This window comes from Geobacter sp. OR-1 (assembly GCF_000813145.1).
In the GTDB taxonomy this organism is placed as follows: Bacteria; Desulfobacterota; Desulfuromonadia; order Geobacterales; family DSM-12255; genus Geoanaerobacter.
The window spans coordinates 1-57,671 of the sequence record NZ_BAZF01000022.1; the positions used below are offsets into that span (position 1 = coordinate 1).

Here is a 57,671-nt window from a genome sequence, read left to right on the forward strand (position 1 = left end):
CCAGTAAGTTTTCAGTGGCCGATGGGTTCTCGCTGACAGAAACGCAGTCAGCGTCGGGAGAGAAAGTTGCCCTTAGTTCGGTCTCCTATTTCAAACCGATGAGCGCTATATAGTACAAGATGCATGAAGCAGACAAAGACGGCTTTGTGAAGTTTGAGATTACTGATGGCAAGACCACGGGTTCTGAAGTAACTATTACGCTTGATGAATCGTCTACGTCCAAATTGATTGTCAAGGTTGAGTGGGCATCTAGGCTGTACCAGCAGTTGACGAACCTGGCCATCGGCTTGGCGGTAATTGTGACGGCAATTGTCGGCATTTCGGCATGTGTTGAAAAGTTTCAAGAAGGTAGCTGGCCTGAACTCTTGCTGTTTATTGTCCTGCCTTGGAAATTCATCTGGACAGCATTTCTTGCGCTCCTTATTACATCAGTGCCGGCAATGATCATTGCCTGGATCGCCTCGAAAATTGTATTTCTCCTCGGCCCCAAAAGGTTTAATGCTGACGAATTGAATAAAGTTAAGCGGGGAGATCGTCGGACTAGTGAAAATGATGGCCTAACTGCTGCCACCCATAAAATCTGGTGATCAATAACCTGGATCTGATCATCTTCCGATTCCTTACACAGTCATTAACCAACCTGAAGAGGGATGGTATGATGCGCCTGCCTGACACCATCTTCGCATAGTCAATGATGTCCAATTATGGCAGTAAAAACTGAAATTGAGGTTGATGTATGAGAAACTGCTGATTTTACGGGTATTTGTTGAGGCTTTGCGAAAATGACACGTTATGCATTATTTTTTCTAAAAACGACATCTTATGCTTTATTCACTAACATAAGGCGGGATGATTAATTAAACCCGGAAATAACGACAACTTATGCAATATTTTGCGTCAAGATATGTTTAACTCCACACATTGTGAACTCCTTTCTACTGTAATTGTAGGCGCGTTTTCATGCGGTTGCATTGCGGACTCATTGCTATCGCATTCCAGAATGTCAGCGGGCGCATCATTTACTTGTTTTTTAGACCACTTAGCGTGCGCCGCTTTACGGGCTGCTTCGCTTCGAACGGCAGCCGCGCTGGCATAACCGTTATGCTCAACCCAGTCGTGCACAGAGTACATGCCATCGCAATCTTGGTCGATAAACCCAGTTTCTATCAGGGCGCTCACAAACTGCTTGGAATCCCCCTCCCAGCCTGCCATCAGTGCTATGTCTACATCATCGAGACCCGATAGCACACCGTTCGGGCGGTCCAGCGCAACAGCAATCCAGAGGTCGACTAAAAACCCCGTCCCGTCTTCCCCAAGGCGCATTTTTAGTTTTTCCGTTTACGATGCCCCCGGAAACTCACAGAAACCCGGATGTCAGTGTTCACGTTTCGCTCCGCAGCCGCCCCCACAGCAGCATTCCTAATAGTTTTTACTTCCTTGGCCTACCTGGTCCTGGCTTGCCGCTGCCGATTTTGCTAATATCTTTAGGCGGCAGTTGGACGGCGGAGCGGGTCTTACACCATTCCTCGACTTCCGCTGCGTCCCAGCCTACAACACGACCACCCGCGGTCAATTTACGCCGTGACGGAAATTGGCCGACCTGTTCCAGCCTGTAAATGGCCGAGTCCGACAAACCCGTTCGCTCGCGCACTACTTTTCGCCGTAATATCATTTTTGCGCCTCCTGTTTTTTGACTGTTCATGATGGGGGGTATCGTTTCTGTGGCCATAACTTGGCATAATGACGAAACGCCATAGCAAGAGTTTTTTAAACGCAAAAAAGCCGGGTTTCCCCAGCTTATATCACTAACAATATTCGGCTTTTATAAGATTATGACGCTATTCGGTGTAAATTATGACGCGTCATTTTTTAAGTTATTTATTATTTTTTTACCGGCCTTCGCCCAAGCGTCACCGTTTTTTCTTGGGTTTCCTTTTTTCTCTTGATCCTCAGTATAAGTCTTTTGAGGGTCTGCTAATCTTGCTATCTCATGGCCCCGAAGATTGTAGCTACATTCATACTTCAATTCGCCTGCAATAATGTCTCGTAAGTGGTTTGGTTTAAATTTCCCGCTCATTTCTTTTCTTCGTCTCACTGAATATTCTTCTGGTGACTCGCTATCATTCGCTTGCTCTGATATAGGGGTTTCCGAAGGTACAGATCCTTTTTCTTGTTTTTCGAGGGCGCTTAATAAGTTTTGGATGTCCTTAATGGGAATGCGAATGTCATTGACAGAAAAACTGTGGCCCATTGCTAGGCGATGAGCAACAAATCGACTATCAAGATCCCCAAGTTCTGTACCTGTAATCATGTGTCCTCGTGTGATTGGAGAACCTGAAGTTGTAAACAATGCTATTTTGCCTAAAACCTTATCTCCATCCCAATGCCGAGGGACTAGTAGGCACTTATTATAAATGGGTTCCACTGCTTTGACTAAGCCTGCATCAATGACTGAATCCCTTATATCAGGATAATAGAACTCTCCTGGAGTTGGCACCAAAGCTAAGAGAATACCTTGCTCTAGGTAATATCGGACACGTTCAACCGGACATTTCAGAATTTCATTTGCAGCATATTCAATTGTTACAAAGGGAGGATGTAAAGGTATCATCTCTCGCGCCTCCTGCAGCGCCCTGGAGGATTAATCGCGGGAAACCGCCCCAGGAAAGGCGGCTTGTCGTCTGGCCGGACTATCCCGCGAAAAGAAAAGGGGACTCGAAAGCCCCCCCGTTGTTATGCTGCCAGTTTTGCCGTTGCCGTGATTTCAGACCACGGGACAGAATAAAGCCCGTTCTCGTCTTTTTCTATCAAGCCGATGCCCTCCAATGCCTTAACATCGTCATGCACATTCTTGTAATTCCGCTTCAGAACCTTTGCCAATGCATATATGGTCATGCCGTTAGACTTGTGAAGGGTGTCCAGCAAGATGAACCGTTTCGGGGTGATATGCTCCAGAAAGGTCTTCATGTCACCGAAGTATACCCGTTCAACCGGAGGTTCCGGAATAATCCCCTTTTCGGCATTTTCCAGGATCTCCATAACCTCATTGTTGAAATCGGTCTCACTGGCAATGCCTACCCGAAAATCGCGTTTCATACGGCCCCCTTGTCAAACCACGCTGCCTTGTCTGTGTTGAAGTCCCTGAAGAGCTGTGGAAGTGTCACAAACTGGTAAGGCTCTTCCCTGTCTCCAATATGCCGATGGTCTCCCTTGCCTCGCTCATTGTCATACCTGACGATACACGTTCCATCAGCAAGCCCGAAATAAAAGCGGTATTTAAAGGAGTGAGCACAACCGGGAACTGAAGGAGAGACTCGCCAAACAACAACTTCTGTGATGGTTCCCCCCACGATCTGCTTGTTTCTTACAATAAGCTCTGATCCCATCGATATCGCCTTTATATATGGTAAAAATTACCATATATGCAATGATAATTCAAGCTTGTTATGCCGATTTCCTACCGGCTGTTATCGGAATGACGTTGCTCTCTGTATTGGTTACAATGCTGTTCAGTTTGCGTTCCCATGCCTCCATAGCCATTTGCTTGTCTCGATCATACTTGTTTTTGTTGTAGGTCCGGATTTCCCCTTTTTTCAGGTGGGCGAGAATGGCATCGACCACTTCATCCGGGTAGCCGATCTCGGAAATCATAGTAGCGCAAGTCCGACGAAGATCGTGGGGAGTAAACTTTGCAATACCGAGTTTCTTCTCGTCCGGGACAATGAATTGCTTGCGCTTGAATTTGTTTTTAGCGGTACTGACAGCCTTCTTCCATGTCGCCGGTTTGGGTTTCACCTCATGAGTCAAAAGGTTCCGTCGCAATGCAGCACTGACAGCACGCTCGGTGATACAGTCATCTATCACCTTGTCGTTATCATCCAGCTTGGTTATGGGTGAGGGGAATAGATAGCCCTTGCCCTTGGTGTCCCCGATCAATGAAAGCGCCATTTCGGTCAAATATATGCGCTGCTTGCGTGGTATCTCCTTGGTGATCTTGGTTTCCTTCGGTGTGAACTCCCACCACTTTCCGTTGATCTCGCTGGCGTGCATGGCCGTAACTTCTCCAGGTCTTTGCCCGGTCAGTAATATGAGCTTCAAAATATTCCTGATCTCTCCCGATATAGCGGTGTTGTCGATACCGGTCAAAAACGCCTTCACTTCCTCTTCGGTAAGGTTACGCTCCTTTGATACAGGTCGTGGGAGTTCTTCCCCCCTCTCAAAAGCGTAGCAGGGTGTTGTAACAATGATCTCCTGCTTGACTGCATAGCGGAACATCCGCCTGATGATCTTGAATGTGTTGGTAATGATACCGTTTCCACGGCCCTGCATATTGTCCAAAAGCCGGAGAACATCCTTCCGGGTGATATCTTCAACCTTGCGCTCCCCCCATACCGGGACAACATCTTTATTCAATATCCGCTGGTCTTCCTCCCACGACGTTTTTAACGGGTTCGCATGTTCGTTTTTGGCGTCTGATACCTTCCGGATGTATTCAGTGACAAGCATCCCCACCGTTGGGTGCTTGTCTCGATCTTCACGCGCCTGCCGTTCTGCTGCGTGTTTCTGGTCCCGCTCTTCCTGCGGGTCACGAGGGTTCTGTTTATCATGAAGTATTGAGTATGCGTTGCTGTAGGCTGTTCTTGCATCAGCAAGGCTCATGGTGGGATAGATACCCAAGTTCATTTCCCGGCGCTTGCCGTCAAAATTGTAGATAAAGAGCCAAGTCTTGACGCCAGTGGGAAGAACTCGTATTGAAAACCCCTTTGACTCTCGAACGTAATACTTCTTCTCCTGGGGTTTCAGGTTGCCGATGAGTTTGTCGGTGAATTTCATGCGATCCCCCTTTGCAGAGGTTGCACGGCATTCATGCAACCTCTCATGCAACCTTTTTTATCATGGTTGGACAAAAAACACTATGAAACAATAATACCGATAATATTTGCAATGTCAAGGTGTTATGATTGAGAGTACCGAGAAGGGGAAACGGAAAGAAACCCAAGAAATGCAGATATTACCATCTTCGGGAGCAGGGGGTCGGAAGTTCGAATCTTCTCGCCCCGACCATAAAATTCGAGGGGTTACGGCAGATGCTGTAACCCCTTTTATCATTTAGCCCTTCAAGTATTTCTGTTCCATTGTTCAATAAGCCCAGTAGGGACCATTCCCCAGGCCGGATGATTTCCCTTCGATGCCGACAAAGACTTTTCGGCCGAGGAAAAACGGTAGCCCCCAGTCAAATCCGCCGAATGACTCCCCGCCAAGCTCGGCAAACACATTATTGGCTGACCGAAAGAGGTTTTCGGCGTTTCCGATCGCAAAGGGAACCGAGCCGATCGGCGCGCCACCGGCGCCGATATTGGTTGCCGAAAGCAAAACCGTCGCTGGCGGGCAGAACCAGGAGCTATTGGAAGTGCATGGCGGCAGTTGGCTTGGCGATCCATTGAAAAAGAGGCCGTTTGAACCGCTGTCGATGAAACTATTGGTGTAACTTATGCCGCTGAACTGGGTGGTGAAGTCCCCAAACTGGCTGGTAGGGTATGTCGTCACCCCCGTTGTCGAGTTGTTGGGCTGGGTGCCTATTCCTAACACGAGTAGACCGGAGGAAGATGGCATGCCGCCGGCAGGGACTTTTGGCAGTTGCACCAGGACACCGTTGTTGTCCTGAGGCAGATGCGCCACCGGATTCTGTACCTGACTGGCGACCGGGACTGCAGCCCCTCCGCATGCCGTGCCGTTGCATGAAAAATAGACCTGGTTGTTTGCACTCACCGCACACCCTGTACCGCAGTCCTGAACAAACAGTCCGACGCCCAGGATTCCGTTGAAGCCGGCTTGGGTCGGATTTTGATCGAGGCTGGCGACGTTCGGGGGTGAGCAGACAGGGGGCACTGATCCGAACGTGGCATCGATTACCTGAATCGGCACCGTAACCTTCGGTTCGCCACCGAGGTAGACATCCGCCATCTGGACCGGCCCCCAGACCCCGGAGCCGTCCAAAAACGGGATGCACTCGGCGACTGAAGCCGAACCTACAGTTACCTGAGCAAGCGGCAAACCGTTTAATGCCGATTTGAAGATCCGCAGCCCATAACTTCCGGTATCCAGCAGAATATGGTCAACGGTCTGGCAAACCGAACTTCCGGGGGGGCATACCTTGACACTGACGAACGGCGTATTGGGAGCGGCACTGAATGAACGGTTCACGGTAATGGCAATTTCATTGGCAGTGCCGGATGGAGGGGGCACCGAGACGACCGGGGAGGAGTCAGAACCACCGCTGCCGCAACCAGCCATTACCGACAGGACAAGCAATTGAATCAGCTTACTTGATTTCATCAATGCTCACTCCTGACGGAAGCAGGGCCGGATCATAGGCGCGGCCCTGCAGATTTCGCATATGACCCCATTTCTCGACTACCAGGGTGTCAGTGTTTATCCGGTAGTCTCTTCGACCCTTGCTGCGCGGAGAATTTTTCACGGCCTGCCGGTATTTCCCTGCATAGGAGCCCAGCAACGTCGTGAGATCCGGATGGGCCAGGCCGTTCCAGGCCACGGCAAAGACGATTCCTGCAGGGGCAACATATTCCCGCACCCGATATGCATCTGCCACTATTTCCCGAACCGTATATCCGATACGGTCTGTCACTGTCCCGCGAACGCCTGCAAGAGCACGATGATCTTTCTCCACCGACACCACGGATTCGCCGAGTGTGGCCATGGCATGCCGTGGCGCCAGCAGCGAAACCGACACTAACCCCAGAGCAAGAACCAAGACCGGCAGATATCTTTTCATAGAGGTGAACTCCGAACCAAACCCGGTTTACACTCACGATCCGCTGCAGCAGCCTCTAGAAATAAGTTACGTCCAGCAACGGTGCCAAGACACCGCGGTTCGGTCCGGTGGTATCATTAATCTCGATTATCCCCGGTGTGACCAGCCCGAAATCCTCCATTATCCGGATCTGGAAGTTCGACAGCCCCAGGCGTTGTGCCTCTTCCATCAGAGCAGTAACATCCACCGAAACGTGCCTGCCTGAATCGGATGAGAAAATCGGGAATCTGATCACGGTTGTTACCAGCTGAGAACTGTCGTAATTTGCTGCCAGCAGAGTAGTTCCATAGGAAACAAGCTCAATACGCATTGGGATAGTGCTGGCTGTCGATTGGAAGCTGTTGATGAACAGATCGAGTGTCGCCGAGACAATGGTCGCATTTAACGGTACTCCATCTATCCCGCCCAAGGGAAAGTCGAGAAACGCGCGGCTTTCCCCAACAGCGTCAATACCGGCAAAAAGGCTCTGGAGGCTCCCCTGGGCCACAGCGAATGTTGCCGGACCGGTTTTGGTGATTTCGCCGTCCAAGGTTGAGTCACTGATGATCTGGGTATTTGGTGGTGGTGAACTGCCTCCACCACCACAACCGAACATTGCCAGGGCGACAAGCACCAAAACCAGCGCAAATAATTTCCTTTTCATGATTCCCTCCCATTCTTTCGCCGACCCAGGTGATACCCGGATAATATCCAGATGCCCCTTGTCAGACATTGATTGTCATTTCGCAGCAACACCCTGCCCAAACCTTTGCAGCCTTCATGCATCCCTAAGCATGTCCCATGCCGGACCAGTCAATAACAACTTATGCAATTGCGAGAAGTTACACAACAGCGGCTGACCCAGCAAACGACACATCCGGCAACATTGTTTGCTGATACCGGCGGCTATTCAGAGAAAACGCGGGTGTTGCCAATCGGTACGCCTCCATAGAAACAATCCGGACAGGCGCAACATACATTGCCGTATTACATGAAATCATACCACTACTGACCATCATCTCAAACCGCCAGCGCTCGGGCGCCTAACCAGGAGGCAACTAATCCTGCAAAATAGCTTGCATCAGCAACCAGTCACCTATGCCTTCATCAGCAATCGCCACCAGCCTTTCGCCCCGATGTTACGGGACCGGAGCAAATATTATTTCACTTCAAGCAGCAGCCGACGATACTCATCCCAAGCTAATCAGCTGTATTAGCTACGCAATCCCCAGCGTTACACTACTGGCACATCAACTGCTACGGCATAGTATACCTGCCCCCGTGATTCGGCATTAAACCCGAAACGCTAAGGAAAGCCAAGCCCGATGGCGGGAATATTTATGCAAAGGAGAATATCGATGATCAACAGGTTACTGTTTGTTCTGGCCATGGCGAGCATTCTGACGTCGGCTCTGCCGGCCTGGGCCAAGTTGAATGCCCGCACAATAGAGTACCAAGCCGGGGATACGGCACTCAAAGGTTACCTGGTTGAGAACCCAAAATTCACCGGGAAGCGGCCTGCCGTGCTGGTTGTCCATGAATGGTGGGGACTCAACGATTATGCCCGCAAGCGGGCCAGGATGCTGGCTGAACTGGGATACACCGCCCTGGCCATAGATATGTACGGTGACGGCAAAACTACCCGGCATCCTGACGATGCCGGCAAATTCGCCGGAGAGGTCATGAAAAACATGCCGGTTGGCGAAGCCCGATTCAATGCGGCGTTGGCGTTGCTCAAGCAACAACCGTCGGTAGATGCGACCAGGGTTAGCGCCATCGGTTATTGCTTCGGCGGAGGAGTGGTGCTGCACATGGCTCGTGTGGGTACGGACCTGAAGGGAGTGGTAAGTTTCCACGGCAGCCTGGCAACCTCTGCTCCGGCATCGCCGGGTGCGGTGAAAGCCAAGATTCTGGTTTTCAACGGGGAGGCCGACCAAATGATCCCGGCCGACCAGGTGGCCGCATTCAAGGAAGAGATGTCGCAGGCGGATGCCAACTATCGCTATGTCGGTTACCCTGGGGTAAAGCACAGCTTCACCAACCCGGATGCAGACCGTTTTGCCAAGGAATTCAAACTCCCCCTGGCATATGACAAACATGCCGATCAGGATTCGTGGAACCAGATGAAACTGTTCCTGAAAGAAATCTTTCGTTGACGGCATGGAGCTAAGCGGAATAAAAATACGCCCGGATCATCTCCGGGCGTTATCGATTTGCGAGGCGCTACAGTTGCATCAGCGGTTTACTGTCGACGGCACATCACACCACCGATGATGCAGAGCCTCATACCCAATGCTGAAGTTAAACGCTTCGTAGATGCCGCTCAGCCCGACAACAGCGTATATCACCCTGGTCAGCGCGGTTGCTTCTCCGAATATGGCGCCCACCATGTTATAGCCGAACAGACCTACTACCCCCCAGTTAATTGCCCCAATTACAAGTAGCACCGTGACAATTATATCCAGGACTTTCATCTTGATTACCTCCATTCATCTCTTGAATCGCCCCTCCATCACCATTGCACCTCTGTTTATATTATACTCCACGCGAGAAACTGATTATATGTTTATTTAAATTAACGTATTACTGGTGGGCGCCACTGCCCTGTTTTCAATTACACTCCCTGCCAACACTGCCGGCAGCGTCTGGAGGGCCATGGTTTATCAACAACCAGTAGCAACCGATCGTCGATACCACCGGAGCAAAATGACTGAAATCGATCGGTTTACTGATATAACTATTGACCCCGAGGCGATAACTGTCTATCAGATCCCGTTCTTCGGTCGAAGAGGTAAAAATGACAACCGGCAGCCAACACGTCCTTTCGTCTGAACGGATTTTCTGCAATACCTCTATTCCATTAACCCTCGGCATATGAATATCCAGAAGAATCAGCTGGGGGAAAGGCTCACCCTTTTCCAGGCAGTTGACAAACAGATATTCCAAGGCTTCAGCACCATCCTTCAGCCAGATTACCTTGTTCAAAATATTGGACTTCTTCATCGCCCGCTGAGTCATCAGTGCATCATTGCTGTTGTCTTCGACTAGAAGTATTGTCTTGCCTTGCGCGATCTGCTGGTCGTCCGAGCTGAATGCATAGGTGTCCATAAAATCCTCCGCTGACGTCAGTTTGAGCTGCCGAAGGTGAAATAGAAAGTCGCCCCTTCCCCGAGAGCACTTTCCGCCCAGATCTTCCCGCCGTGTCGTTCTATGATACGATGCACCGTGGCCAATCCAATGCCTGTGCCTTCAAACTCCTCCCCATGCAGCCGTTCAAAAACTTTGAAAAGTTTATCCTTGTATGCCATGTCAAAACCGACACCGTTATCCTTGACAAAAAACAGCTCTTCACCGCCAATTATACATCTCCCTAAGGATATTACAGCATCAGGGTTCTGCGATGAGTATTTCCAAGCGTTACCGATAAGGTTCTGCAGCACCATGTCCAGCAGCGAGCTGTCTCCCCGGGCGAAAAGCCCGTCTTCAATATCGATACGAATCGAACGGAGCGGCTCGGACTCTTGGAACATTTCCGCGATTTTCCGCGCCATTCTGCTCAAATCAACAGTCACGACAGTCAATTCTGCGCGCGATACGCGGGAAAATCGCAATAAGTCGTCGATAAGCGTCCCCATATGATTGCTTGCCGCGCATATTCTGTCCAGGCAATCCCGACCGAGATCATCCATGCAGTTCCGATAATCCTCGATGAGGATGGTCGCGAAGCCGTTGATATGCCTCAATGGAGCACGGAGATCATGGGAAACCGAATAACAAAACGATTCCAGTTCGCGATTTGCGACTTCAAGCGCCGATTTCTGCCGTTCCAGATCATCATTGAGCCAGGCGGCCTCCTCCTGTGCCTGTTTTCTTTGTTGAACCTCCTGTTTCAACACGCAGTTGACCGACTCGAGTTCGTGATGAACCTTTTTCATCTGGGAGATGTCGAGGGCATTGCACACAATCCCCTCGACTGCGCCGTTTTCATTTTGGATGGTGGATGTAGCAAGAAATATCGGAAGTTTAACGCCGTCCTTGCGCAGGCAAACCGTTTCCGATCCAACCCGGCTCTCATTAGTTGCGCAAGAAACCCTCAGCAGCCCCTCGTCGAAGACCATGCCCGCCTTCATGCCGATCAGCTCTCCCGCTTCGTACCCCAATAGCCGGTAAGCCGCCTCATTCACATCCCTGATAACGTAATCCGGCGCAAGGATCAACAAAGCCTCGGTCATGCTCTTGATGATATTATCGACATACTCCTTCGTTACCGTGGTGCGCTGAAGGTCCTCAGCCATCCGGTTAAAACTGTTGACCAGATCCTGCATCTCCCCGAACGAAGGGATCGCCAGCCGTGTGGAAAGATCGCCCTTGGCAAGCCGGTGCGAGGCCTCGGCCAGTGCGGTTATCGGAGTAAAGATGATCCGCTGGGAAACGAAAAAGAGAATTACTGCCAGGAAAAGAGCAATCAGGATGTTAAACGCTATGATAAATACGATCGTACTCAGAATGCTTTTGAAGATATTTTGTTTTGATACGCAAATAGTAACCGTGCCGATTGTTTCATTGCCAGTGACGATCGGAGAATGAATCTCTTCCGATGCCGTGTGCTCCCGGATATATTTTGTTATTTCGGACAGTTCGTCCAGTCCATGCAGTTCCGGTTTTATCGCCGCGACAAAAGCCGATTTATAGTTAATGCTGGCAAATTGCGACGTGACAATGGCGCCGCTCTTGTCAACTATTATGGCATACAGGATTTCATCGTCGTATTTTGCCTCATTCACTATTGAATCGAGCTGGATGGCATCTTTCATTATCAGTGGATCCTGGCTGATTTTGGCTACATACAAAGCGAGCCCTTTGCCTTTTTTCAGCAAGATATTCTTCTGCGTTGCCCCTTCATGCAACGAGACGATAATGCTTAAGACGACCGTGCCCACGAGAAGCACCATGGCTATGGTGGAGAAAAACTTATATCTGATTGTCTCTGTAGTGGGTTTTGACTTAAAGTCGCTCAAGGAGGATACCTCGGAATAAACTCAATTATAGATCTTGGCTGCCTTTTGCAGCAACGCTTTCGGGATCTGAACCTTGGAAGCGGCTGCCGTTTTGCGGTTTATTACCACCCCAGGCCGGGCGATATACTCAATCGGTATGGATGAAGGCTTTGTCCCTCTCAGAACCGCTACCGCCTTTTTCCCCGCCAGAAGCCCCAGTTGATAAGGGTCTGCACACAGACCGAACAAGACCCCCTCCGCCACCAAGTCTTCAAGGTGGGTAAAAGAGATAACTCCGGCCCTGGCAGCCAGCTCGACTATCGGCGGGATGGTAGAGCCGATGACACTGCTGCCGGAAAAGTAAACCGCATCCACTGAGCCCATCACTTCCGGCAGGATCTGCTCCACATCTTCCTTTTTCGATATTATCACCGGCAGCACCTTTATACCGTACCGGCTCTGCACCCTTTGCAGTTCTTTCAGCTGTGACTCGGAGTTTTTCTCCCCGGGGGTATAAAGAGCCGCAATCCTTTTGACCGGCCGGATCTCCCGCAACCGGCTCAACAACTCCGTAATATGGATCATCGGACTGGTACCGGTCACATTGGTTCCTGAGCTCTGCCACCCCTTGGCAACGCGCGCCTCTACCGGGTCATAAACCATGCTGAACACTATCGGCACATCTTTGATTTCCTTGGCAACGGCAATGGTCGCGTTCGTCCCCAAGGTAATCATCAGCGCGTAGTCTGCCGAGGCATAGTTTCTTACCATATCGGCAGCCTTGGCCTTGCTCCCGCCGGCATTGCCGACGACAAACCTGACATTCGGCTCCTTATACCCAGCTTTGGCAAGCTGCTCCCTGATCCCCTTGAGTGACTCGTGGTAACGGGCTTCCTCGCTGAACAACAGCACCCCGATTTTCTTCTCCGCCTGAGCGTTAAGAGGGGCACAGATCAGCATTATTTGCATCAGACAAAGAAGCCAATACCTGTTTCGCTGCGCCATTTCTCCACCTCGTCTCTGGTCAGCATTACATTTGCGACCAGCATAAATTAATTTATTTAAATTTAAAACAGATTATTGCACAGAACCAGCGCTGCTAATTCAGCATGAAAAAGGCCTTCCCTATCGGAAAGGCCTTGAGACGCATAAGCGGTCTGCCTATTGTGATGGCGGCGGCGCCGGCAGGTACTGCTCAAACTGTTTTTTGTCGATTGAACAGCGGTAGGCCTCCTCCGAACCGATCTGCTTTGTTTTGAGCAGGTCGAGCAGGTGCTGGTCCATCAACTGCATCCCGTCACGCTTAGCAGTCTGAATGATGGATGGGATTTGAAACGTTTTTCCCTCGCGGATCAGGTTGGCAATGGCCGGCGTTCCAAGCATGATCTCAAGCGCAGCCACCCGCCCCTTGCCATCAGCAGTTCGGAGAAGCTGCTGGCAGACAACTCCCTTGAGCGATTCCGAGAGCATTGCCCTGACCTGCTCCTGCTGGTCTGTTGGGAAAACGTCAATGATCCGGTCAATGGTTTTGGCGGCAGTGTTGGTGTGCAGGGTTCCGAACACCAGGTGACCGGTCTCTGCGGCTGACATGGCCAGGCTGATCGTCTCCAGGTCACGCATTTCGCCGACCAGGATGATATCCGGGTCTTCCCGCAGTGCTGCGCGTAGCGCCGACGTGAAACTTTCCGTATGTTCGCCGATCTGACGCTGGTTGACCAGTGACTCCTTGTTTTCATGAATGAACTCCAGGGGGTCTTCGAGGGTCAGGATATGTTCCTTTCGGGTCGAGTTGATCAAGTCGATCATGGCCGCCAGGGTCGTCGACTTACCCGATCCAGTCGGGCCGGTCACCAGAACCAGACCCTTTTTGAAATTGGTCATCTTCCGTACGCCATCGGGCAGCTTCAGGTCATCGGCAGACAGTATCTTGCTCGGAATAATCCTGAAAACAGCGCCAATGCCGCGATGCTGCATCATATAGTTGCCGCGGAACCGGGCCAGCCCTTCTACGGCATAGGCAAAATCGAGATCCTTCTTCTCAGCGAAATGTTCTTTCTGTTTTTCCGTGAGGATCTCGAACAGGATCGACTTTAGCTCCTCGTGAGTCAGCGGTTTGAAATTGAGCCTTTCGATCTCGCCATGCAAGCGGAAGATCGGCGGGTTGCCGGTTGAAAGGTGCAGGTCCGAAGCCCCCTGTTCCTTCATCATTTTGAAAAGCGCATCTATGCGTGCCATGTCAGAACCCCGTCACTGTGCAATAGCTATAAAAGTATGGAGGTAACATATTCTTCCGGAGAAATATCCCCGGACTTAAGCAAGTCAGCTCCATCCTCGCCGCTGCCGCGATGACCCAGCGTGTCAAGATGCCCTATGATTTCACGGCCATCCGCCGCCGCTTCAAAGGCATCGACAACACCCTTGTCAAAAGGAATCAGATCGAGCAGATAGCGGCTCCCCCGGTAACCGGTCAGGTCGCATTCCGGGCAACCGACCGCCTTGTAATAACTCCCCGGCGGCAGATGGGTCCCCAAGGCCGCGGATTCGTCTTCGCTCAACTCCATGGGCTTTCGACAGTTGGGACAGAGAAGCGCCACACGCCTGCAGGAGACAATCCCTCGTATATAGGTGGGGATGACGTAGTGCTTCTGCCAGAAATGGAGCAGGTGCCTGAGGGTTGAGCCCATATCCTTGAAATCAAGCCCGGCCAGGACGAGTTTACCGCGCATCGCGGCCTTGCTGGCGGCAATGAACGATTCCGGCTCGGTGGCGTCTTCAATTACGAGAATGTCGGGATCGTGCTCCAGCGCCGCGGTGATCAGCCCGTGGCATTCGCTGTGAAACCCGCCACGGCATGGGATTCGCGGGAACCCCCGCGATCCGTTGCCAAGCTCTTCGCCGATCAGGATCACGCTCTTGCCGCTGGTATCGGTCTCCGCAAGCAGCAGGTCCATCAATCGGCATCTTTCGTCGCTGTCCCTGTGCACTACTATCACCAGCCCGCTCCCGGAAGCCACCCTTCGCAACTGTGCCTCCCGCTCCCCGGTCAGTTGGAGATCGGCAAACCTGGCCGGAAATGACGCGGAAATATGCAGCTTGAATGTCACCAGGTCCCCGCCCAGCCCCCTCAGCATATGAACCTGGAAAGCGTGGCCCTGGCCCCGGAAATTGAAGTTAAATATGCCGCGGATATTGCTGGCCGTCTGATTGCCCGAATGACACCACTTGCGGAGATTCAACAGAAATTCCTGGTAGTGGGTGACAACGAGTTGGCCGATGTTCCGGCTCACCCCGCCACGGCGGGCCAACAGCGCTACGGAGTCGCCGAGCGGTTGCAGCGACAGAACGGAAAGCCGGCTTTGAATGAAGTATGCCAGCACGTAATCGAGAAATTTTGCCCCGGTTGCATCGGCATTGACAATCTCAACGACGCGCGGGGAAAAGGCCGTTGAAGTGAACCCGAACGAGACCGGCTCCACCGGAGGGCCGAAGAAATGGTCCAGCATCTCCCGGATCTCCCTGATGAGCCCGACAGATACCCGTACCTGGCACCCGGTTGCCTTTTCTACAGCCTCGATCGCAGCCCGGTTCAGCGGGTCTGCCATGGCCACGTTGAGCTCATCTCCGGCCCTGATAAGCGGAATCAGGTTGTACTCCCTCGCCAGAACGGAGGGCAAAAGTTCCACAGCCGCCGGGTCGATCATGTTCTTCTTCAGCCTTACATAAGGAATATCAAGCTGGTTGGAAAGCGCCCAATCAATATCCTCCTGGGCTACTATGCCCAGGCTGACGAGCGCCTCGCCGAACCGGCACGACAATGCCTGCTGCTCCCGGAGCGCGGCCTTGATATCCTCTTCGGTAATGATGTTCGACTTTAAAAGGATATTGCCGAGCGAGCCTTCCCTGATCACACCTTCCATAAACACTCCTTGGCAGAGTTAGATTCCCCATTTATATTCAAGGAACCTCATAGTCTGTTCATACCCCTGGGTCATCAGATAGACCTTTTCCTCCGTTGACAGGGTAAAACGGGCCGGTTCGATTTCGGAACAATACAGCAATATTGTGTCCCGCCACCGACCACCTTTGATGAACTCCTTTTCCATGGCATGAAGCGAGAAGTTGAGCATCTCGCGGAAATAGCGGGAAAGGGTCAGTTTGTCTTCAATCTCGTGCCTGAGAGTCCTCTTGGAAACCACCTTCAGGATCAGGATCTGCTCGTTGCTCCTGCCGTATGACTCCTCGACGGCGCCGGCCATCAGGAGACCATCCACCAGGACATGCTTTTTACCCTGATGTTCGAAATGCTTGCAGGTGAACACCCAGGGGACGCCGGTAGAGAATCTGGCGGCTGCGGAGACCTTCAGTTCCGGGTGGCTGGCCGCAGAAAAGATCACCGGTTTGTAGTTCAGTATGTCGGTGGCTATCATCTGTACCGGCATACGGAAATCGTCCCGGAACCTCCTGCCCTGCAGTTTCTCGTCCACCCACTCCTCCAGGGAGTCGCCGGTGCAGAGACCAAAGCCGGTGAATATCCGCCGGACGCTGACATCCTTGAACCGTGACGGTTCCAGTGCCATCACCTCGTTCGACAGCTCATCCGGTGTCATACCAGCGGCATACATGGCACCGACGATGCTACCGGCAGATGAGCCAACCACTTTGGCAACCTTGATCCCCTTGGCCTCGACCGCGCGCAATGCGCCTACCAGGGCAGGAAAGCGAATGCCGCCGCCAAGAAGAAGCAGCGTAACCGGTTGATTCAGGTCTACAGGCGTATGGGTCTTAGGGTCGGCATGATGCCGCTCTGACATTGAACAACTCCGAGCATGCTGATGATGTGAGGGTTTTAAAATTATAGATTGGGAACCGGCAAAGTCAATCAGCCTGCCCCGGCAATAGAGAGATCTTTACTTTCGTTTCCCGGCTGTGTTAATTTGTGTCAGCCCGTTCGGCGCGACCGAACGGGTTATTTTATCGGGCCGCGTGGCGTAAGGCAGCGTCCATGTCGCCCCAGGAGACAACATGAAAAGAAAAGCGCTGGCCCTCCTCTCAGGCGGGCTCGACTCCACCCTTGCGGTTAAGGTAATGCTTGAGCAGGGGATCGAGGTCGAGGCCCTCAACTTCACTTCCCCATTCTGCACCTGCACCGGCAAGAACGCCGGGTGCAAATCCGAGGCGGTCCGGGTTGCCGAAGAGTTCGGCATCCCGATCAAGGTCGTGAACAAGGGGATCGAATACCTTGAGGTGGTCAGGAACCCCAAGCATGGTTACGGCAAGGCGATCAACCCCTGCATCGACTGCCGGATATTCCTGCTGCGCAAAGCAAAAGAGTATATGGTCGAATCCGGTGCCGACTTCGTCATCACCGGCGAAGTGCTCGGTCAACGCCCCATGAGCCAGAGGCGCGACACCTTGCGGGTGATCGAACGTGAAAGCGGCCTGGAGGGGCTCCTTCTCCGTCCTCTTTCGGCAAAACATTTCACCCCGACCGTTCCGGAAAACGAGGGCTGGGTAGATCGTGCCAAACTGCTGGCGATCCAGGGGCGCTCCCGCAAAGACCAGATGGAGCTGGCCGAAGAGCTGGATGTCAAAAACTATCCCTGCCCGGCAGGAGGGTGCATGCTGACCGAGGTCTCGTTCGCGCCCAAGGTAAAGGACGTCTTCGACCACTCCGATGAACTGAACATGCGCGATTTCCGCCTGCTGAAACTGGCCCGACACTTCAGGCTGGGCAAGCGTACCAAGCTTTTGGTCGGCAGAAACGAGGCCGAAAATAACGCTCTCACTGCTCAGATGCACCCCGGCGAAGCCACTGTCCGCTGGCTTGATGGAAGCAGCCCGCTGGGAGTAGTCATGGGGGAGATATCGCCGGAGATTCTGGAAATTGCCGGGAAAATAGTCCTGCGCTACACCAAGGCCGAAAACGGCATGTCATGTACTGTAAAGGTAAACCGGAGCGATTCGGAAGAGCTGCTGTCCGTGACCAATACCTACTCGGAACCGGAGATCGAACAGTTCAGGGTCTGACATCGTCAGTAATGAAAAAGCCGGGGATTGCCCCGGCTTTTTCATTTATTGCCAAATACCTTCCCGACTTCAGATATCGATCACCTTATACCCGATTCTGATTGCCCCCCAATGCCGGCCTCCGATCCTGATTGGCGTCGAAAGATCGTTCATGATTTCTCCGGTATCGCGCATATAGGTTTGAAGCAGGAAAGCAGAGCTGTTCTGGGCCGCCTTGATGCCGGTCTTGTCCGCAAAAATCCGCTTGGTCCGGTTCTGTGCCATGTCGACCGCCGGATCGCCGGTCAGCGGCTTGGAATACCTCAGATTGTGGCACGGGACATAGCCGTGGTCGTCAACGCAGATAGCAAACATCATGTCAGAGCTTTTCGCCAGAACCTCTTCCTGAATTGCGGACACCAGTTGATCGAACAGACTGTCAAACGTCGTGGAATATTTCTGCGGCGAGGTGCCGGGTATCTCCCGGTACTGCCTCGAAAACAGCGCGTCGGTTCCTATTTTACCCTCAGCGAGACATTTCTGAAGCAACGCCTCGACCCGGTCGCGCAGCTCGCATGCATACCCTTTCATGGAATCATGGTAGTTACCGACCCGGAAACGGCCTACTGTTGCGTAGATCTTCTCGACAACGACCGCCAGCTCCTGGAGACTGCTGTCATTAATAGTCATCAGGTCATTGACATCCTGCGCCACACTGGAGATCCGCTGGATCTTATGGGTAATTTCATTGGTGGTGGCGCTCTGCTCTTCCGTCGCAGTGGCAATCTGCCCGATCATATCCGTGCATTCGCCGGTGAGCCGCGAAATCCTTTCGAGCGACTCGCGGGCCTTCTCCGCCGTGGCAACCCCCTCGATCACCTGTACCTGTTCAGATTCCATTGATACGGATGCTGCCTGGCCCTCTTGTTGAATTACGGTGATTATCCGGGCAATCTCCTTGGTGGAGGCAGCGGTTTTTGACGAGAGATTCTTGACCTCATCGGCCACAACTGCGAAGCCCCGTCCGTGCTCCCCTGCCCTGGCCGCTTCAATGGCCGCGTTTAGGGCCAGAAGATTGGTCTGGTCGGCAATCTCTTCAATCAGGCTTACGATCTCTCCGATAGTTACCGAAGATTCCGCCAGCCTTTTTACGGTTCCCAGGGTGTTCTCAACGCTGGTTCGGATTCCTTCCATGCAGCGCCAGCTCTCCTCCACTGCAGACATCCCTTCCAAGGCTGCCTGGTTGACCTCACCCGCCAGATTTGCGGCCTGGTGAGTATTCCCGGCCACACCATTCAGCGTGGCGGCCATCTCCTCAGCAGCGACCGCGACGGTCATGGACTCGTCTTTCTGCGTGGCTGCCGCCTTCACCGACTTGGTGGTGGTCTGGGACAGCTGACAAACTCCTATCGCCACCTTACCCGCCTCGGCGTACAGCCCACCTATGATTTCGCGAAGTTTTGATGTCAACTGGTTGATATCCTGCGCCAAATGCCCTATTTCATCTTCGCTTCTGACCTTTATCTCGCAGGTCAGGTCGCCCTCCCCCTTGGCGAGTTCCCGGACATTTTCCGAATAGCCGATAATATCTTTGACGATGGAGCCCCGGAAAAAGAAGTACAACCCGGACAGCATCGCCACAAAAGCGATTGCACCGGCGGCGGTAAGAACGCCGGACAACTTGAGAGCGCTCTGATAACCCTTGTCCAAAGATGTGGCAAGAACAAGGACACCCAGATTTGCCGGATCACTCGCATGGCACCCCTTGCAGCGTTCTTCATTTTTCAGTGGGATAACGAGATTCAGCAGATGCCTGCCGGCCACTGTTTCCCGTGATTCGCTCTCCTTGCCCGAGCGGAGTGCGTCCTCGGCAATCTTCTGGAACTTCCCGGCATTAGCCCCTTTTGCCTTTGCCTCCTTGTTGTAGAGCAACAGGTCGGCAGCAAAGTTTTTCTCTTTGATCTGCTCCACATACCGGTCTACTTCTTTCGTATCACCCTTGAGCAGAAATTCATCTATATCCCTGATAATAACCCCGGCCAAGGTTTTGCTGTTGGCAATCTGCAGCTCGATGGTCGAATTGAATTGCAGCCATAAAGCGCTCAACCCCATAATGGCAAAACCGATACATAACGTAATGCCGATAATTGCCAGAATCTTATAGATAAGCTTGGTCTTCATGAAACCCTCCGCTAAACATATGATCTCTAGTGCAACACATTAGCTATAAAACATTATTTCGGTAATACCTCCCATTTCTTAAGAGATGTATTAAATTTTCTTTTACCATCAAGACAGATCGCCCTCTGAAAATGGTCTCAATGCAGCGATGCAGTCGCCTACATCAGTAAGTGGAATGTTCAAGTCCTGCCCTGTTGTCTAAGACATAAAAAAAAGGGAGCCGTTGCGCTCCCTTTAATACAACCTTTGTTGCGGATACCCCGAAGAATCCTATTCTTTTGGTTCCGCTTTTTCCGGCACAACCGGATTCTCGGAGCGCTCCCCGGACGCAGCGTCATCTTTTCCACCATCCTTGCCCTGTTCGCCCGGTTCAACAGCCGCAGGTTCGGCCTTTCGTACACTGCTCATGTTTTCCAGCACTGCCGGCTTCTGGATATTTTCATCCACCTTGCGCTGTAACCGTCCGATGTTGGGAAGTTCGCCCAGTGCCTGCCGGTATTCGTCCTCAGAGAGCACCCCCTTTTTCCGCAACAGCCCGAGAATCATGTCCGAACGCTTCAGGACCTTGTTCAGGTTCTTGTACGGGTTGTACGCGACCCGCGGCCCCGGCAGCATTGCCGCCAGAAAGGCGCATTCTCGCGGTGTCATGGCAGACGGCGGCTTGCCGAAGTAATATCTGGAACCATGGCCAATGCCGTAAACCATCGGCCCGAGTTCCACAACATTCAGATATAGTTCGACGATCCGTCCCTTGGTCAGTTCCTGCTCCATCCGCAGGGCCAGGTACAGCTCTTTCAACTTCCTCGTAACGGTCTTTTCCCGGGAAAGGTACAGGTTCTTGGCAGTCTGCTGGGTTATGGTCGAGGCGCCGCGGGCAAGGGCCTTTTTTTCCAGGTCATGCTTGATGGCGTTCTTGATCGCCTTGACATCTACCCCTTCGTGCTTGTAGAAATTGGCGTCTTCGGCAAGAATGACCGCCCACTTCATTTCTGCCGGAATGTTTCCGGAGGAAACCCAGTTGCGGTTTTTCGGCCCGACAAGAATCTGGTGGTACTCCCCTTGCCAGTCCTTGACCGTTATCGTCATGCTCGCCTTGCGATTTTTCAGGTCCGATACCGGAGGAAGCAGCGCCAATGATATGGCGATGTAGCCAAGATAGGCCAGCAGCGCCGCCAGGCACCAGAATACGATCTTTTTCAATAATCCGCCCCTCTGCGAAAACTTTACGGCACCCTGGCCGTTGCCACCCCGACCGCATCCCTGGAAGTCTCCTTTACCAGGTACATGGCCCGGTCAGCCATTCCCAGCAGCTCCCTGGAGTTGTCGGCATCTTCCGGATACGCCGCCACCCCGAAGCTGCCGGTCACATTGAGCCGGTCGCCGTTGTCGCTCCGGAATTCGGCTTCGCGTAAGATCCGGCAGAGTCTTTCAGCCAGCACATGCCCCCACTCCTTGGAGGTATTGGGGAACATCAGGACAAACTCGTCGCCGCCGAATCTCGCCGCGCTGTCCACCTTTCTGACACTTCTGCCAAGCAGCTGCCCGACCTCGGAGAGCAGACGGCTCCCCACCAGATGACCGTGCGTGTCGTTAACCGACTTGAAATGATCAAGATCGATAAAAATCAGCGTCACCTCGCCGCCATATCTTCGCGCTCTCTCGACCTCATAATCCAGAAGCTCGTTGAACCTTCTGGCGTTCCAGAGTCCGGTCAGTTCGTCGGTAACCGCAAGCAGTCTGACCTCATCATGGATCTTCGCATTTTCGATCGCAATTGCGGCAAAGTCGGCAATGGTCGTAAGGATCTTCAAGTCCGCCTGGTTGAAGCTTCCTTCGTCAAGGCTGTTGACCAGCTCGACGACACCAAGTGTTCTTTCCCGGCTTTTCACCGGAATACAGATCACCGATCTGGTGACAAATGATGCGGCCCGGTCTATGGCATCGCAAAATCTGGGATCTGCGCTTACGTCAGGGATCAGAAGCGGATCGCCATGTTCCGCCACCCACCCGGCAATACCGACGCCACGTTCCAGACGCGTCCCTTTCAGATTCACTTCCGTAGGGGAGACCGCAATCTCGAAGACCAGGTCGCCGCTGGGCTGATCTACAAGAAGGAGCGACCAGGCCTTCGGTTTCAGCAGGCTGCTGACCTGGGCCATGATAACCTCAAGGATCTCGTCCAGTTGGAGGGTCGATGTCAGCGTCTTGGCGATCTCCACCATGGTGGCAAGCTCGGCATCGCGCCGTTTGAGAGCGCTTTCAAGGCTGCTTGAAATTCCATGCTCTTTCATGGCCGTTCTCCTGCCTTACGGTTTCTATTGCCGGCCATATCCGCCGCCATCCGGATCGCTGCAACCATGCTCGCAGAGTTTGCCCGTCCGGTGCCGGCCAGATCGTAGGCGGTCCCGTGGTCGACCGAGGTCCTTATGATCGGCAGTCCGAGCGTAACATTAACGCCGTCGTCGAAATGAAGAAGCTTCAACGGAATCAGCCCCTGATCATGATACATACAGACTACGGCATCATAATCCCCCCGGACGGCAAGATGAAACAGGGTATCGGCGGAAAGCGGGCCGACGGCGTCGATCCCCAGCCTGCGGGCTTCCTCGACCGCAGGGCGGATAATCTGCGCATCCTCATTGCCAAACAGGCCGGACTCGCCGCAATGCGGGTTGAGTGCCGCTACGGCAATCCTCGGGCGCTCCTTGAAATACCGGGACAGATCCTGATGTGTGACCTTGATGGTCTCCAGCACCTTGTCAAAAGTAACAAGGCGCGGCACCTCGGCCAGCGCTTCATGAATGGTCACCAGCGTCACCCTCAGCCGCAAGCCGGCCAGCATCATGACAAATTCGGTAGTTCCCGTCAACTCCGCCAGCAGCTCGGTGTGGCCGGGATAATGATGCCCCCCCTTGTTAAGCGCCTCCTTGCTTATCGGAGCCGTCGCCATTGCGGCGGCATGGCCCGACATGCAAAGCCCTGCAGCTGCCAGGATATACAGATACATCGCGTTGCCGGTTGCAGGAGTCGGTCTGCCGTACCCGAGGTCTTTAGCGCCAAGTTGTGAAATCTCGCGTAGATAGCATACGTCGGGCTCGGGAAAATCCGGCGGCAGATCCGAGACCGTTTCCAGCCGTAGCGGCAAACCGGTCACGGCAATGCCGCGCTCCATCGCCTTACGATCCCCCAGAACCAATGGTCTGCAGATCTTCTGAACAGAAGGCTCCGCCAGCGCCTTGGCAATAATCTCCGGCCCGACCCCGGTCGGGTCTCCCATGGTTATGGCAATGATAGGTTTGGTCATATGTGAGCCTCGGGAATATGACTTTGGGTAGTATTTTCACAAGATACGTTAAAAAAAGAGCGGCACAAGGCCGCTCTTTGATGGTGTATGTGAAACATGTTATTTTCTGGCTGCCTTGGAAGCCACCTGCATCCTGATGAGCGCACGCTCAAGGGCGGCTTCCATGACCTTGTAGCTCTTGTCTTCCGGCGAGAGCTTTTTCAGTGCCTCCTCGGCGCGCTTTTCAGCTGCCTTGGCGCGTTCGACATCGATCTCCTGGGCCATCTCCGCAGTTTCCACCAGAACCGTGACCTTGTCGTCCTCGATTTCGAAGTAACCCCAGTTGACTGCCAGATGCTCGACCTTGCCCCCGATCTTATAGGTAAACTCGCCTATTTTCAGGGATGACAGGAAAGGGGCGTGACCAGGCAGAATCCCAAATTCACCGAGCGAACCGGTGGCGGTAATCTCGTCGACATCCTCTTCGAGGACCTTTTTATATGGTGTTACCAGTGTAAGCTTCAATGATTCAGCCATGTATATATCCCTGTAGGGGCGCTTGCTTGCCGCGCCCAGTATAGGCAGTGATTATTCTGTTCCTACACATTAAGCGTTGAGCTTCTTAGCCTTTTCAATAACTTCTTCAATGGTACCGACCATGTAGAATGCCTGCTCAGGGAGGTCGTCATACTTTCCGGCAACGATTTCCTGGAAACCTTTGACAGTGTCTTTCAGCTCGACGTAAACGCCAGGAGTGCCGGTAAACGCCTCGGCAACATGGAACGGCTGGGAAAGGAAGCGCTGGATCTTCCGTGCGCGGGAAACAACCAGCTTGTCCTCTTCAGAGAGTTCGTCCATACCGAGAATCGCGATGATATCCTGGAGGTCCTTGTACTTCTGCAGTACGTACTGAACCGAACGGGCAACGGCGTAATGCTCTTCACCGACGACCTGGGGATCGAGGATCCTGGAGGTGGAGTCGAGCGGGTCAACTGCCGGGTAGATCCCGAGCTCGGCAATCTGACGCGAAAGAACGGTGGTTGCGTCAAGGTGCGCGAAGGCAGTAGCCGGAGCCGGGTCGGTAAGGTCATCGGCAGGAACGTAGATCGCCTGAACAGAGGTGATGGAACCTTTGTTGGTCGAGGTAATTCGCTCCTGAAGCTCACCCATCTCAGTGGCCAGGGTCGGCTGGTAACCAACGGCAGAAGGGATACGGCCGAGAAGCGCGGAAACCTCGGAACCTGCCTGGGTGAAACGGAAGATATTATCAATAAAGAGAAGAACGTCCTGGTTCTCTTCATCACGGAAATATTCGGCAACTGAGAGTGCGGAAAGCGCAACGCGGGCACGTGCCCCCGGCGGCTCGTTCATCTGGCCGTAGACCAGGGCAGCCTTGTCGATAACGCCGGAATCCTTCATTTCGTGCCAGAGGTCGTTACCTTCGCGGGTACGCTCGCCAACGCCGGCAAATACTGAGAAACCGCCGTGCTGCTTGGCGATGTTGTTGATCAGCTCCATGATGAGAACGGTCTTGCCAACGCCGGCGCCGCCGAACAGGCCGATCTTGCCGCCTCGTGCGTACGGTGCGAGCAGGTCAACGACCTTGATGCCGGTGGTGAATGACTCGACCTTGGTCGACTGGTCCTGGAAAGAAGGAGCAGGACGGTGAATTTCGTACTCTTTTTCATTGCCGATCGGGCCCATTTCGTCAACCGGCTCGCCGACAACGTTGAGAATTCTGCCCAGAGTCTTGCGGCCTACCGGCATAACGATCTGCTTGCCGGTATCAAGCGCCTGCTGACCGCGGACAAGGCCGTCAGTCGCGTCCATGGCAATGGCACGGACTGCGTTCTCGCCAAGGTGCTGGGCAACTTCAAGAACCAGGTTCCATTCCTTGTCGTCAATGGCCGGGTTGGTCACGCGGAGGGCGTGGTAGATCGGGGGGAGTTTGCCAGGCTCGAACTCAACGTCGACAACGGCGCCGATAACCTGCGATATTTTACCGAAATTCTGACTCATGGTTTTTCTTTCCTCCTGCGGCCGGTCAGGCCATATGTTTTCGTAACGGAACGGTTATTAGCCTTTTATCGATTCGGCGCCGGAGATAATTTCCATCAACTCCGTGGTAATTGCTGCCTGACGTGCACGGTTGTACTGCAGGGTCAGCCTGCCGATCATTTCTGAAGCGTTTTTCGATGCACTGTCCATGGCGGTCATACGGGCACCGTGCTCTGATGCCACCGACTCCAGCATCGACTTGAACATGGTCACTTCAACGTATTTCGGCAGAAGTTCGCCGAGCAGCGCGCCTTTTGAAGGTTCATAGATATATTCAGGATGATACTCATCAACAGCTTCATTGGCAGATGCCGGAGGAGTAATCGGCAGGAGCGGGTGAATGGTGATGTCCTGGGACATGACGCTCCTGAATGCGTTGTAGATCAGGTAAACGGCGTCGTACTCCTCGGCTACATAACCGTCGATTATCTCCTGAGCAAGGTTTGCGGCAGTCTGATAATTTGGAGCAGAAAGGATGCCGGTGTAGGTCTTGTGGATCTTCTGGCGGCTCTTCAGGAATTCATAACCCTTCCTGCCGACACACATGACCGAAACCTCTGAGAACTCACCCTTTTTCTCCTTGGCAAAGCGATCCGTCGCCTTAGAGATGTTGGCATTGAAGCCGCCGCAAAGACCGCGATCGGAAGTCACCAGTACAATCAGCGCCTTCTTCGGTTCGCGGGTTTCCAGAAGAGGATGGCCATCGGAATCCTGCTGACGGGCAAGCCGCTGCAGCACTTCATCCACCTTCTTGGCGTACGGGCGAGCAGCGACGACGTTTTCCTGGGCACGGCGCAGTTTTGCCGCCGAAACCATCTTCATCGCCTTGGTGATCTGGCGGGTATTTTTAACGGAGCTGATCCGCTTTTTTATTGCCTTGAGATTTGCCATGCGTGGCGTCCGTCCTTTTTAGGCAGTGAACTCTTTTTTCAGCTCATTCAATGCGGCAATAAGCTGGCCCTTCAATTCATCATCAATCGCTTTTTTGTCGCGAATCGTCGCAAGAATATCGCCCTTCCGGGTGTCGAAGAAGGAGTTCAGTTCCTGCTCGTAGCGCTTGAGCGAACCGACCGGATACTCATCAATAAAGCCGTTGTTGGCGGCAAAGATGATCAGAACCTGCTTCTCGAACGGCAGCGGCTGATACTGGGCCTGCTTGAGAATCTCGACAAGACGCTCACCACGGGCAAGCTGCGCCTGGGTTGCCTTGTCAAGGTCCGAACCGAACTGGGCGAATGCCGCCATCTCACGATACTGGGCAAGGTCGAGACGGAGCGTACCGGCAACCTGCTTCATTGCCTTGGTCTGGGCAGAACCACCAACCCTCGATACCGAGATACCGACGTTGATCGCAGGACGTACGCCAGAGTAGAAGAGGTCGGACTCAAGGAAGATCTGGCCGTCGGTAATGGAAATAACGTTGGTCGGAATGTATGCGGAAACGTCGCCGGCCTGGGTCTCGATGATCGGCAGCGCAGTCAGTGACCCGGCACCGCATTCATCGGACAGCTTGCAGGCACGCTCGAGAAGACGGCTGTGGAGATAGAAAACGTCGCCGGGGTAAGCTTCGCGTCCCGGCGGACGACGGAGGAGCAATGAAAGCTGGCGATAGGCAACGGCCTGCTTGGAAAGGTCATCGTAAATGATGAGCGCGTGCTTCTTGTTGTCGCGGAAGAATTCGCCCATGGTGACACCGGTGTACGGTGCGATGAACTGGAGCGGTGCCGACTCGGAAGCAGTAGCAGCAACAACGATGGTGTAATCCATGGCGCCATGCTCAGTAAGCTTGGAAACAACCTGGGCAACAGTGGAACGCTTCTGGCCGATAGCAACATAGATACAGACGACGTCGCCGCCCTTCTGGTTGATGATCGTGTCGAGCGCAACCGCGGTCTTGCCGGTCTGACGGTCACCGATGATCAGCTCGCGCTGGCCGCGCCCGATCGGAACCATGGAGTCGATAGCCTTGAGACCGGTAGCCATCGGCTGGTGAACCGACTTACGACTGACAATGCCGGGAGCCTTGATCTCGACCTGGCTGAACTTGTCGGTGTTGATCGGGCCTTTGCCGTCAATCGGCTGGCCGATAGCGTTAACAACGCGACCGATAAGCGCGTCGCCAACCGGAACCTCAACGATGCGGCCGGTACGCTTTACCAGGTCGCCTTCCTTGATCCCTTCGAAGTCGCCGAGGATGGCGGCGCCGACGTTGTCTTCCTCAAGGTTGAGGGCCATACCGGAAACCCCGCCCGGGAACTCCAGGAGCTCACCGGCCATAGCCTTGTCCAGGCCGTGGATACGGGCGATACCGTCACCGATGGAGATGATGGTGCCTGTCTCGGCAACCTCGACCTCCTTGCCGTACTCCTTGATCTGCTTCCTGATTATCTCGCTGATTTCTTCGGCTCTGATTTCCATGGAACCCTCTTACCCTTTTTGTAATATATCCTGAATCTTGTTTAGCTGAGTTTTTACACTGCCGTCAAAAACACGGTCACCGATTTTGGTTACTACCCCGCCGATTAGCGCCGGGTCAACCTGAACAGTGAGCTCTACTTTTTTACCGGTAGACTTTTCCAGCGCGCCCTTGATGTCGGCGATCTGCTGGTCAGCCAAGGGCATGCCCGACGTGACAACCGGCCTCACCACCCCGGACAGGTCATCGGCCAGTTTGGCATAGCTCGCCGCAATCTGCGGCAGACAAGCGATCCGGTTTCTGTCGAGAAGCAACTGGAGAAGATTGCCGACCATTGGCGATATTGCCAGCTTTGCGGCAATGTCACGCAGAATCTCTTTCTTTGCATCCACCCCATAAGCAGGGTTGCTGAAAAGTGCCAGCAGATTCCGGTTGGAGTCCAGCGTATCGCTGATTCTGGCCAGTTCGGCATTGAACGCCTCAACCGAGTTGGACTCGGCGCCCAACTGAACCAGCGCCTTGGCATAACGTCGTGCTATCGCGCTTGCACTCACTTTAGATTTACCACCTTGGCAAGATATTCACCAACCAGGCGATCCTGGTCGTTTTTCTCGATTTTTTGCTTCAGGGTCTGCTCTGCCAGCTGCACCGCAAGCCTGCCGGCCTCTTCACGAAGCTCGGCACGCGCCCTCAGGATCTCCTGCTCCGCAGCCTGAGTTGCCTGCTCGCGGATCTTTATCGCTGCGGCCTTGGCTTCGGCAATGATCCGCTCTTTTTCCGACTCGCCGTCACGCTTCATCGCGGCCTGAATCTCGTCAATCTCTTTGTTGGCCTGAGCCAGCTTGTCGGCATACTCGGCAATCTTCCGCTCAGCCGCTTCTTTTGCCGTTACCGCTTCAGACAAGGCCTTTTCGATGCCTGAACGACGGTCCGCAAGCGCGCCTTTGACATTGGCCTTCTTGATCGCCCACCAGAGGATCGCAACCAGAAGCGAAAAATCCAGCACCCTCCAGGCAAAGTCCTTGAGCTGGGCGCCGGTGTCTGGATGGTGAGCGCCGCCTTCGCCGCCGGAGGCAAGGCAGAGAGTCGCAAATCCGAGTATTGCCAGCCCCGACAGGACGGATATCAGCAGGGAACTCTTCCCGTTGCTCTTCACAAACTGTTGCATCTACAGACTCCTTCCAAGAACCTTCTCACAGATCTCAAGCGAGAGGCTTTTTGCCTGCTCCTGAAGAGCAGCGCGCGCATCCGTCGCCTCCTTGGCCACTTTCTGCTTGATGGCAGAGAGGGTTGCACCCGCCTCGGCACGAGCAGCTTCAAGAAGTTTGGCCTCTTCGCCCAGGGCCTCCTTCTTCAGGCTCTCTCTCTCCTCAAATCCCTTCCCCTTGATCTCTTTAAGACGGGCTTCGTAAGCAGCCATTTTGTCCGCCACATCCTTATCGACTGCGGCAGCTTTTTCACGCGCCCCGGTAAGTTCGGACTCTCGATCGGCAAGCACCTTGCGGATCGGCTTGAACAAAAATATGTTGAGAATCAGGAGAAGGAGAAGAAAGTTGATAACCTGAAACACAAACGACAGGTTAAGTTCTATCACGACGGCACCCCTTTTGGGATTGTATTCTGTATACAGACTGACGCAAAGCGCCCGACTTGGCTGATAAAAACAGCAGAGATTGCTAACACAGAGAACGACAATGTGTCAAGTTATTTTATCCGCTGCTCGGTTTTTCGATAATAAAGTAACGATTGGTTATACTGATCAGACCTGGAAAGTTTCAATGATCCTGTTCAGTTCATCCTGGCTGTTGTATTTGATTTCGATCTTTCCGCCCTTGCCGCTGGGCCTGATCACGACCCGGGACTGCAATTGCCGTGTCAGGCGATCGGTGAGGTCGGTAAGATAGAGGTCCAGCTGCTTGGCCGGCGAAGGTTTCGGCCCTGCCTTGATCCGCTTGACCAGATTTTCCGCTCCCCGGACCGTGAGCCCCTCTTTTACTATTTCATCCCGACAGCGCTTCATCTGCTCATGGTCTTCCAGGGAAAGCAGGCAGCGCGCATGCCCCATTGTCAACCGCTCTTCGATGACATCCCGCTTTATGTCGATCGGAAGCTTGAGGAGCCGTATGGCATTGGCCACAGTGGAGCGGTCCTTACCAACCCTCTTGGCCAGTTCTTCCTGGGAAAGCCCGAACTGTTCCTGAAGCGCGTGGTAGGCCTCCGCCTCTTCGACGGCATTGAGGTCCTCACGCTGAATATTCTCGATCAGGGCCATCTCCAGGGCGGTATCATCGGAAACATCCTGGATCACTACCGGCACTTCACGCAGGCCCGCCTTCTGGGCAGCGCGCCAACGCCTCTCACCGGCAATCAGCTCATAATGGTCCGCCTTCTTGCGCACGACGAGCGGCTGGATTATCCCCTTTTCTTTGATGGAAGCCGCCAGCTCGTCGAGCTTCTCAGGAGAAAAGGTCTTGCGTGGCTGTCCCCGATGCGGCTTGATCTCTTCAATGGGACAGGAGAAAAACGTGCCGCGTTCGGTTTCCGCAACGGGCAGCAGTGCCGCCATCCCTTTTCCCAGGCCGGTTTTCTTAACCATTTGTCCCCCTCTCCCTTTGCATCAACTCGCGCGCCAGGTCCAGATAGCTTGTGGCGCCCCGGGAGGCGATGTCGTAGAGAATAATCGGTTTGCCGTGGCTCGGGGCCTCCGAAAGCCGTACATTTCTAGGAATGACCGTTTCAAAGGTCTCCCTGGGGAAGTGCGTACGGATCTCCTCGCTCACCTGCCGCGAGAGATTATTGCGGGCGTCAAACATGGTCAGCAGGATACCGGCAATGGTAAGGCCGGGATTCAGCCCCTTCTGGATGAGCCTGATCGTGTTCAGAATCTGGGAAAGCCCTTCCATGGCATAAAATTCACATTGAATCGGCACCAGCACCGAATTGGCAGCGGTCAGAGCATTAACGGTGAGCAGGTTCAGAGACGGCGGGCAGTCGATCAGGATAAAATCGTATGAGCTGTCAACCGTGGCCAAGGCATTCCTGAGCTTGCGCTCCCGGCCCGGGGTCGAGACCAGCTCCAGCTCGGCGCCGGCAAGATCCGGCGTTGACGGGAGTATCTGCAGGGACGGCAATTCAGTCGGCACGATGACATCGCCAGGAGCGATATCATTAATCAGGACATCGTAGATCGATTCGGCAAGAGCCGACTTGTCGATGCCGACCCCGCTCCCCGCATTACCCTGGGGATCTATGTCCACAAGCAGGGTCCGCTTCTCTGCCGCGGCAAGTGAAGCGGCAAGATTAACGGCGGTAGTGGTCTTTCCAACCCCACCCTTCTGATTGGCAATGCAGATTATAGTGGCCATTGTCTCTGGTAACTCAATGAATTAATGAGTGAAATGCACATAAGGTATACAGAAGGAGTGCACCTTACCACACTCTCCCGAATAAGAAAAGGGCGTTTCTGCTCTTGCCGCCTTATATAATCAAATCCATCCGCCGCACACCTCGGCCAATCCCCTGATCCCTTTCAGATTTTCTGATAGCTTTCGGATATCCAGCCTTGCGGTTTCGCTTCATCTGGTTATACTCTGCTGATACGGAAACTGGAGGGATTCAAGATGGTCATGCTCCGGAACCTTAAGCTCGGCACCCGGCTAAATCTCTTTCTGCTGCTGATATTTGCGGCCCTGCTCACGTTCAATGCCTTTGACGACTACTTCCGGCAACATGCCCTGATCCGCAAGGACGCCATAGACACCTCGCGCATGATGGCCCGCCAGATCATCGAAACCCGTTCTTACCTCTCCTCGGTCCTCAAGGATGAGCCCCGCAACAACCAGAACCTGATCCCTCAGGTTGCCTCAACCCGCATAGCAGCGGCAATCAGCAAAGATAGCAAGTACACCCTGCGCCAGACTTCGCTGCGGTACAGGAACCCCGGAAACAGGCCGGACCCGTATGAAACCGCAATTCTCGAGCAATTCAACAAGAACAAGAGTGCCGAACATGTCGAGGTCGTAAGGGTCGACGGCCGGGAGATTCTGCGCTACCTGGTCCCTATGATTGCGGACCAGTCCTGTCTGGAATGCCACGGCACCTACGAGTCTGCCCCGGATTATGTGCAGAAACGGTTTCCAAAGGGGCATTTTTCGTACAATTACCAGGTTGGCGAGGTCATCGGCGCCATATCGGTCGCCATCCCCATGGCCGATTTGTATCAGACCATCGGCAAAAACCTGAAAAGCGATCTCCTCTATAGCGGGATAATCGTATTCCTGATCGTCATGCTGGCAGGAACCCTGTTCCGGCGGTCCATCGTCAAACCGGTGCAGCAGCTCTCGACAACTCTTTCACAGGTTGCATCGACCGGCGCCTTTGATACCCAGTTGCCGGTTACCGGGAGCGATGAGATTTCACGCCTGATAGTGACCTACAACTCCATGATTCAGGAGTTGAACCGCAAGAGCATCCAGCGGCAGGAATCTGACGAACGGTACCGGAATATGATCGAGATGGCACGTTCCGCAATCATTACCTTCCTGGACAACGGCCAGATCATTATTGTCAACCGGGCAGCGGAACGCCTTTTCTCTTTGAAGCGCAACGATCTGATCGGCACGGTCTTTTTCAATTGTATCGTTGACGGCGACATCCTCAGGCAGGAACTGGACAGGTCGTTCAGCGCCGAACCCACCTGGGAAGGACTTACCGTAAACCGTGAGATCAAAGATATCCGCGGCCATCGAAAGGATGTCAACCTGGCGATTTCCGCCTCATTGAGCGACGGACGCCCGATATTCACCGCCATCATCCGCGAGACCGGCGAAGATTAATCCTCCTGCACCGAAGTTTGCCACTTCTGTAGTGAAAACTATATTGCCAAGCCGAAGCCGCTCCTTTAGAATGCGTGGCCATGATAGACATCCTGTTGATATCGGACCAGCCCAGACTGCATGAAATCCTGTCGGCAACCGGCAAGCTTCCGGACGGAACCCTGAGGATCGCCACGAGCCTGAATCAGGGTCTGGCCGAAATGGCATCCAGGGCGCCCGACATCCTGTTCCTGCAGAATCGGCTCTCCGGGCTATCGGGGTTCATACTGGTCCGTCATGTCAAGGAAACCGGGTCTGCGGCAACCAAAATCGTGCTGCTCACCGACGGCCTGGAGGGGAGTGAAAACTCTTCGGCAGACATCGAACTGTTGACCGGGGTTTCGGACAACGAGCTGTCCGACGCCGTTTCCGAAATAATCGGTGACCAGTTGGGGCTGCAAAAAGGTTCTTCAGAGATGTCGGCACGGGCCATGCTGCTTGGTCCAGCAGCCGACATCAATCGCGACGTCACTGACAGTGTCTCGATCTCGGCCGGTTCCAGCAAGCTTGTCCGAGCTCAACTACCGGCCCCGGACCATGGGGGCAAACCCGCTCTTTCCCATGAGGAGCTCAGCCGCAAGGCAACAATCCTGAGCAGCAGTCCGCCGCCGATCCAATGGGAGAAAAAGCGGCTTGCCGTCGCGATATCAGTAGTTGCGGTCCTGGCAATAATCGGTGTGGCAGCTGCCCTGATAATGCGTGCGGCCAACAGCCCCAAACCAAAGGGAGCTGCCTCGGTCCCTGCGGTTCACACTGCCGCCCCCATGCAAACCTTCAAGCCGGCAACCACTCACCAGCCAGTAGCCCAGCCGGCCAAATCGGTCCAGCAACTCCCGGCCTTTATCCCGGCCAGCGGCATCGACCCGGCTTATGGGGTTGCCAATCCCGGCTGGGAGCGTTATACCTCGGCTGCCCGCGACTATAAACTGTTTCGCGAGTCAGGCGCAATCAGGGCGATCCAGGTGCTTGACCGCCAGGCAACCGGGATATCTCCCGAATTCTTCTCCCGCGTGATCAGGGAAACGGCCAATGTCCGCGATTACCGTCTGCAATCAAAGGAGACAAAAGGGGAATACCTGATCAAGAAAGGGAAGCTATCCGGTTCTGCAGAGGTAATCCTTTACAAGAACAGGTCAGACACCAACCTGCGCGCTTTTGTCTTACATTTCAAACCGCAGGAGACGCTGCCTGCACACAAGGGCCACAAATGAGTTGCAACCGATCCGAAACGAAACCGGCGGTCCATAAGTCCGGTACGCCCGGGCTTATCGCGTTCCTGGCAGTTATCATCTGTATGGCCGGTCGGATCAGTGCGGCCGGTGCCGCAGCACCCGGAGCACAGTTTGAAATCGACCTGAAGGAGCTGGACAAGTTGAAGACGGCGCCGAAACAGGAGCCGGCAAGACCGCGCAAGGAAGCTGCTGCCAGGGCAGCGGAAAAGCGGACCGAAGCCCCGCGGCCATTGAAGGGAAATGTTACCTATACTGTAAAACCTGGCGACAACCTGTTCAAGATCCTGATGCGCGACTTCGGCATGTCCAACCGCGAAGCGGAACTGCGCATCCCGGAACTGGTCCGGATCAACGGTCTCTCCGGCAGCACCAGGCTGACCGTCGGCAGCAAGCTTGTTATCCCGGCCGAGAGGCAGGCCAGGGAGCACCACCACCGGCAGCCGCGCCACGAGGAAACGCGCGCGCCCAAAACGGAGACTCCCGCAGCCGAGGCAGCGCCGGCCGAACCCGCGCCTCCAGTAGCCGCCCCTGTACCACAGGAACCGTCTTCAACCGTGCCGGCCCATGTGGCGGTAAAATCCATCACCGGTGCCGCTCCTTACCAGGCATTGGACCAGCTGCTCGCAGCGCTTTCGCTCCAATGGGAGCGGGACAAGGTGATCGAAGGCACCATCGCCCCACAAAACCCCGGAGAGCTTCAGCATCAAGGTCGATTATTACCTGGAACATGACGCCAGGCGCTACGTACTGGTCGGCAGCAGAAAGGACCCCTACGAATACACCATGCTCCGGTTGCTGGAAATGGCCGGCTACACTGTGATCAGGCTTGACGACCAATCCGGATTGCCCGGTCTGGCAAAGCAACTCCTGACCAGGCTGGGGTTCCAGTTCAGCTCCGGGAAGCATCGGTTCTCCATGTCTGGCAACCCGGCCGAAGCTAGGACCCTCGATGGTTTCCTCGTAACAGTGAAGACACCCGACACCAGGGTCTTCATTACCGACATCCCGCTCGATGCGGTCAGCATCGAAAAGCTGGAGACGACGTCGGTGACGCCGCTCACGGGAGAACCCACAGCAGCTGCACCGTAGGCTCTCCTCCTCCAATTTCTGCAAGCCCAGAGAGTTGCGCCCCCCCAAGCCGTTGAACGTGCTGGCACACAATTATGAGCCCCGATTGCTCGGGGCTCATAATCTTGCTTTATACTTCATGGATTGCTATGTGGTGCCGGAACTGGCTTCATATCACAAGCCGAGCATCTATTAATGTTCCCTTTTATTGCTAAATGGCCTACTAAAGTGTTTATTACAATGTCTTTCCAACTGTTGGCAAGCCACTAGCAATGTCTTCGCCAAGAGGCGCCATGAGTTTTTCAATTGTCCCGACAGTTGTACTCCAGGCTGGTCGATTTTGTGTACGGGAAGCGGTCACAGTCCCAAGAGCCTTGCCAGTCGTGGGGTCAACTATCTTAGCAGCTGCAGTTCCAATCCCATAGGCAAGCATGCGAATTCCACCGTTAAGTGCGGTTATAGAGGGGTATACCTCCAATGCACCGGGTTGTGGTTGATCTGAAAAAACAACTTTTTCAAAGTAGCCAAGCTTCATAGCATATTTTTCAAACTCATCATTAAATGACTTCAATAATGACGTCTTTATGTTAGCAAGCTCTACCTTGTCGTCGTTTTCCACATTTACATAAATTGTTTGCTCAAAAGAGAGAGGACGAACAACAAGAGTAGTATACGGTGCTAAAGCTGTATCTTTTTTGGCCGGAACAGATGAACAGCCTGCCAGAATTGCCACAGCAACAACCATTAGGAACAATTTATTCAACATATAAATCCTCCAATCTGAAAATATTTGCATTATTATTAAGTTAAATTTATCAAGTTAACTAGTTATACTCGTTGGCATGCTTTTATTATTGTTTATACAAATATGCATAACCTGAAAAAGCAATTGAATTATTTCTTAAAATAAGGACATTGCCATATACTGAAGTTGTATTTGATGTAATTGAGTTTGTTCCTATCACTAATCCATTGTCTCCATCAGCAAATCCGATGATCATGCTGTTATCTGGCAAAACTCCGATATAACCTGTTGAACTGATACTAGAAATATTTGCAACTCCATTACTTAATACAGAACATTGTATCGTCCCAGAGTGATAGTTTATGTAATTACTCACTCCTATTGAAGGTCCAATCGTTACTGTAACGCTAGGGCTTACGGTAGAATCTGTTTTCCAAACTTGTTGATTTGTGCTTACGGGAGTCGCTGTTACCGTAACAGATGCTGTGGCATATTTCGAATTATCGACTTGGCTCGTGGCTTTAATATGATAAGTGCCTGCCGCGGAAGGTGCCGTATACACACCGGAGGAATTAACACTTCCACCGTTTGTCTCCAGAACACTCCAAGTTACGTTCTGATTACTGGTTCCTGTTACTGATGCATAAAAATTAATAGTATCATTTACTGGTACAGATGATGAACTTTGGGTTAAGGAGACGGAAATTGGAATCTGAATTGGCGGCAATGGAATATTGTCAATACTGATCTGACCATTGAGAACATTATTGCTTAAAGATGAGTATATTATGGCATTAGTGTCTGCATTCTTGATTACAACATTTCCACCGGCAATATCAATAATGATCATGTCGAAAAGCAGGTCTAACCCCTGATGATTTGCAGTATAAGCATCAGTTAAGAAATTTATGTTACTAACCCCATATTGTTGAAGAAGGTCGTTAAGCAGTGCTTTGATTTGAGAAACTGAGACGGATATCTGCTGTTGAATAGCAAGCATTTTTGCGGCATCCGGCGATGTATAGAATGAGGCTAGGTTGTCGTTGCCGTATGCATGTATCAACGTTAAATTTGTAAATGGGTTAATATTTGCGGTTCCTTTGTCTGTTGCAAAAGAATAGAGAGTATAATTCTGACCGCCTGCGGTTCCGACTGCCTTAAGGATGAATGGTGCTTTTAAGCCAGAGACATTGAAAGAAAAAGAGCCGTTAGCAGAAATGGGGGTTGTTAATTCTTGAGCTGGGTTTGAGGAGTCTTTAAGATATACCGTTCCGACAAGAGGCGAGCCAGTTGCAGCAACACCACTGACTGTCGCAGTTGGCGTGCCTCCCTCCCCACCGCCACCACAACCGGCCATGGCAAACATAACCATAAGACATGACAACAGAGTCAAATAACGCAAACAATTTCTCATACATCCTCCTGATCCATAAAATTCTCACACCTCATGACGTGAGTAAGTAAGTAGCGGAGCAAGTTCATGACGTTACCTAGCTCAACAACCGCATGAAATCACAACCTTTATTTGCACAAAATTAAAAAGCAAATAAAGCTATATTGCATGTTATTTTAAACTGTTTATTAATGCTAAGCGATGATATTGCATTGAAGATTTCCCGTCAGGCCACGGCGGTGTGGGACTGGAAAGCCTACAATCTATTAAAAGCCTTTCTCCTATGAACAAGATTTTGAGATATTGCGAGACAACATAACAAATAACTTAATAATAAAAACTCATGTATAATGCAACACAAAAGTGTATACAACTTTATACAAAATAGCAGTCACCATAACAGTTGACAAAGTTGCCACAACAGGATGAGTCATTAAAACAATAACTACGCCAAGCCCCCCACCCATATCAGCGTAACTTATTGACATTGCGCGGTTTATTCTACTCTAACTTCATTTTGTGTCTTTATTGTAATTAATATTACAGCGGTCATACTTGCATACGAGCTCAAGGCGCCTTCTGTAGCCGAATATGAAGCAATCCATTGCAATCTCGATCTGCGGGCAGAAACAAAAAAGGGCACTGCCTTGTGCGCAGTGCCCATAAATATTCGCAAATTCGCGGTGTTGTAATTAGTACGAATTCCCCAGCTGATCCTGATAGCTGAGCAAGTTCTTCACCTGCAGGTTAGTGCCAACTGCAACTCCTGACTTGACGCGGATCGAGACCCGGGCGCCTTTTTTCTCCCCGGCCCCGAGTTCCTCGAATTTCCAGATATAGTCCCCGCCTCTGCCGCGGCTGACCGCCGGGTCCGAGGCGACCAGTTCCAGAGCATCGGGGAGCAGGCTGCGCATCTCGACCACCTTGGCGATGCTGGAGCCACGGTTGGTGCAGGTCAGGTCAAAGGTGGCCACTTCTCCGGGCCGCAAGCGGCCACCGCGGCCGGTCATGGCAAGCTCCACCAGGGGTCTGGAATAGGCCAGCTTGATACTGACCGCGGCGCTCTTCTTCCGGTCTCCTTCAGGCTCAAAGGTTATAGAGAGCGGGACGCTGGCTCCATCGCTTTCATTGGCCGGGGTCTTGAGTTCCAGAATGACATAGGCCTCTTCACGCGGCGACAGGGGACCGATATGGTTGATGACCGGGTCGTTGGGCTGCCTGATCCCGTCACGGTTGAGATCCTGGTAAAGGGTGTAGGTTACGTTGGCCGGGATGTTCGGCCGGATCGGGAAATCCTCCCGCTGGTTGCCGGTGTTGGTGACGATCAGCGGAATGGTCACAGTCTGGCCGGGGATGACGAGCAGCCGGTCGGAGGTGCTGCGGGCGGCGACGCCGCTTATCCCCTGTACCAGGGAAACTGCCGACACAAAGGAATCCGAGGTCTCCAGATCATTGTTGATAAGGTCGCCGCGCAGGAACAGCTCTTGGCGAGCTATGGCCTCGTCCTTGAGCTGGAAGGTCACGCTCAACTCCCGGGTTTCGCCGGATTCAAGCTTGAGTCCGTCCAGAAGGAGCGCGGCCTTCATCTCCTGCTTGAACCCTGACTTGATCGGATCGACCGGCTCGTAGAGCGGCGGGTAATTCATCCGGAGCAGAACGCCGCTGGCTGGCGCAGAACCTATGTTCAACAGGGTGACCCGGTAGGTAACCTTTTCGCCGGGAGCGATTTCTTTCCGGTCCGTGTTGATCACCGCCCTGAGCAGCGGCGCCGAGGCGATGAGCGTAACCTGCCTGGACTGCGAGACGTCGCGGGCATACTTGGAGGCCAGCTTGACCGGGAAGCTGATCTTCTGGCCGTCAATTACCCCTTTCGGGATGCTGATCCCCATAACCCCTTTGAAGTGTTGTCCGGGGGCAAGCTGCGGGGTGAGGTTTACCGGCACCTCTGTATTCTCACTGGAGAAGAACTGGACCCCATATTCGGCCGGGAACCCGGACTCGAGATAAAAACTGTCTTCACCGTTGCCGCGATTGATCACCTCGAACGGCATCGTAATCCTTCGGCCAACCGGGAAAACCTGGCCGGCGGTATCGACATTGAACTCCACATCCACGAACTGGCCTACTTCGAGGGTCAACACCTGGGTGGTGACCGGGGGCTGGGTAGGGGGCAATGATTTGGCCAGGCTGCCGCCGGCCGGATAATCGACACCCATCGCCTTGAGCTTGGCCGATGCCGCCTCTGCCCCGCTGCTGCCGGGTGAAGAGTCGATAATCTTCCGGTATCCGGCAATGGCCTGCTCCCGCGCCGTCTCAACCGGTTTGGCAGATTTACTCCGTTTTCCGGCAGCACGGGAAGCGGATTTTTTACCGGCAGCGATCCGTTTCTGCTCGCTAGCAGCCTTGGCCACGGCAACACGCTTCTGGGCTTCGGCCTCTTTTTCCCGTGCCAGCCGCTCCTCTTCAGCCTTCTTTGCCGCAAGCCGCTCTTTTTCGGCCGTCTCTGCCGCAATCCTGGCGGCAGCAGCCTTTTCCGCAGCAAGCCGCTTCTGTTCGACCTCGGCCTTATCCTGGGCAACCCTCTCCGCTGCCCCCTTTTCGTTTGCCAGCCGTTCTGTTTCGGCCTTTTCTTTCGCGGATCTTTCCGCAGCTATCCGCTCACGCTCGGCCTTTTCTCCGACCACCCTTTCGGCCTCGGCCTTCTCTGCCGCGATTCGAAGCCGTTCCTGTTCCGCCTTTTCCTTGGCAAGACGTTTGGTCTCCGCCCGCTCCAGCGCAACCCTTTCCTGCTCGGCGCGGTCGAGGTCAGCCTTTGCCGCTGCCAGCCGCTCGTTTTCCAGTTTTTCAGCAGCAGCCTTCTCTGCCGCGGCCTTCGCCAGCGCCTGCTGCCGCTCTGCGGCTACAGCAGCCTCGCGGGCTGATCTTTCGGTCTCGGCCTTTTCCCGGGCAAGCCGCTCGGTTGCCGCTTTTTCGGCGGCAAGTTTTTCCGCCGCAACCTTCTCCAGTTCAGCTGTTTCCCGCGCTGTCCGCTCTGCAGCAGCGCGCTCCGACGCCAGACGGCTTTCCTCTGCGGCCGCCTTATCTGCTGCGGTTTTCCTGTCGGCAACCCTTTCAGCCTCCGCCTTGCGGCCTTCAGCATCAGCCTTGTCATTCTTGGCGTATGCCGTAGCCAGGGCCACCAGCTCATCCTCCACGGTCCCCTTCAGCGGATTGTCCGGGTACTCGCGGAAGAATTGCGCCATGTACCGGGCCGCGGAATCCTTGTCCCCGGCCTTGTAGCTGGCGCGCGCCAGCCAGAAGATCGCCATGTCGCGCAACTGGGTATCAGGGTAGTTCTTCAGAACCTGCGCCATCTTTTCGGCAGCGACCGCGTAATCCTTTTTCTGGTAGGCATTGAATCCGGTTATGAACAGCTGGGTATCCTGGGAATCCAAGGCGTTGGAAGGGGCAGGGATCAAGAGAAGACATAAAAGGAGCCCGACAAGGCACCTGCTGACAATTGGTCGAATGGATACTGGCACTGGCGCGCTCTCTCTTAAGCTACTTTTGTGAAATGCTGCCGAAAAATAGCACCAACCGCAAGCGTTGTCAACGACGAATGGGGCTTGCGCAAGCCGCTAACGGGCTGTTGCCTTGCGCGCATTCGATTGCATCGCCCCGCACAAGGCAGTATAATCGCCCCATGATTTCCAGCGACTCAATTTCCCGGCTGCCCCCTTCGCCGGGGGTGTACCAGATGAAAGGGGCTAACGGCGACATCCTGTACGTGGGGAAGGCCAGAAATCTCCGGCAAAGGGTCAGGTCGTACTTCGGCAGCTCAAGAGACTCCCGCTACCAGGTCCGTTTTCTGGTGGAGCAGGTCTTCGATATCGACTGTATCGTCACGGACACTGAAAAAGAGGCCCTGATCCTCGAAAATACCCTGATCAAGCAGCACCGGCCCAAATACAACATCAACCTCCGCGACGACAAGACCTACTTCTCGCTCCGCCTGGATATGAACGAGAAATTCCCCCGGCTTATGGTGGTCCGCAAGGTTGCAAAAGACGGGGCAGCCTATTTCGGGCCTTATGCCTCCGCAACCGCAGCACGTACCGTAATGAAGCAGCTGCAGCGGATTTTCCCTCTCCGCCGTTACCCCTTGGCAACCTGCAGCCGCCGTAAACGGCCCTGCCTTTTTTACCAGATCGGGCAGTGCTCCGGTCCGTGTCACGGCCTGATCAGCGAAGATGACTACCGATCGCTCGCTGAAGGGGTAGCGTTGTTCCTTTCCGGCAAGGATCGCGACCTGGTCAGGGGTTATCATCAAAAGATGGCCGATGCTGCTGCCCGTGAGCGATACGAAGAGGCGGCGCGGTACCGGGACATCCTTAAAGCTATCGATACTACCCTGGAACGACAGAAGATGGTGACTAACGGTGAAGATATCGATGTCGTCGGGCTCTATCGCGACGAGAACCGCCTGACCCTTGTTCTGCTTTTCATCCGCGGCGGCACGCTTACCGGCAGCCGCAATTTCTCGTTTTCCTGGGAGTTGGACGACGCGGAGGCGCTTGCATCATTTCTGGATGAATACTATGGGCAGGACCCACTGATCCCCGGCACTCTCCTGCTGCCGCTCCCCCTGCCCGAGCATGCCGGTCTGGCCGAATTCCTGGCCGAAAAACGGGGTAAGCGCGTCGACATTACGGTCCCGCGCCGCGGGATAAAGGCCGAACTTGTGGAACTGGCGGCCAAAAATGCCGAAAACGCCGCAACAGAGCAAAGGAATAAACACGAAGGGTCCCAGGCGATCCTTCTGGAACTAAAGGAACGGCTCCATCTGGCAAAGCTCCCCAAACGAATCGAGTGTTATGACATCTCGACCTTTCAGGGGCAGCAGAGTGTCGGCAGCAGGGTGACCTTTGTCGATGGCGAGCCGTTCAAGGAGGGATACCGCCGCTACCGGATCAGAAAAGACGGCCGTACCGATGACTTCGGCATGATGACCGAAGTGCTGACCCGCCGCTCTCGGAAGGGTGATGCAGACCCGCTCCCCGATCTCCTGATTGTGGACGGCGGGCTGGGACAGTTGGGCGTCCTGACCCGTGTCCTGTCAGATCTGGGGCTGGTCGGGGTCGAAACCGCGGCCCTGGCCAAAAGCCGGGTTTACTCCTCGGTCGCCGATGTCGAGGTCGAGCGGACTGCCGAGCGGGTGTTCCGTCCCGGCAGAAAGAACCCGATTGTGCTCAGGCAAAATTCACAGGCACTGCTTCTTCTGGCAAGGATCCGCGACGAGGCGCATCGCTTCGCCGTGACCTATCACAAACTGGTCCGGGGAAAGGCCGCTCTGCACTCGACTCTGGAAGATATTCCCGGAGTGAGTACCGGGTTAAGCAAGCGGCTTCTAAAGCAATTCGGCAGCTTGGCAGAGATCAGCAATGCATCGGTTGCCGAAATTGCCGCGACTCCGGGAATATCGATCAAACTTGCCGGAGAAATATCTGCGCACCTCGCGAATAATCGCGACTGAAACGGCCCGGTTAGGTATAATCCGTTTCTCTGCTATACTTCCTGAAGACATCCACATTACAGGAGACTTGACATGCCAATTTCAAAATCCCGCGTCCTTTCCTGGATTATTGGACTGATCCTGCTTTTGATCGCCTCTTTTTCGGCATACACCTGGTTTTCACTCAACTGGAGCTATTCAAAGGGAGAGCGCACTGGTTACGTACAGAAATTTTCCCACAAGGGGTGGCTGTGCAAGACCTGGGAGGGCGAACTGACCATGCTCCCTGTTCAGGGGATGGTGCCTGAAAAATTCGCCTTTTCTGTCAGAAGCGATGCCCTTGCCGGCGAGATCACCCGGAATATGTCCAAGAGGCTGGCTCTTACCTATGAGCAGCACAAGGGAGTCCCAACGCGCTGTTTCGGCGAGTCCGAGTACTACGTGACCGCCATGAAGGTTATGGAGTAACGTGTCCATGAAAGGAGTCAATTCACCGCGCTACCGGTTGGCGGGAACGCTCGCCATGATTAATGCCCTGCTCACCATACCCTGGTTCATCATGACGTTTCTTCTCACCGAAAAGGGAGGGGTATGGCCCAAAGTAGCCGAGATCCTCATGCAGACAAGCAGTACATTCATTTTTGTCTTCATTTCACTGGCTCTCAAGAAACTACTGAACAACGTCCACGATTTTCATGCAACTGATCGATACATCATGTGGCTGATCAAGGCAAATATAGTCCTGACAGCCATAAGCGTGGTCGGGGTGGTATTACCCTCGTTTGCCTCATCCGTTGGTGTACTCACCCTTATCTTCGTAATTCCCATGGGGATACTGCAACTTATTTTCGGCCTGAAACTCTTGCAGCTTCCGGGCGATCTCGGCGGACTGCACCGTCCATACTGTTACCTCAACATCATCACCGGATTTTCCCTGGCAGCCATTATTCTCCTGCCGCTCGGAATCTTTTCCGGGGCAGTAGCAGACATAATGCTGGGCACAATTTTCTTTCAAATGGCCAGCCATGGTACACTTATAGACACAGAGGCATAATTGCAGTCATGCTAAACGTAATGAGGAGCCATCATGGTGACAAGGGAACAGATCGATAGTTTTTTCGCCTCTCCCGCATTCGGCGTGGTAGGGGCATCAACAGACAGAAACAAATACGGCAACAAGGTGCTCAGGTGTTACCTGCAGAACGGGAAAAGGGCCATTCCGGTTCATCCGAGCGAAACCATTGTTGAAGGGGTTGCGACAGTACCTAATGTTTCCGCCCTTCCCGATGAAGTAAAGAGCATCTCCGTGATCACACCTCCCAGGATAACCGAGCAGATAGTGATCGAGGCGATCAGCAAGGGGATCACATCCATCTGGATGCAACCCGGGGCAGAGAGCGCTGCCGCAATTAACAGCTGCCAGGCAGCGGGGATAAACGTCATTGCCGACGGCAGCTGCCTGCTGGTGGTCCTGGGGTATCGGGACCATTGACAACCCGCAAAATGAAAACGGCCCGGAAGATACCCGGGCCGTTTTCACATCTATGTTATCTGTATTCTACTTGCCTTGCTTAAGATCGATCAATATCAGTTTGGCAACCGCCTTGAGTGTTTCGAAAACCCCTTCTCCCGTAGTCGCACAGGCCTCAAACTCCGGAACCTTCGTCGGGTTCAGCTCTTTCTGCAGCTCTTCCAGAGGCACGGCATTGGGGAGGTCACGCTTATTGTACTGAACTACGAACGGAAGCTTGTCCAGATCATACCCCTGCTCCTGCAGGTTGAACCTGAGGTTTTCCAGCGACTCCAGATTGGCATCCATCCGCTCTTCCTGTGAGTCGGCAACAAACACTACGCCATCAACACCTTTGAGAATAAGCTTCCGGGAGGCGTCGTAAAAAACCTGCCCAGGGACAGTGTAAAGATGAAAGCGCGTCTTGAACCCGCGGATCTCCCCCAGAGCCAGCGGAAGAAAATCGAAAAAAAGTGTCCGCTCTGTTTCCGTTGCCAGTGATATCATCTTGCCTTTGGCGTCAGGGGCAGTCTTTTGATAAACATATTGAAGATTTGTAGTCTTTCCGCAAAGACCAGGCCCGTAATATACAATTTTACAGTTGATCTCGCGGGAAGCATAGTTGATGAAAGACATCTGGACTTACCCCGCTACGTTATCTAAACAGGTTGTCAATATCATCGTCAGTGATTTCGGCGAAGGGGAAATCGGTATCGCCACTCTTTTCCTTCTCTTCGGATTTCTGCATAAGACGATTGAAGATCGTGGTCAGTTCATCGGAGGCCTTTTTCACTCTCAGCCTGACCAGACCAAGAGACGAGCGGCTGTCAAACAGGACCACGAGGATTACCCGGCCACCCACGATGGAAATGTGAAGGTTATCTTTCTCACCTTCGTGAAAGAGTATGGAAAACTCCTTCTCGCCGATAAGTTTGGCAAGGCCGCCGGTTGCGGCAATATTGCCGGCCGTAAGCGATGCCAGAGAGGTGGTATCAAACTTGTCGACCTCGCCGACACCTGCAATCAACTGGCCGTTCTTGTCGACCAGAAAGATCACCTTGGCATTGGCTTCCCTCAGAAGCTTTTCAATCGCTCCCTGAATCTGCTTGAATTCCTCGTCGTACATGACCAACTGAGGATTCGCCATCGACAACTCCTTGAAGGAAGGGGGATTGGGGGTAACCGCTACTCTATAACAGAATTATAAACGGCATTCAATATTTTTCAAGGTTTGCAGCAAATGAAAAAGCCCCGACGGCGTTCCGGCCGTCGGGGCTTATCAGTTATACTCCGGACATTACTTGTCGCCGGATTCGTCGAAATTAAGCGCAGCCAGTTTCTGATAGTACCCGAAATGGGCTTTGGCCCATTCACCGGCCTTCTTCATAAGTTCGTCAGCTTGCTTGGGGTTGGCCTTTTTCAGCATCCGATACCGGTTTTCATTGTTGGTATACTCGCTGAATTCGATGGTTGCAGCCTTGCTATCGAGCTGCAGCGGGTTCTTCTTCTCGGCAGCCAGTGCCGGGTTGTAGCGGTAAAGCGGCCAGTAGCCGGACTGTACGGCCTTTTTCTGGGCATCCACCCCAGCGGTCATGTTGATGCCATGGGCAATGCAGTGAGCGTAGGCAATGATAATCGAAGGCCCATTATATGCCTCTGCTTCCAGCATGGCCTTGATGCACTGAGCCGGGTTGGCCAGGGAAACCTGCGCCACGTAGACCGAGCCGTAGGACATGGCAATCATGCCCAGGTCCTTCTTGCTCACCGGCTTGCCACCGGCGGCAAAGAGTCCGACAGCTCCCATTGGCGTTGATTTGGAGGCCTGGCCGCCGGTATTGGAATAGACCTCAGTGTCCAGCACGAACAGGTTGATGTTTTTGCCTGAGGCAATGACATGGTCCAGACCTCCGAAACCGATGTCATATGCCCAGCCGTCACCACCGATACACCAAACCGACTTTTTGACCAGATAGTCGATGATCGGCAGGAGTTGCTGAGCTGCCTTTTCCTTGCACCCTTTCATAGCTGCTTTCAGTTCGTCAACCCTCTTACGCTGGGCTTCTACGCCACCCTGACTGGACTGGTCGGCAGCGAGAATATCCTTCATCAGCTTGACATTGGGCTTGCAGGATTTGCAGTCGCAGCTGATCAGCTCATTCAGGTAGTCCTGCGCAGACTTGGTGAACTGATCCACGGTCAGACGCATGCCGTAACCGAACTCTGCGTTGTCTTCGAACAGTGAGTTGGACCAGGCCGGGCCACGGCCGTCGGCACGTTGTGCATACGGGGTTGTGGGCAGGTTGCCGCCGTAAATGGAGGAACAACCGGTGGCATTGGCAACCAGCATCCGGTCGCCGAAGAGCTGGGTCAACAGCTTCAGGTAAGGGGTCTCGCCGCAGCCGGCACAAGCCCCGGAGTACTCGAATAGAGGCCGAATCAACTGGTTGCTGCGCAAGGTGTCCAGCTTGACCTGGGTCGCATCCACATCGGGCAGACTGAGGAAGAAATCGAAGTTCTCAACTTCCTGGGCACGCAACGGCGGCTGGAAATGCATGTCGAGCGCCTTGTGGTTCTGGTTCTGCTTATCCTTTGCCGGGCAGTTATAGGCGCAGGCGCCACAACCGGTGCAGTCTTCCGGGGCCACCTGGACGGTCAGCTTCTTGCCTGCCATCTCGGGAATCTTGCAATCCACCGATTTGAAGGTCTTGGGAGCGCCTTTGAGGAGCTTTGCGTCAAACGCCTTAAGGCGCACCGAGGCATGGGGGCACACAAAGGAGCAGATGCCGCACTGGATGCAGATTTTTTCGTCCCATACCGGGATCTCGGTGGCGATGTTGCGTTTTTCGTACTGGGAGGTCGCAGTCGGGAACGTTCCGTCGGCCGGCATCTTGGAAACCGGCAGATTATCCCCGAGTCCTGCAACCATGACGCCGGTGACATCCTTGACGAATTTCGGGGCCTTGCTGGAAACGGCAGCAGCCATCTTCAGCTTGCTGGTGGCCTTGGAGGGGACCTTGACTTCGTAGAAGTTGTTCAGACCCGCGTCTACAGCCTTGTAGTTCATCTCCAGAACCTTCTCGCCGGCCTTGCCGTAAGACTTCTTGATTGCATCTTTGATAGAAGCCACTGCATCCTTGAGCGGGATAATATTGGAGATCTTGAAGAAAGCGGTCTGCATGATCACGTTGATGCGGGGTCCGAGGCCGATTTCATTGCCCAGCTTGACGCCGTCGATCACATAGAATTTCATCTTCTTGGCGATTATCTGCTGCTGCACTTCCTTGGGCATGGTGTCCCAGACTTCTGCGGCGCTGAAGGGGGCGTTAAGGAGGAAGGTGGCGCCGGTCTTGGCCTTGGCCAGCATGTCGTATTTCTCCAGGAAGGAGAAGTTGTGGCACGCCACGAAGTCGGCCTCCTGCACCAGGTACGGTGCGCGGATGTACTTCTTGCCGAAGCGAAGATGCGAGGTTGTCATCGACCCGGCTTTCTTGGAATCGTACACAAAGTAGGCCTGAGCGTTATTGCTGGTCTCCTCGCCGATGATCTTGATCGAGTTCTTGTTGGCGCCTACGGTGCCGTCGGAACCGAGGCCGAAGAACATCGCCTCGTATACCCCTTCCATGGGGTTCTTGTAGGCGTAGTCAACTTTAAGGCTGCAGTTGGTAACATCTTCCTCGATGCCAACCACGAAATTGCTCTTCGGCTTGGCAGCCTTGAGGTTATCAAGGACCGCCTTGGCCATGGCCGGGTTGAACTCCTTGGAGCCAAGTCCGTAGCGGCCGCCCACGATAACCGGATAGCCGTCACATTTGAACTTGCCGCTGGCCATGGCTTCGCCGATGGCGGTGCGGACATCTAGGTAGATTGGTTCGCCAAGTGAGCCAGGCTCTTTGGTACGGTCCAGCACAGCGATCTTCTTGACGGTCTTGGGCAGCGCCTTGATAAAGGCATCCAGCGGGAACGGCCGATAGAGGCGAATCTTGACTACGCCGACCTTTTCACCCTTCTTAACCAGATTTTCGACGGTATCCTGAACAACATCGGCTCCGGAACCCATCACGACGACAATGCGCTCTGCATCCTTTGCACCGACATAGTCTACCAGCTTGTACTTGCGTCCGGTAAGCTTGGCGAACTTGTCCATCTCTTCCTGCACAATCTTCTCGCAGGCAGGATAGTATGCGTTTACTGTTTCGCGCCCCTGGAAATAGACATCGGGGTTCTGTGCGGTACCACGCATTACAGGCTTGTCCGGTGAAAGGCCTCGCGCTTTGTGCTCGGCAATAAGCTTGTCGTCCAGCATGGCACGCATCTCGTCAAATGAGAGCTCGGTTACCTTCTGGATTTCATGGGAGGTACGGAAGCCGTCAAAGTAGTGCAGAAACGGCACCCTGCTCCGCAGCGTCGAGGACTGAGCAAGAAGAGCGAAGTCCATTACTTCCTGGACATTGTTGGAACAAAGGAAGGCCCAGCCAGTGCAACGGCAGGTCATGACATCCGAGTGATCACCGAAAATCGAGAGCGCCTGGGCAGCAATGGCCCTTGCCGAGACGTGGAAGACAGTGGAAGTCAGTTCGCCGGCGATCTTGAACATGTTCGGGATCATCAACAACAAACCCTGGCTTGCCGTAAAGGTGGTGGTCAATGCGCCGGCCTGAAGGGCACCATGTACGGCACCGGCTGCGCCCCCCTCCGACTGCATCTCGACCACTGAAGGAACATTGCCCCAAATGTTCTGCTCTCCCACGGCACTCTTGGCGTCAGAGATCTCACCCATAACCGATGACGGGGTGATCGGATAGATGGCAATGACCTCGTTGGTGGCGTGGGCCACGTGGGCGGCGGCAGTGTTGCCGTCGATGGTTACCATTTTGCGACTCATGAACTTTCCTCCTGTCTTGCTGATTGGTAAAGCGGAAGGCAGCTGCCATTCACACCCTAAAACTCGGAACGTCCCTCTACCGCCCTCTGGACAGTAGCAGCATCTACATACTCGATATCACTCCCGAGCGGGATGCCGTGAGCGAGACGGGTCACCTTTAAACCGAGATCCTTCAGGATCTTGGCCAGATATAACGCCGTTGCCTCGCCTTCGACTGAAAAATTCGTCGCAAGTATCACTTCTCTGGTCTGAGAGTGACGTAACCGTTCCAGCAGCTCGGCAATTCGCAGCTGTGACGGTGTGATTCCGGAAAGGGGAGACAACGCTCCCTGCAACACGTGATACTTCCCGCGAAATGCGTGGCTACGTTCAATTGCCAGCATATCCTGGGACTCTTCTACCACGCATATGACGGAATCGTCACGGCCTCCGGAGCAGATGACACAGGGGTCATCCTCGGTAATGCCGAAACAGACCGAGCACAAATGCACGTTCTTAGCGACAGATATAAGACTATTTGCCAGAGCCTCTATATTCCCCGGAGACTTAAGCAAATGAAAAGCAAGCCGGAGGGCGGTCTTTTCGCCGACCCCCGGCAGTTTTTTTAGTTCCAGTAAAAGTCTTCCAAATGACGCTGAAAACTGTAGCATATTTTGACCAAAGGTAAAACATTTTTCTATAGTAAGTTTCAGTAAAAAAGTTTATCCACAATAAAAGCACTTAAACAGCTACTATCATTATCAGTTTCGCGTAAAATGCCCTTAGAATTCCCCTGGGGAAAAGTTACCTTCAACTACCGGGGGGAGTCAGGGCGAAAAAGACCGCCCGATTTTGCCGGCATCGGACTCGTTACCCAGTTTTTACTAAGACTAAAATAGGCCCGGTATATTGATGCCGCCTGTCACCTTGCTCATCTGCTCCGACATCTCCAGCTGCACCTTCGCCATTGCCTCGTTTACAGCAGCCTTGACAAGGTCCTGCAGCATTTCGACATCTTCCGGATCAACGGCCTCTTTTTTAATTGAAAGAGATACTATCTGGTGCTTGCCGGTCACAACAACCGTAACAGCCCCCCCACCTGCAGCTGCCTCGACAGTCTTAGAGGCTGCATCTTCCTGCAGCTTTGCCATGCGCTGCTGCATCATCTGAGCTTGCTTCATTATGTGGGCCAAACCTTTTGACATTACCTTGTCCTCCTGTTTTTTGTTTGATAATTGATTATCGGGTAATTATTGGATGGGCTCGATCTTGTTGATCGAGCCGCCAAACAGTTCTACCGCGGCCTGAACCAACGGATTGGATCTGGCAGTCTCTTCAAGCATCTTGGTGCGCTCAGCCTGATCAATGCGTTTTTTTTTCCGCGATGCTCATTGGGGCGTCACCGGCACTGCCGCTCACAGTCTTAAGCCGAACCGATACCGACTCACCGAAATAGACCTTTGCCAATCCGTTCAGATCAGAAAGCATTGCCGGTGAGTTGAGTGCGCTGAAGTGAAAGGAATTGGGTGGGAACCCAACTTCAAGGGCACCATCCGAGGCCGTCAACGGGCGCGCGTCCTCCAACAGGGAACCGATCATCGGCTTTTCCCGGCAAACCCACGCCACAAATCCCGGCCAATCAGATGCCCACGAAGATGAACCTTTCGCCCCCACGGAAGGAGCTGGGCGGGAAACCGCCTGATTGGCATCGGTCTTGGGAAGAGACGCGGCGGTCTCGCTTGCGGGGGGGCGGGGAGGTTGTTGGCGGGGCGACGATCCGCGCGTCCACGAAGGAGCAGGGGATGAGACCATTCCTGATCCCGAAATAGCACTCCGCAAGCCATCAAGGCGGGAAAGCAGCTCCTGAGCGGGAAGCACGGGAACGAGCATGGCCATCTTCAGTAATGCCATCTCAAGCACCAGTCTCGGAAACCCGGTATGGGCCATATCGCTCTCGGCTTTGATCAAAATGGCCACATGACGATACAGATCGACAAGATCTACTGTCTGAGCCTGGGTATGAATCTCCTTCAATTCAGCCTCGGAAAGATCGGCATACTCGGCAATATCGCCAACTGCCTTGCAGAGGGTGATCAGACGAAAATGCTCAACCAGTTCCTGGCAGAATTGTCTTATGTTGTAACCATTGGCATCGACCTGCTTTACAATTTCGAGCAGTGATCGAGAATCCCTGTTGAATACCGATTGCGAAGCCAGCACCAACAATCTCCGGTCTACGACACCCAGCAGGGCTACGACATCCTCATCGGAAACCGTGGTGCCGCAAAATGCCAGCACCTGGTCAAGCGTTGACAAAGAGTCCCGCATGCTGCCGTCACCCTTGCGGCCAACCATTGCGAGTGCGGCCTCCGATATCTCCACCCCTTCTTGATCGACGATGTAACGAAGGCGGGCCACCACGACCGGCAAGGCAATCCGCCTGAAGTCGAATCTCTGGCAGCGGGAAAGGATTGTTATCGGGACCTTGTGGGGTTCGGTAGTCGCAAAGATGAACTTTACATGCGGAGGGGGCTCTTCAAGAGTCTTAAGCAGCGCATTGAATGCACTGGTTGAAAGCATGTGGACTTCGTCAATAATGAATATCTTGGCACGAAGCCTGGATGGTAGGTATTTGACATTTTCCCGGAGTTCGCGAACATCGTCTACCCCGGTGTTTGAGGCGCCATCGATTTCAATGACGTCAACTGCGACCCCGGAAGTAATTTCGTCGCAAGCCGGACATGCGTTACACGGCTCAGCTGCCGGACCGTGTTCGCAGGTCAGGGCCTTGGCAAGGATCCTGGCCGCACTGGTCTTTCCAACCCCTCTGGCTCCGGTAAAAAGAAATGCATGAGCGACCCGGCCCGAATGTATCGCGTTCTGCAGGGTCTGGCTGACATGCTCTTGACCCACTAGGTCGCCGAACTTTTGCGGTCGCCATTTTCTGGCCAGTACAAGGTATGACACGATTCCTGCCTCGCTTTATTCCGACAGGCCGGGAAAATCCGCCCCCAGAAACAACTTTGCGGATACAGCTGATAGCTGGGCTGCCCCACGGCACACGGAGTGGGTTACTGCCGCTGCTTCCTTCCGGACCTGACGGGGTTCATAACCTTCCATTGCGTGGGACCCAGCTATCAGCTGTATCCGCAAGGGTCTTGCAGGGGGGGCCGACCCTTTCAGCCTGGGCGGCGCTGTGAGGGTGAAAATGGCGGAGAGAGTGGGATTTGAACCCACGGTACGGTATTAGCGTACACACGATTTCCAATCGTGCTCCTTCAGCCGCTCGGACATCTCTCCGTAACGCGGAACTATAGTATAGCTCCCTTTGTTTTGTAAAGAAATTTGTGATGATTCCCGGAAAACCATGGCTTCTTTTAAAGGGGCAAAGTATCAGGCATACCCTCGGAAGGCGCTCCGGTACTGATCCCGCAACCCGGATCCGAGGCGTCCAGGGTTCCTTGAGCAAACAGCCCGCGGCCCCGGCAACCACCACGGCAGTCATCGGCGGCAAAGCAATCCGCGCAAACAGCAGGACGGGAAAGAATGCCCGCCCGCAACTCCTTCTTGATGCGGGAAGCAACTATATCACGATAAGCGGTTACCTGAAGATTCCCCAATATCGCCGGCATTGCGGGACAGGGGTAGACATCGCCGTTGGGGGCTATTGCTAGCATGGTGTTGCCCGCCTGGCAAACGCCATCAGGGAAGGGCGTTCCGGGATGAACCACCCGCCAGAGAAAGGGGTCGTTAGCCGTCACGGTAAGTTTTCCCGCAAACCGGACCGCAGCAATCTTCCCGGCAAGCGCTTCCCGTTCGCCAACACTCAGGCAAAGCGGGTCATCACCGCTAACCAGCCTTTCCATGGGGAGCTGGAGTTCCGCGATACCATTATCGATACACCCGGCAATGATGTCAGGGATCATGAGAAAATTGGAACGCGATGTCCGGAACGAAACGCCGTTGATCCCGGCACTGCCAAAATCTGCCAATTCCTCCGGCGCCCGGATATCGGCATAAACCTTTTTCACGCCGCTATGCTTTAAAGGCAATGCTTCAGCAAGCGCAGCATGTGAGGCAGTGAGGAATAAAAAGAGCGGTGACCGGGACAGTCGTGCAACAACATCCAGAGTCTCGGCGCTGAGACCGGTCCCAAGATCGGTGATATGAAGGGTCAATGCCCGGCTGTCGGAAAGTTCGGAACAGATTCGCTCGTAATCCGGGAGTGGGCAGGGAAGAGGGGTGATATCCCAATAGAGCCTGATCGGAGAACGGAGTTCCACAAATCACTCTTCCCAGCAATGCGGATCAGGATTGTTGAAATCACCGGTTACGGCCAGAGCCCTGGCGCTGCAGCCACCGAGGCATTCATCATAGGAGCTGCACGATGCGCATTTGCCGGTCGGCTCCTTGTGCCGGAGCCGGTCCAGCACCTGGGATTCGCGCCAGATTACCGCCAAGTCGTCCCGAACGATATTCCCGATTACGATCGGGATAAAACCGCAAGGGGTGATGTCGCCGTTGCTCTTGATGTTTAGCGAGAGCTTGCCGCAGACGCTTCCCTTAACAATAGAACCTGCCCCGCCCTTGAGACCGAGCGAAGCAATGATCGGGTCGTCGAACGAGATGTCGATCCCGGCGCCGTTTTCTTTCGCAGCAAGGGCTTTTCGGTAAAAAACCCGCCACTCCTGGGGCGACAGGTCCAGCTCGTCGCGGTTGGCCATCCCCAGCCCGGAACATTTGAAGTTATGGAAGTTTATCTGCTGGGCGCCGTGAACTCGGGCAAAAGAGATCAGGTCGTCAACGTCCATATGATTGATCTTGCAGATGACCGTGGAGATGGAAGTCCTTATGCCGGCATCCGCAAGGTGACCGAGAGCGGCACAAGCCCGTTCATGGCTGCCCGGAACCCCACGAAAACTGTCGTGTCGCTCGGAGACATGACTGTCGATGCTGATGCCGATCTTGGCAAAGCCTGCCGTCTTTAAAGCAACCGCAGTTTCGCGGTCAATCAGATAACCGTTACTATTCATCGAGACCTGCAGCCCACTCTGCGCTGCACAGGCAGCGACCTCCTTCAGATCGGAACGGAGCAAAGGCTCGCCGCCGCCGAAATTGACCGCTAGAACCCCCATATCGGCGACCTTGGCCATGGCAGCACAAAGCGACTCGAGGTCCAGTTCATCATTGCCATCAACACGGCTGTAACAGTGCTTGCATTTGAAATTACAGCTGTTGTTGAGCGCCCAGTTGATGGTGAGTGGCGCCTTTATTATCCAGGCGGGAGCCCCACCTCCAACCTTCACTTCTTCACTCATAAGCGATGAAACCTTTCTCTGCCAATTCGGCCAGGAAGCCGGAAACGTCTTCCCGCAAAATAGCCTCTTCTACGTCGAATTCTGCCAGGAGCTCAGCCGTCAGTTCTGCAACACTTTTCTTGTCGCACCGCTTCCATATCTCGGTGCCGAGCAGGTTCAACACAACCATCTGGCCATTGGCAAATAGAAGAGATGTGCCGACCTCACTCACATCATCACCCTGCTCCAGGGCAGCCTGTGCCTCGTCACGGGCGTCATCCTCCTCGCGCCATAGGACATCTGGGTTGCGCATTATTCTGGCGGCCATCAATCAGTCACCCTGGGCAGTTATCGAGGCGATTACCAGGTTTTCCTGTGACGAGTTCCGGATGCCATGGTCTTCGAAAGCAGGGACAACAACTATCTGCCCGACCTCAATGGTCCGGGTCTCTTTTCCGGAAACAAGTTCGCCTTTCCCTTCGATGACCGTCCAGATATGGCTGCCATGATGGGTATGCGTTATGACCTCCTGGCCCGGCTTCATGCAAAGAAGGCTGATCCTGGAGTGATCATCCGACCAAATCGTCTCCTGATGACGCTTTTCATCGCTGAATTTCTTCAATTCCCGTGCATCCAATACCTGAGTTTTCATTCTCCATCCCCCTTATTATTTAATATAGTGCTGATATTATGCCTTGTGGACAATCTTTAAAAACCTGCCCAAAACCTCTGACGCGTTTGCAAACAACCGAGAACTCATCCCAACGGAGAGTTCCCCGTTGTTATCATTGACGCCTGAAAAGCTAACGCCGTATCGGGACGAAAGCCGGTTTACCCCGGTAAGGGATCCTGAAACCGGAGCCGCAGCGCCGGCAATCACCAGCATCCCTTTCCCATCGCCGTTAAACTGCGTGACCGTTTTGATCTCAGCGTCCGTCAGACTCGACTCGCCGCCAAACAGGAGCCACAACTGTCCATAATCGGCAAGAAAGGCAGCGGTTATTTTCGGTGATTCGGTCTTTCGGACAATCTTTACCTTGAAACCGGCTTGGGTAAGCTCGGCGATGGTATTTCTGCTCAGAATCTCATTCGTTCCGGAAGAGGCATCATAAATAAGAATGCCGGTATTAGCCTGGGCATTACCACTATCCTGCAGCCATCTGGCAACATTCGCTACGTATCTCCTGTTATCGTGCATATCTGCCGCGCCGGCCCAAAAACGTTCATATCCGGCATCAAATACAACTCCGCCCTGACCGTCAAGTTCGTTACGGAATGTGGCAATGAGTCCTTTTCCGCCCGGATCCATAACCATTCGCACATTGTTGTCCTGCTTTGTCACTACCGCAGATTTGCCGCCTGACAACCGACTGACGCCGCGCAACAGTTCATTGCCGGTATCTACGCCCGGCACGAAAACAAACGCCTGAAACGCGTAGGAAATGATTATTGTGCCGGCCAGGCAGACAAACAGGTACAGCACGAAGACCCGCTTCTTGAAAATCGTCCAGAACATGATCATCGTGGGGACGGCAGTTACCGGTCCACCGACCATGAAGGCCAGGGCCGCGCCACCATCTAGGGTACCGCTCAGCGAACCCTTGATATGGGAAAGAATACTCGATGCGCTGACCTGATGCAGAAACATCGGCACAGATCCCAGGGTCACCCAGAGGATATTCAGCGGGTCTCTCTGGCCGAAAAAGCGATAGATCCAGTCCCCGGGCATATATCTTTCAACCACGGCACCTATTGCCACTCCGACTATAATATACTTCCCCACCATCCAGAGCATTTCTGACGACTTTGCCAGGAAGATCAGGAACTTGTTATCAGTCCGGACCGCCACCCGGTTGCCGAAATTCCGGCGGCAGTTGCACTTGAACCGCTCATCGGGATAATCCTCGTCATGAAAATCACCCCTGGTTATCGCGCCGTCGATAAAAAGATTTTTGGTCTCAAACCCATGTCTGCTCAAATAATGGGTGATAAGTCCGGCAAAGATTCCCATGGAATATGCCGCAACAGTCCTGATCACGGTCCATTCGGGACCAAGGTCATTCAAGGTCAGAAGATAAGTGGAGGGGCTCAGCAACGGAGAAGTCACCATAAGTGCCATAACCGGAGCAAGAGGCAGCCCTGCAAAAATAAGACTGATGGCCGTAGTCAGTGTGCCGCACGCGCAAAGCGGAGTTATTATTCCGACGAACGATGCCAGGAATACACTGGCAACACCGTATTTCCTCAGGGTTGCCTGAAGTTTTACCGCTATCTTGTAGGTGCGAAGGTACCCTGCAAGCAGGATTCCCACGACAAAATACGGAAAGACTTCCCACAGCTCGGCAACTATCCCCTTTTTATTGAAGAGCAGATCCCATATTTCTCCCCCGACCAGGACCGGGAACGAGCTCTCTACCGGTGCGACTTTTGCCTGATGCCCTGTGGGGCCATAAGCCCAGACATGCCATATGATTAACGTAAGAGAGGCCGCTATCATGACCAGCAGCATCCTGTTGGCCGTTCTGGACTGACCGCCATGGACCTGGCAGGTTTCTTCCTGTTTCATAGCAAACAGCTTCAATGCCAAACCTTTCTGCGTGCAAACGCAAACAAGCCACCCAGAGATGTCACAATCATACCGGCAAAAACAAGAGGCATGCCGGGATCCTTTACTATCTGGATTCCTGCATATTGCCTTCCGGAAGGATCAAACGCAACCTGGGTATGGAAAAACGAAAGCCCGTTCCAGTGCATAGGGGCATTGACCTCACTTGACCCCTCAGCCAATGTCCGGCCATTGCTGGACAGGCTCAAATCCACCCACATCCGCTTAAGCACAGGCTCTTGATAGGCAACCAGTTTGAAACTGTACGGGAAATCGGGCGGCAGAGCCGCAACACCATCGGTATCAGCCGATCCAATTTTTTCGCCATTTCTGAATACTGTCAGGCTAAGCTTCTCTGACTTCGGCTCAAGACGGTCCGCCCGAACCCTGAACTGGCCTAACTGGAAAGATTCGCCGGTCTTCAGGATGAAGAGCTCCTTTTTTTCCGTGCCATGCATAATACCGACCTTGACCGGCACTGGGTAAAAATCGGTATTGATCCGCTTTATAATCATAGAGAACCCGAGCGGCACATCTTTTTCTATATCCCACCGGAAAAAGGTGTCAATCTTATCACCTTCATAAGCATTAACTGTGGCGACATACCCGAGCCAGCTCACCATTCCGCCGATCAAGGTAATAACGACGCCGGAATGAATAACAAGGACATGCCACTTGAGGCTTTTCCTTTTTTGGAGAGTACAGGCAAGAGTGGAAAAACCGAGCAGACCGACCAGCGTTCTAAAAACAGGGTGGTGATAAACGACCTCAAGCCCGGGCAGGGTTCCGAGAAGCGCCAGCACCGAAAGGACCCCGAACAGGGCAAGCGCAAACCGTGTGGAT

General features: G+C 53.6%; 55 protein-coding genes, 1 tRNA gene and 1 other RNA gene (1 of these 57 running past the window's edge). 11 read left to right on the forward strand and 46 right to left on the reverse strand.

The annotated features are described in order from the left end of the window. Window positions 1–119: 119 nt before the first annotated feature. Window positions 120–587, forward strand: coding sequence for a hypothetical protein (locus OR1_RS17375; RefSeq protein WP_041973630.1), 468 nt, complete (start codon window positions 120–122; stop codon window positions 585–587). Window positions 588–897: 310 nt separating this feature from the next. Here OR1_RS17375 and OR1_RS17380 read toward each other — a convergent pair whose 3' ends face one another. The 9 genes from OR1_RS17380 to OR1_RS17420 all read right to left on the reverse strand — a co-directional run bounded on the left by OR1_RS17380 (window position 898) and on the right by OR1_RS17420 (window position 7,475). Continuing rightward, complete coding sequence (locus OR1_RS17380; RefSeq protein WP_041973633.1) at window positions 898–1,323, reverse strand: hypothetical protein; 426 nt, start codon at window positions 1,321–1,323, stop codon at window positions 898–900. A 106-nt stretch (window positions 1,324–1,429) separates the two neighbouring features. Then, the gene (locus tag OR1_RS23340) at window positions 1,430–1,729 is read right to left on the reverse strand and encodes a helix-turn-helix transcriptional regulator (RefSeq protein ID WP_370543372.1); all 300 of its coding nucleotides are present in this window, start codon (window positions 1,727–1,729) and stop codon (window positions 1,430–1,432) included. Between the two features lie 123 nt (window positions 1,730–1,852). Then, complete coding sequence (locus OR1_RS17390) at window positions 1,853–2,611, reverse strand: hypothetical protein (protein ID WP_041973637.1); 759 nt, start codon at window positions 2,609–2,611, stop codon at window positions 1,853–1,855. 122 nt (window positions 2,612–2,733) lie between these two features. Next, window positions 2,734–3,096 carry a hypothetical protein gene (locus OR1_RS17395; RefSeq protein WP_041973639.1) on the reverse strand — a complete coding sequence of 121 codons (363 nt, stop codon included), beginning with the start codon at window positions 3,094–3,096 and terminating at the stop codon, window positions 2,734–2,736. Beyond that, complete coding sequence (locus tag OR1_RS17400; RefSeq protein ID WP_041973642.1) at window positions 3,093–3,386, reverse strand: DUF6516 family protein; 294 nt, start codon at window positions 3,384–3,386, stop codon at window positions 3,093–3,095. The genes OR1_RS17395 and OR1_RS17400 overlap by 4 nt, the downstream gene beginning before the upstream one ends. A gap of 58 nt (window positions 3,387–3,444) precedes the next feature. Further along, window positions 3,445–4,833 carry a site-specific integrase gene (locus OR1_RS17405; RefSeq protein ID WP_041973643.1) on the reverse strand — a complete coding sequence of 463 codons (1,389 nt, stop codon included), beginning with the start codon at window positions 4,831–4,833 and terminating at the stop codon, window positions 3,445–3,447. A gap of 306 nt (window positions 4,834–5,139) precedes the next feature. Next, window positions 5,140–6,336 (reverse strand): DUF3443 domain-containing protein, encoded by a 1,197-nt coding sequence (locus tag OR1_RS17410; protein WP_041973646.1) that lies wholly within the window; start codon window positions 6,334–6,336, stop codon window positions 5,140–5,142. Further along, window positions 6,323–6,793 (reverse strand): DUF2844 domain-containing protein, encoded by a 471-nt coding sequence (locus tag OR1_RS17415; protein ID WP_041973648.1) that lies wholly within the window; start codon window positions 6,791–6,793, stop codon window positions 6,323–6,325. Before OR1_RS17415 ends, OR1_RS17410 begins: the two co-directional genes overlap by 14 nt. Before the next feature lie 55 nt (window positions 6,794–6,848). Next, window positions 6,849–7,475: a hypothetical protein gene (locus OR1_RS17420; RefSeq protein ID WP_041973650.1), complete on the reverse strand. Its 627-nt coding sequence runs from the start codon at window positions 7,473–7,475 to the stop codon at window positions 6,849–6,851. A 694-nt stretch (window positions 7,476–8,169) separates the two neighbouring features. Between OR1_RS17420 and OR1_RS17425 the strand changes: the two genes are divergently transcribed. Continuing rightward, on the forward strand, window positions 8,170–8,967 hold the full coding sequence (locus OR1_RS17425; protein ID WP_082003021.1) for a dienelactone hydrolase family protein: 798 nt from the start codon (window positions 8,170–8,172) through the stop codon (window positions 8,965–8,967). Window positions 8,968–9,045: 78 nt separating this feature from the next. Here the strand turns inward: OR1_RS17425 and OR1_RS17430 are convergent, their stop codons facing one another. From OR1_RS17430 to OR1_RS17460, 7 genes are all read right to left on the reverse strand, one after another. Beyond that, window positions 9,046–9,285 carry a DUF378 domain-containing protein gene (locus tag OR1_RS17430; RefSeq protein WP_041973758.1) on the reverse strand — a complete coding sequence of 80 codons (240 nt, stop codon included), beginning with the start codon at window positions 9,283–9,285 and terminating at the stop codon, window positions 9,046–9,048. Window positions 9,286–9,421: 136 nt separating this feature from the next. Further along, on the reverse strand, window positions 9,422–9,919 hold the full coding sequence (locus OR1_RS17435) for a response regulator (RefSeq protein WP_041973653.1): 498 nt from the start codon (window positions 9,917–9,919) through the stop codon (window positions 9,422–9,424). A gap of 17 nt (window positions 9,920–9,936) precedes the next feature. Next, complete coding sequence (locus tag OR1_RS21110) at window positions 9,937–11,829, reverse strand: ATP-binding protein (RefSeq protein ID WP_152609955.1); 1,893 nt, start codon at window positions 11,827–11,829, stop codon at window positions 9,937–9,939. A 21-nt stretch (window positions 11,830–11,850) separates the two neighbouring features. Beyond that, on the reverse strand, window positions 11,851–12,813 hold the full coding sequence (locus OR1_RS17445) for an ABC transporter substrate-binding protein (RefSeq protein WP_041973655.1): 963 nt from the start codon (window positions 12,811–12,813) through the stop codon (window positions 11,851–11,853). 156 nt (window positions 12,814–12,969) lie between these two features. Beyond that, the gene (locus OR1_RS17450; protein ID WP_041973657.1) at window positions 12,970–14,043 is read right to left on the reverse strand and encodes a type IV pilus twitching motility protein PilT; all 1,074 of its coding nucleotides are present in this window, start codon (window positions 14,041–14,043) and stop codon (window positions 12,970–12,972) included. A gap of 26 nt (window positions 14,044–14,069) precedes the next feature. Continuing rightward, the gene (locus OR1_RS17455; RefSeq protein WP_041973659.1) at window positions 14,070–15,725 is read right to left on the reverse strand and encodes a pilus assembly protein PilB; all 1,656 of its coding nucleotides are present in this window, start codon (window positions 15,723–15,725) and stop codon (window positions 14,070–14,072) included. Window positions 15,726–15,743: 18 nt separating this feature from the next. Continuing rightward, window positions 15,744–16,619, reverse strand: a complete 876-nt coding sequence (locus OR1_RS17460; protein ID WP_041973661.1) for a patatin-like phospholipase family protein — start codon at window positions 16,617–16,619, stop codon at window positions 15,744–15,746. A 211-nt stretch (window positions 16,620–16,830) separates the two neighbouring features. Between OR1_RS17460 and OR1_RS17465 the strand changes: the two genes are divergently transcribed. Beyond that, a complete protein-coding gene (locus tag OR1_RS17465) occupies window positions 16,831–17,835 on the forward strand; it encodes a hypothetical protein (protein ID WP_041973663.1) in 1,005 nt (334 codons plus the stop codon). 69 nt (window positions 17,836–17,904) lie between these two features. Here OR1_RS17465 and OR1_RS17470 read toward each other — a convergent pair whose 3' ends face one another. The 13 genes from OR1_RS17470 to OR1_RS17530 all read right to left on the reverse strand — a co-directional run bounded on the left by OR1_RS17470 (window position 17,905) and on the right by OR1_RS17530 (window position 31,117). Next, window positions 17,905–19,995 carry a methyl-accepting chemotaxis protein gene (locus tag OR1_RS17470; RefSeq protein ID WP_041973666.1) on the reverse strand — a complete coding sequence of 697 codons (2,091 nt, stop codon included), beginning with the start codon at window positions 19,993–19,995 and terminating at the stop codon, window positions 17,905–17,907. A gap of 270 nt (window positions 19,996–20,265) precedes the next feature. Further along, a complete protein-coding gene (locus tag OR1_RS17475) occupies window positions 20,266–21,195 on the reverse strand; it encodes a transglycosylase domain-containing protein (protein WP_082003022.1) in 930 nt (309 codons plus the stop codon). Window positions 21,196–21,218: 23 nt separating this feature from the next. Beyond that, a complete protein-coding gene (locus OR1_RS17480; protein WP_041973668.1) occupies window positions 21,219–22,286 on the reverse strand; it encodes a diguanylate cyclase in 1,068 nt (355 codons plus the stop codon). After that, a complete protein-coding gene (gene pdxA, locus OR1_RS17485) occupies window positions 22,283–23,299 on the reverse strand; it encodes a 4-hydroxythreonine-4-phosphate dehydrogenase PdxA (protein WP_041973670.1) in 1,017 nt (338 codons plus the stop codon). Before pdxA ends, OR1_RS17480 begins: the two co-directional genes overlap by 4 nt. 99 nt (window positions 23,300–23,398) lie before the next feature. Continuing rightward, a complete protein-coding gene (locus OR1_RS17490; protein ID WP_041973671.1) occupies window positions 23,399–23,815 on the reverse strand; it encodes a F0F1 ATP synthase subunit epsilon in 417 nt (138 codons plus the stop codon). Between the two features lie 69 nt (window positions 23,816–23,884). Then, window positions 23,885–25,297, reverse strand: coding sequence for a F0F1 ATP synthase subunit beta (gene atpD, locus OR1_RS17495; protein WP_041973673.1), 1,413 nt, complete (start codon window positions 25,295–25,297; stop codon window positions 23,885–23,887). 57 nt (window positions 25,298–25,354) lie between these two features. Next, window positions 25,355–26,227, reverse strand: a complete 873-nt coding sequence (atpG, locus tag OR1_RS17500; protein WP_041973675.1) for an ATP synthase F1 subunit gamma — start codon at window positions 26,225–26,227, stop codon at window positions 25,355–25,357. Between the two features lie 18 nt (window positions 26,228–26,245). Then, window positions 26,246–27,754 (reverse strand): F0F1 ATP synthase subunit alpha, encoded by a 1,509-nt coding sequence (atpA, locus tag OR1_RS17505; protein WP_041973677.1) that lies wholly within the window; start codon window positions 27,752–27,754, stop codon window positions 26,246–26,248. 9 nt (window positions 27,755–27,763) lie between these two features. Then, on the reverse strand, window positions 27,764–28,306 hold the full coding sequence (atpH, locus tag OR1_RS17510) for an ATP synthase F1 subunit delta (RefSeq protein ID WP_041973679.1): 543 nt from the start codon (window positions 28,304–28,306) through the stop codon (window positions 27,764–27,766). Beyond that, a complete protein-coding gene (locus tag OR1_RS17515) occupies window positions 28,303–28,920 on the reverse strand; it encodes an ATP synthase F0 subunit B (RefSeq protein WP_041973681.1) in 618 nt (205 codons plus the stop codon). Before OR1_RS17515 ends, atpH begins: the two co-directional genes overlap by 4 nt. Continuing rightward, window positions 28,921–29,346 carry an ATP synthase F0 subunit B' gene (locus tag OR1_RS17520; RefSeq protein WP_041973682.1) on the reverse strand — a complete coding sequence of 142 codons (426 nt, stop codon included), beginning with the start codon at window positions 29,344–29,346 and terminating at the stop codon, window positions 28,921–28,923. It lies immediately after the preceding gene. A gap of 165 nt (window positions 29,347–29,511) precedes the next feature. Further along, window positions 29,512–30,348 carry a ParB/RepB/Spo0J family partition protein gene (locus OR1_RS17525; protein WP_041973684.1) on the reverse strand — a complete coding sequence of 279 codons (837 nt, stop codon included), beginning with the start codon at window positions 30,346–30,348 and terminating at the stop codon, window positions 29,512–29,514. Then, complete coding sequence (locus tag OR1_RS17530; RefSeq protein ID WP_041973692.1) at window positions 30,341–31,117, reverse strand: ParA family protein; 777 nt, start codon at window positions 31,115–31,117, stop codon at window positions 30,341–30,343. The genes OR1_RS17525 and OR1_RS17530 overlap by 8 nt, the downstream gene beginning before the upstream one ends. A 255-nt stretch (window positions 31,118–31,372) precedes the next feature. Here OR1_RS17530 and OR1_RS17535 point away from each other — a divergent pair, with 255 nt between their 5' ends. The 4 genes from OR1_RS17535 (at window position 31,373) to OR1_RS17550 (ending at window position 34,947) form a co-directional block, all read left to right on the forward strand. Beyond that, complete coding sequence (locus OR1_RS17535) at window positions 31,373–32,587, forward strand: DUF3365 domain-containing protein (protein WP_041973694.1); 1,215 nt, start codon at window positions 31,373–31,375, stop codon at window positions 32,585–32,587. A gap of 80 nt (window positions 32,588–32,667) precedes the next feature. Beyond that, window positions 32,668–33,837: a hypothetical protein gene (locus OR1_RS17540; protein WP_041973696.1), complete on the forward strand. Its 1,170-nt coding sequence runs from the start codon at window positions 32,668–32,670 to the stop codon at window positions 33,835–33,837. Further along, window positions 33,834–34,589: a LysM domain-containing protein gene (locus OR1_RS17545; RefSeq protein WP_041973699.1), complete on the forward strand. Its 756-nt coding sequence runs from the start codon at window positions 33,834–33,836 to the stop codon at window positions 34,587–34,589. Before OR1_RS17540 ends, OR1_RS17545 begins: the two co-directional genes overlap by 4 nt. 52 nt (window positions 34,590–34,641) lie before the next feature. After that, a complete protein-coding gene (locus tag OR1_RS17550) occupies window positions 34,642–34,947 on the forward strand; it encodes a hypothetical protein (RefSeq protein WP_041973702.1) in 306 nt (101 codons plus the stop codon). A 214-nt stretch (window positions 34,948–35,161) separates the two neighbouring features. On the opposite strand, the gene OR1_RS17555 is transcribed toward OR1_RS17550, so the two are convergent. The 3 genes from OR1_RS17555 to OR1_RS17560 all read right to left on the reverse strand — a co-directional run bounded on the left by OR1_RS17555 (window position 35,162) and on the right by OR1_RS17560 (window position 40,585). Then, window positions 35,162–35,692: a hypothetical protein gene (locus OR1_RS17555; protein WP_041973704.1), complete on the reverse strand. Its 531-nt coding sequence runs from the start codon at window positions 35,690–35,692 to the stop codon at window positions 35,162–35,164. 85 nt (window positions 35,693–35,777) lie between these two features. After that, the gene (locus tag OR1_RS22165) at window positions 35,778–37,085 is read right to left on the reverse strand and encodes a hypothetical protein (RefSeq protein WP_152609956.1); all 1,308 of its coding nucleotides are present in this window, start codon (window positions 37,083–37,085) and stop codon (window positions 35,778–35,780) included. A 671-nt stretch (window positions 37,086–37,756) separates the two neighbouring features. Next, complete coding sequence (locus OR1_RS17560) at window positions 37,757–40,585, reverse strand: tetratricopeptide repeat protein (RefSeq protein WP_041973707.1); 2,829 nt, start codon at window positions 40,583–40,585, stop codon at window positions 37,757–37,759. 161 nt (window positions 40,586–40,746) lie between these two features. Here OR1_RS17560 and uvrC point away from each other — a divergent pair, with 161 nt between their 5' ends. The 4 genes from uvrC to OR1_RS17580 all read left to right on the forward strand — a co-directional run bounded on the left by uvrC (window position 40,747) and on the right by OR1_RS17580 (window position 44,047). Then, window positions 40,747–42,576 carry an excinuclease ABC subunit UvrC gene (gene uvrC, locus OR1_RS17565; RefSeq protein ID WP_041973708.1) on the forward strand — a complete coding sequence of 610 codons (1,830 nt, stop codon included), beginning with the start codon at window positions 40,747–40,749 and terminating at the stop codon, window positions 42,574–42,576. A 72-nt stretch (window positions 42,577–42,648) separates the two neighbouring features. Continuing rightward, window positions 42,649–43,023, forward strand: coding sequence for a hypothetical protein (locus OR1_RS17570; RefSeq protein WP_041973710.1), 375 nt, complete (start codon window positions 42,649–42,651; stop codon window positions 43,021–43,023). Window positions 43,024–43,030: 7 nt separating this feature from the next. Beyond that, entirely contained in the window at window positions 43,031–43,609 is a 579-nt protein-coding gene (locus OR1_RS17575; RefSeq protein ID WP_041973712.1) for a hypothetical protein, read from the forward strand. A gap of 33 nt (window positions 43,610–43,642) precedes the next feature. After that, the gene (locus OR1_RS17580; RefSeq protein ID WP_041973715.1) at window positions 43,643–44,047 is read left to right on the forward strand and encodes a CoA-binding protein; all 405 of its coding nucleotides are present in this window, start codon (window positions 43,643–43,645) and stop codon (window positions 44,045–44,047) included. Between the two features lie 66 nt (window positions 44,048–44,113). Here OR1_RS17580 and OR1_RS17585 read toward each other — a convergent pair whose 3' ends face one another. The 14 genes from OR1_RS17585 to OR1_RS17645 form a co-directional block, all read right to left on the reverse strand. Continuing rightward, on the reverse strand, window positions 44,114–44,701 hold the full coding sequence (locus OR1_RS17585; protein WP_041973717.1) for an ATP/GTP-binding protein: 588 nt from the start codon (window positions 44,699–44,701) through the stop codon (window positions 44,114–44,116). A 19-nt stretch (window positions 44,702–44,720) separates the two neighbouring features. Further along, window positions 44,721–45,212: a roadblock/LC7 domain-containing protein gene (locus tag OR1_RS17590; RefSeq protein WP_041973719.1), complete on the reverse strand. Its 492-nt coding sequence runs from the start codon at window positions 45,210–45,212 to the stop codon at window positions 44,721–44,723. Window positions 45,213–45,362: 150 nt separating this feature from the next. Beyond that, window positions 45,363–48,947, reverse strand: coding sequence for a pyruvate:ferredoxin (flavodoxin) oxidoreductase (nifJ, locus tag OR1_RS17595; RefSeq protein WP_041973721.1), 3,585 nt, complete (start codon window positions 48,945–48,947; stop codon window positions 45,363–45,365). A 56-nt stretch (window positions 48,948–49,003) separates the two neighbouring features. Further along, window positions 49,004–49,597, reverse strand: a complete 594-nt coding sequence (gene recR / locus OR1_RS17600; RefSeq protein ID WP_041973724.1) for a recombination mediator RecR — start codon at window positions 49,595–49,597, stop codon at window positions 49,004–49,006. 219 nt (window positions 49,598–49,816) lie between these two features. Further along, window positions 49,817–50,131: a YbaB/EbfC family nucleoid-associated protein gene (locus OR1_RS17605; RefSeq protein WP_041973727.1), complete on the reverse strand. Its 315-nt coding sequence runs from the start codon at window positions 50,129–50,131 to the stop codon at window positions 49,817–49,819. A gap of 157 nt (window positions 50,132–50,288) precedes the next feature. Beyond that, window positions 50,289–51,893: a DNA polymerase III subunit gamma/tau gene (gene dnaX, locus OR1_RS17610; protein WP_370543371.1), complete on the reverse strand. Its 1,605-nt coding sequence runs from the start codon at window positions 51,891–51,893 to the stop codon at window positions 50,289–50,291. A 70-nt stretch (window positions 51,894–51,963) separates the two neighbouring features. After that, an RNA gene (ffs, locus tag OR1_RS21785) (signal recognition particle sRNA small type) lies at window positions 51,964–52,062 on the reverse strand. Window positions 52,063–52,135: 73 nt separating this feature from the next. Further along, window positions 52,136–52,226, reverse strand: a tRNA-Ser gene (locus OR1_RS17615). Window positions 52,227–52,303: 77 nt separating this feature from the next. Then, complete coding sequence (locus OR1_RS21115; RefSeq protein ID WP_052440607.1) at window positions 52,304–53,209, reverse strand: SPASM domain-containing protein; 906 nt, start codon at window positions 53,207–53,209, stop codon at window positions 52,304–52,306. Between the two features lie 3 nt (window positions 53,210–53,212). Further along, a complete protein-coding gene (locus OR1_RS17625; RefSeq protein WP_041973730.1) occupies window positions 53,213–54,244 on the reverse strand; it encodes a GeoRSP system radical SAM/SPASM protein in 1,032 nt (343 codons plus the stop codon). Next, window positions 54,237–54,551 carry a GeoRSP system PqqD family peptide chaperone gene (locus OR1_RS17630; protein WP_041973733.1) on the reverse strand — a complete coding sequence of 105 codons (315 nt, stop codon included), beginning with the start codon at window positions 54,549–54,551 and terminating at the stop codon, window positions 54,237–54,239. The genes OR1_RS17625 and OR1_RS17630 overlap by 8 nt, the downstream gene beginning before the upstream one ends. A gap of 3 nt (window positions 54,552–54,554) precedes the next feature. After that, window positions 54,555–54,875: a cupin domain-containing protein gene (locus OR1_RS17635; RefSeq protein WP_041973736.1), complete on the reverse strand. Its 321-nt coding sequence runs from the start codon at window positions 54,873–54,875 to the stop codon at window positions 54,555–54,557. Window positions 54,876–54,911: 36 nt separating this feature from the next. After that, on the reverse strand, window positions 54,912–56,789 hold the full coding sequence (locus OR1_RS17640) for a permease (RefSeq protein WP_152609957.1): 1,878 nt from the start codon (window positions 56,787–56,789) through the stop codon (window positions 54,912–54,914). Window positions 56,790–56,800: 11 nt separating this feature from the next. Next, window positions 56,801–57,671, reverse strand: partial view of a hypothetical protein gene (locus OR1_RS17645; protein WP_041973739.1) — the 3' portion only. The gene runs 29 nt beyond the window's last position; 871 of the gene's 900 nt are visible here — the last part of the coding sequence; its start codon lies off the right edge, out of view; it ends in the stop codon at window positions 56,801–56,803.

Coding starts and splice junctions, on each gene's coding strand:
- pdxA (WP_041973670.1), bottom strand. CDS start 23,299: ATGACCAAACCTATCATTGCCATAACCATGGGAGACCCGACCGGGGTC.
- OR1_RS17460 (WP_041973661.1), bottom strand. CDS start 16,619: ATGTCAGAGCGGCATCATGCCGACCCTAAGACCCATACGCCTGTAGAC.
- OR1_RS17590 (WP_041973719.1), bottom strand. CDS start 45,212: ATGGCGAATCCTCAGTTGGTCATGTACGACGAGGAATTCAAGCAGATT.
- OR1_RS17535 (WP_041973694.1), top strand. CDS start 31,373: ATGGTCATGCTCCGGAACCTTAAGCTCGGCACCCGGCTAAATCTCTTT.
- OR1_RS17630 (WP_041973733.1), bottom strand. CDS start 54,551: ATGGCCGCCAGAATAATGCGCAACCCAGATGTCCTATGGCGCGAGGAG.
- OR1_RS17575 (WP_041973712.1), top strand. CDS start 43,031: ATGAAAGGAGTCAATTCACCGCGCTACCGGTTGGCGGGAACGCTCGCC.
- OR1_RS17580 (WP_041973715.1), top strand. CDS start 43,643: ATGGTGACAAGGGAACAGATCGATAGTTTTTTCGCCTCTCCCGCATTC.
- OR1_RS17390 (WP_041973637.1), bottom strand. CDS start 2,611: ATGATACCTTTACATCCTCCCTTTGTAACAATTGAATATGCTGCAAAT.
- OR1_RS17555 (WP_041973704.1), bottom strand. CDS start 35,692: ATGTTGAATAAATTGTTCCTAATGGTTGTTGCTGTGGCAATTCTGGCA.
- OR1_RS17430 (WP_041973758.1), bottom strand. CDS start 9,285: ATGAAAGTCCTGGATATAATTGTCACGGTGCTACTTGTAATTGGGGCA.
- OR1_RS17470 (WP_041973666.1), bottom strand. CDS start 19,995: ATGAAGACCAAGCTTATCTATAAGATTCTGGCAATTATCGGCATTACG.
- OR1_RS17605 (WP_041973727.1), bottom strand. CDS start 50,131: ATGTCAAAAGGTTTGGCCCACATAATGAAGCAAGCTCAGATGATGCAG.
- OR1_RS17490 (WP_041973671.1), bottom strand. CDS start 23,815: ATGGCTGAATCATTGAAGCTTACACTGGTAACACCATATAAAAAGGTC.
- OR1_RS17425 (WP_082003021.1), top strand. CDS start 8,170: ATGATCAACAGGTTACTGTTTGTTCTGGCCATGGCGAGCATTCTGACG.
- OR1_RS17410 (WP_041973646.1), bottom strand. CDS start 6,336: ATGAAATCAAGTAAGCTGATTCAATTGCTTGTCCTGTCGGTAATGGCT.
- OR1_RS17585 (WP_041973717.1), bottom strand. CDS start 44,701: ATGTCTTTCATCAACTATGCTTCCCGCGAGATCAACTGTAAAATTGTA.
- OR1_RS17480 (WP_041973668.1), bottom strand. CDS start 22,286: ATGAAAGAGCATGGAATTTCAAGCAGCCTTGAAAGCGCTCTCAAACGG.
- OR1_RS17445 (WP_041973655.1), bottom strand. CDS start 12,813: ATGGCGCAGCGAAACAGGTATTGGCTTCTTTGTCTGATGCAAATAATG.
- OR1_RS17435 (WP_041973653.1), bottom strand. CDS start 9,919: ATGGACACCTATGCATTCAGCTCGGACGACCAGCAGATCGCGCAAGGC.
- OR1_RS17545 (WP_041973699.1), top strand. CDS start 33,834: ATGAGTTGCAACCGATCCGAAACGAAACCGGCGGTCCATAAGTCCGGT.
- OR1_RS17530 (WP_041973692.1), bottom strand. CDS start 31,117: ATGGCCACTATAATCTGCATTGCCAATCAGAAGGGTGGGGTTGGAAAG.
- OR1_RS17450 (WP_041973657.1), bottom strand. CDS start 14,043: ATGGCACGCATAGATGCGCTTTTCAAAATGATGAAGGAACAGGGGGCT.
- uvrC (WP_041973708.1), top strand. CDS start 40,747: ATGATTTCCAGCGACTCAATTTCCCGGCTGCCCCCTTCGCCGGGGGTG.
- OR1_RS17465 (WP_041973663.1), top strand. CDS start 16,831: ATGAAAAGAAAAGCGCTGGCCCTCCTCTCAGGCGGGCTCGACTCCACC.
- atpA (WP_041973677.1), bottom strand. CDS start 27,754: ATGGAAATCAGAGCCGAAGAAATCAGCGAGATAATCAGGAAGCAGATC.
- OR1_RS17550 (WP_041973702.1), top strand. CDS start 34,642: ATGCTCCGGTTGCTGGAAATGGCCGGCTACACTGTGATCAGGCTTGAC.
- OR1_RS17395 (WP_041973639.1), bottom strand. CDS start 3,096: ATGAAACGCGATTTTCGGGTAGGCATTGCCAGTGAGACCGATTTCAAC.
- OR1_RS17640 (WP_152609957.1), bottom strand. CDS start 56,789: ATGAAACAGGAAGAAACCTGCCAGGTCCATGGCGGTCAGTCCAGAACG.
- OR1_RS17375 (WP_041973630.1), top strand. CDS start 120: ATGCATGAAGCAGACAAAGACGGCTTTGTGAAGTTTGAGATTACTGAT.
- OR1_RS17415 (WP_041973648.1), bottom strand. CDS start 6,793: ATGAAAAGATATCTGCCGGTCTTGGTTCTTGCTCTGGGGTTAGTGTCG.
- OR1_RS17525 (WP_041973684.1), bottom strand. CDS start 30,348: ATGGTTAAGAAAACCGGCCTGGGAAAAGGGATGGCGGCACTGCTGCCC.
- OR1_RS17515 (WP_041973681.1), bottom strand. CDS start 28,920: ATGCAACAGTTTGTGAAGAGCAACGGGAAGAGTTCCCTGCTGATATCC.
- OR1_RS17405 (WP_041973643.1), bottom strand. CDS start 4,833: ATGAAATTCACCGACAAACTCATCGGCAACCTGAAACCCCAGGAGAAG.
- OR1_RS17570 (WP_041973710.1), top strand. CDS start 42,649: ATGCCAATTTCAAAATCCCGCGTCCTTTCCTGGATTATTGGACTGATC.
- atpG (WP_041973675.1), bottom strand. CDS start 26,227: ATGGCAAATCTCAAGGCAATAAAAAAGCGGATCAGCTCCGTTAAAAAT.
- nifJ (WP_041973721.1), bottom strand. CDS start 48,947: ATGAGTCGCAAAATGGTAACCATCGACGGCAACACTGCCGCCGCCCAC.
- OR1_RS17380 (WP_041973633.1), bottom strand. CDS start 1,323: ATGCGCCTTGGGGAAGACGGGACGGGGTTTTTAGTCGACCTCTGGATT.
- OR1_RS17635 (WP_041973736.1), bottom strand. CDS start 54,875: ATGAAAACTCAGGTATTGGATGCACGGGAATTGAAGAAATTCAGCGAT.
- OR1_RS17625 (WP_041973730.1), bottom strand. CDS start 54,244: ATGAGTGAAGAAGTGAAGGTTGGAGGTGGGGCTCCCGCCTGGATAATA.
- OR1_RS17455 (WP_041973659.1), bottom strand. CDS start 15,725: ATGGAAGGTGTGATCAGGGAAGGCTCGCTCGGCAATATCCTTTTAAAG.
- OR1_RS22165 (WP_152609956.1), bottom strand. CDS start 37,085: ATGAGAAATTGTTTGCGTTATTTGACTCTGTTGTCATGTCTTATGGTT.
- OR1_RS17540 (WP_041973696.1), top strand. CDS start 32,668: ATGATAGACATCCTGTTGATATCGGACCAGCCCAGACTGCATGAAATC.
- OR1_RS17420 (WP_041973650.1), bottom strand. CDS start 7,475: ATGAAAAGGAAATTATTTGCGCTGGTTTTGGTGCTTGTCGCCCTGGCA.
- atpD (WP_041973673.1), bottom strand. CDS start 25,297: ATGAGTCAGAATTTCGGTAAAATATCGCAGGTTATCGGCGCCGTTGTC.
- OR1_RS17400 (WP_041973642.1), bottom strand. CDS start 3,386: ATGGGATCAGAGCTTATTGTAAGAAACAAGCAGATCGTGGGGGGAACC.
- OR1_RS23340 (WP_370543372.1), bottom strand. CDS start 1,729: ATGGCCACAGAAACGATACCCCCCATCATGAACAGTCAAAAAACAGGA.
- recR (WP_041973724.1), bottom strand. CDS start 49,597: ATGCTACAGTTTTCAGCGTCATTTGGAAGACTTTTACTGGAACTAAAA.